Annotated in this window: 41 protein-coding genes and 1 tRNA gene (2 of these 42 cut by a window edge); 19 read left to right on the forward strand and 23 right to left on the reverse strand. The window is 70.9% G+C overall.

Going from position 1 to position 57,671, the window contains the following annotated elements:
- The 4 genes from ACZ5VC_RS20270 to ACZ5VC_RS20285 all read right to left on the reverse strand — a co-directional run.
- Positions 1–8,406: the 5' portion of a LamG-like jellyroll fold domain-containing protein gene (locus ACZ5VC_RS20270; protein ID WP_469121404.1), read on the reverse strand. 2,253 nt of this gene lie to the left of the window's left edge; 8,406 of the gene's 10,659 nt are visible here — the first part of the coding sequence; it begins with the start codon at positions 8,404–8,406; its stop codon lies beyond the left edge, outside the window.
- A gap of 234 nt (positions 8,407–8,640) precedes the next feature.
- The gene (locus tag ACZ5VC_RS20275; protein ID WP_469121405.1) at positions 8,641–9,246 is read right to left on the reverse strand and encodes a type 1 periplasmic-binding domain-containing protein; all 606 of its coding nucleotides are present in this window, start codon (positions 9,244–9,246) and stop codon (positions 8,641–8,643) included.
- Complete coding sequence (locus tag ACZ5VC_RS20280) at positions 9,243–9,587, reverse strand: hypothetical protein (protein WP_469121406.1); 345 nt, start codon at positions 9,585–9,587, stop codon at positions 9,243–9,245. The genes ACZ5VC_RS20275 and ACZ5VC_RS20280 overlap by 4 nt, the downstream gene beginning before the upstream one ends.
- A gap of 88 nt (positions 9,588–9,675) precedes the next feature.
- Positions 9,676–10,416, reverse strand: a complete 741-nt coding sequence (locus tag ACZ5VC_RS20285; protein WP_469121407.1) for an HNH endonuclease family protein — start codon at positions 10,414–10,416, stop codon at positions 9,676–9,678.
- Between the two features lie 282 nt (positions 10,417–10,698).
- Between ACZ5VC_RS20285 and ACZ5VC_RS20290 the strand changes: the two genes are divergently transcribed.
- The gene (locus tag ACZ5VC_RS20290; protein WP_468710316.1) at positions 10,699–10,881 is read left to right on the forward strand and encodes an antitoxin; all 183 of its coding nucleotides are present in this window, start codon (positions 10,699–10,701) and stop codon (positions 10,879–10,881) included.
- Between the two features lie 84 nt (positions 10,882–10,965).
- Here the strand turns inward: ACZ5VC_RS20290 and ACZ5VC_RS20295 are convergent, their stop codons facing one another.
- The gene (locus ACZ5VC_RS20295) at positions 10,966–11,802 is read right to left on the reverse strand and encodes an SCO6745 family protein (protein ID WP_469121725.1); all 837 of its coding nucleotides are present in this window, start codon (positions 11,800–11,802) and stop codon (positions 10,966–10,968) included.
- 195 nt (positions 11,803–11,997) lie between these two features.
- Between ACZ5VC_RS20295 and ACZ5VC_RS20300 the strand changes: the two genes are divergently transcribed.
- The 3 genes from ACZ5VC_RS20300 to ACZ5VC_RS20310 all read left to right on the forward strand — a co-directional run bounded on the left by ACZ5VC_RS20300 (position 11,998) and on the right by ACZ5VC_RS20310 (position 14,432).
- A complete protein-coding gene (locus ACZ5VC_RS20300; protein WP_469121408.1) occupies positions 11,998–12,585 on the forward strand; it encodes a TetR/AcrR family transcriptional regulator in 588 nt (195 codons plus the stop codon).
- Positions 12,585–13,037, forward strand: a complete 453-nt coding sequence (locus ACZ5VC_RS20305) for a phosphatase domain-containing protein (protein ID WP_469121409.1) — start codon at positions 12,585–12,587, stop codon at positions 13,035–13,037. The genes ACZ5VC_RS20300 and ACZ5VC_RS20305 overlap by 1 nt, the downstream gene beginning before the upstream one ends.
- A gap of 102 nt (positions 13,038–13,139) precedes the next feature.
- On the forward strand, positions 13,140–14,432 hold the full coding sequence (locus ACZ5VC_RS20310) for an SGNH/GDSL hydrolase family protein (RefSeq protein WP_469121410.1): 1,293 nt from the start codon (positions 13,140–13,142) through the stop codon (positions 14,430–14,432).
- A 105-nt stretch (positions 14,433–14,537) separates the two neighbouring features.
- Here ACZ5VC_RS20310 and mfd read toward each other — a convergent pair whose 3' ends face one another.
- The 3 genes from mfd to ACZ5VC_RS20325 form a co-directional block, all read right to left on the reverse strand.
- Positions 14,538–18,068: a transcription-repair coupling factor gene (mfd, locus tag ACZ5VC_RS20315; protein ID WP_469121411.1), complete on the reverse strand. Its 3,531-nt coding sequence runs from the start codon at positions 18,066–18,068 to the stop codon at positions 14,538–14,540.
- A gap of 198 nt (positions 18,069–18,266) precedes the next feature.
- A complete protein-coding gene (locus ACZ5VC_RS20320) occupies positions 18,267–20,840 on the reverse strand; it encodes an ABC transporter permease (protein ID WP_469121412.1) in 2,574 nt (857 codons plus the stop codon).
- Positions 20,837–21,625 (reverse strand): ABC transporter ATP-binding protein, encoded by a 789-nt coding sequence (locus ACZ5VC_RS20325; protein ID WP_469121413.1) that lies wholly within the window; start codon positions 21,623–21,625, stop codon positions 20,837–20,839. Before ACZ5VC_RS20325 ends, ACZ5VC_RS20320 begins: the two co-directional genes overlap by 4 nt.
- A 286-nt stretch (positions 21,626–21,911) precedes the next feature.
- Between ACZ5VC_RS20325 and ACZ5VC_RS20330 the strand changes: the two genes are divergently transcribed.
- The gene (locus ACZ5VC_RS20330; RefSeq protein WP_469121414.1) at positions 21,912–23,456 is read left to right on the forward strand and encodes an MFS transporter; all 1,545 of its coding nucleotides are present in this window, start codon (positions 21,912–21,914) and stop codon (positions 23,454–23,456) included.
- A 302-nt stretch (positions 23,457–23,758) separates the two neighbouring features.
- On the opposite strand, the gene ACZ5VC_RS20335 is transcribed toward ACZ5VC_RS20330, so the two are convergent.
- The 3 genes from ACZ5VC_RS20335 to ACZ5VC_RS20345 form a co-directional block, all read right to left on the reverse strand.
- A complete protein-coding gene (locus tag ACZ5VC_RS20335; RefSeq protein WP_469121415.1) occupies positions 23,759–24,652 on the reverse strand; it encodes a DivIVA domain-containing protein in 894 nt (297 codons plus the stop codon).
- 190 nt (positions 24,653–24,842) lie between these two features.
- Positions 24,843–27,491: an SUKH-4 family immunity protein gene (locus ACZ5VC_RS20340; protein WP_469121416.1), complete on the reverse strand. Its 2,649-nt coding sequence runs from the start codon at positions 27,489–27,491 to the stop codon at positions 24,843–24,845.
- Positions 27,492–27,498: 7 nt separating this feature from the next.
- Positions 27,499–28,494 carry an SMI1/KNR4 family protein gene (locus ACZ5VC_RS20345; RefSeq protein WP_469121417.1) on the reverse strand — a complete coding sequence of 332 codons (996 nt, stop codon included), beginning with the start codon at positions 28,492–28,494 and terminating at the stop codon, positions 27,499–27,501.
- A gap of 239 nt (positions 28,495–28,733) precedes the next feature.
- Between ACZ5VC_RS20345 and ACZ5VC_RS20350 the strand changes: the two genes are divergently transcribed.
- Positions 28,734–29,270 (forward strand): YwqJ-related putative deaminase, encoded by a 537-nt coding sequence (locus ACZ5VC_RS20350; protein ID WP_469121418.1) that lies wholly within the window; start codon positions 28,734–28,736, stop codon positions 29,268–29,270.
- A gap of 9 nt (positions 29,271–29,279) precedes the next feature.
- Positions 29,280–29,771, forward strand: a complete 492-nt coding sequence (locus ACZ5VC_RS20355) for an SUKH-3 domain-containing protein (RefSeq protein WP_469121419.1) — start codon at positions 29,280–29,282, stop codon at positions 29,769–29,771.
- 15 nt (positions 29,772–29,786) lie between these two features.
- Here the strand turns inward: ACZ5VC_RS20355 and ACZ5VC_RS20360 are convergent, their stop codons facing one another.
- Complete coding sequence (locus tag ACZ5VC_RS20360; RefSeq protein WP_469121420.1) at positions 29,787–31,097, reverse strand: sensor histidine kinase; 1,311 nt, start codon at positions 31,095–31,097, stop codon at positions 29,787–29,789.
- Between the two features lie 164 nt (positions 31,098–31,261).
- Between ACZ5VC_RS20360 and ACZ5VC_RS20365 the strand changes: the two genes are divergently transcribed.
- The 8 genes from ACZ5VC_RS20365 to ACZ5VC_RS20400 all read left to right on the forward strand — a co-directional run bounded on the left by ACZ5VC_RS20365 (position 31,262) and on the right by ACZ5VC_RS20400 (position 37,857).
- Positions 31,262–32,131 carry a hypothetical protein gene (locus ACZ5VC_RS20365; RefSeq protein ID WP_469121421.1) on the forward strand — a complete coding sequence of 290 codons (870 nt, stop codon included), beginning with the start codon at positions 31,262–31,264 and terminating at the stop codon, positions 32,129–32,131.
- Positions 32,132–32,137: 6 nt separating this feature from the next.
- Positions 32,138–32,208: transfer RNA gene (locus ACZ5VC_RS20370), tRNA-Gln, on the forward strand.
- Between the two features lie 114 nt (positions 32,209–32,322).
- Positions 32,323–33,771 carry a bifunctional UDP-N-acetylglucosamine diphosphorylase/glucosamine-1-phosphate N-acetyltransferase GlmU gene (glmU, locus tag ACZ5VC_RS20375; protein ID WP_469121422.1) on the forward strand — a complete coding sequence of 483 codons (1,449 nt, stop codon included), beginning with the start codon at positions 32,323–32,325 and terminating at the stop codon, positions 33,769–33,771.
- Positions 33,772–33,880: 109 nt separating this feature from the next.
- Positions 33,881–34,858 (forward strand): ribose-phosphate diphosphokinase, encoded by a 978-nt coding sequence (locus ACZ5VC_RS20380; protein WP_469121423.1) that lies wholly within the window; start codon positions 33,881–33,883, stop codon positions 34,856–34,858.
- A gap of 276 nt (positions 34,859–35,134) precedes the next feature.
- Positions 35,135–35,725 carry a 50S ribosomal protein L25/general stress protein Ctc gene (locus tag ACZ5VC_RS20385; RefSeq protein WP_469121424.1) on the forward strand — a complete coding sequence of 197 codons (591 nt, stop codon included), beginning with the start codon at positions 35,135–35,137 and terminating at the stop codon, positions 35,723–35,725.
- Positions 35,726–35,852: 127 nt separating this feature from the next.
- Positions 35,853–36,449 carry an aminoacyl-tRNA hydrolase gene (gene pth / locus ACZ5VC_RS20390; RefSeq protein WP_469121425.1) on the forward strand — a complete coding sequence of 199 codons (597 nt, stop codon included), beginning with the start codon at positions 35,853–35,855 and terminating at the stop codon, positions 36,447–36,449.
- 41 nt (positions 36,450–36,490) lie between these two features.
- On the forward strand, positions 36,491–36,952 hold the full coding sequence (locus ACZ5VC_RS20395; protein WP_469121426.1) for a hypothetical protein: 462 nt from the start codon (positions 36,491–36,493) through the stop codon (positions 36,950–36,952).
- Positions 36,953–37,149: 197 nt separating this feature from the next.
- The gene (locus tag ACZ5VC_RS20400) at positions 37,150–37,857 is read left to right on the forward strand and encodes an LPXTG cell wall anchor domain-containing protein (RefSeq protein ID WP_469121427.1); all 708 of its coding nucleotides are present in this window, start codon (positions 37,150–37,152) and stop codon (positions 37,855–37,857) included.
- Positions 37,858–37,943: 86 nt separating this feature from the next.
- Here the strand turns inward: ACZ5VC_RS20400 and ppc are convergent, their stop codons facing one another.
- Positions 37,944–40,673, reverse strand: coding sequence for a phosphoenolpyruvate carboxylase (gene ppc, locus ACZ5VC_RS20405; RefSeq protein WP_469121428.1), 2,730 nt, complete (start codon positions 40,671–40,673; stop codon positions 37,944–37,946).
- Between the two features lie 212 nt (positions 40,674–40,885).
- Here ppc and ACZ5VC_RS20410 point away from each other — a divergent pair, with 212 nt between their 5' ends.
- Both ACZ5VC_RS20410 and ACZ5VC_RS20415 read left to right on the forward strand, forming a co-directional pair.
- Entirely contained in the window at positions 40,886–41,854 is a 969-nt protein-coding gene (locus ACZ5VC_RS20410; RefSeq protein WP_469121429.1) for an acyl-CoA desaturase, read from the forward strand.
- The gene (locus ACZ5VC_RS20415) at positions 41,851–42,525 is read left to right on the forward strand and encodes a TetR/AcrR family transcriptional regulator (RefSeq protein WP_469121430.1); all 675 of its coding nucleotides are present in this window, start codon (positions 41,851–41,853) and stop codon (positions 42,523–42,525) included. The genes ACZ5VC_RS20410 and ACZ5VC_RS20415 overlap by 4 nt, the downstream gene beginning before the upstream one ends.
- Positions 42,526–42,610: 85 nt before the next feature.
- Here the strand turns inward: ACZ5VC_RS20415 and ACZ5VC_RS20420 are convergent, their stop codons facing one another.
- Positions 42,611–43,432 carry a trans-aconitate 2-methyltransferase gene (locus ACZ5VC_RS20420; protein ID WP_469121431.1) on the reverse strand — a complete coding sequence of 274 codons (822 nt, stop codon included), beginning with the start codon at positions 43,430–43,432 and terminating at the stop codon, positions 42,611–42,613.
- Between the two features lie 131 nt (positions 43,433–43,563).
- Between ACZ5VC_RS20420 and tamR the strand changes: the two genes are divergently transcribed.
- Positions 43,564–44,061: a MarR family transcriptional regulator TamR gene (gene tamR / locus ACZ5VC_RS20425; protein WP_468710357.1), complete on the forward strand. Its 498-nt coding sequence runs from the start codon at positions 43,564–43,566 to the stop codon at positions 44,059–44,061.
- Here tamR and ACZ5VC_RS20430 read toward each other — a convergent pair.
- The 9 genes from ACZ5VC_RS20430 to ACZ5VC_RS20470 all read right to left on the reverse strand — a co-directional run bounded on the left by ACZ5VC_RS20430 (position 44,020) and on the right by ACZ5VC_RS20470 (position 56,769).
- Positions 44,020–44,781 carry a LuxR C-terminal-related transcriptional regulator gene (locus ACZ5VC_RS20430; protein WP_469121726.1) on the reverse strand — a complete coding sequence of 254 codons (762 nt, stop codon included), beginning with the start codon at positions 44,779–44,781 and terminating at the stop codon, positions 44,020–44,022. The genes tamR and ACZ5VC_RS20430 overlap by 42 nt on opposite strands.
- 284 nt (positions 44,782–45,065) lie before the next feature.
- Positions 45,066–46,214 carry a galactokinase gene (galK, locus tag ACZ5VC_RS20435; protein WP_469121432.1) on the reverse strand — a complete coding sequence of 383 codons (1,149 nt, stop codon included), beginning with the start codon at positions 46,212–46,214 and terminating at the stop codon, positions 45,066–45,068.
- Positions 46,214–47,179: a UDP-glucose 4-epimerase GalE gene (galE, locus tag ACZ5VC_RS20440; RefSeq protein ID WP_469121727.1), complete on the reverse strand. Its 966-nt coding sequence runs from the start codon at positions 47,177–47,179 to the stop codon at positions 46,214–46,216. Before galE ends, galK begins: the two co-directional genes overlap by 1 nt.
- An 8-nt stretch (positions 47,180–47,187) precedes the next feature.
- Positions 47,188–48,231 (reverse strand): galactose-1-phosphate uridylyltransferase, encoded by a 1,044-nt coding sequence (gene galT / locus ACZ5VC_RS20445; RefSeq protein ID WP_469121433.1) that lies wholly within the window; start codon positions 48,229–48,231, stop codon positions 47,188–47,190.
- A gap of 109 nt (positions 48,232–48,340) precedes the next feature.
- Complete coding sequence (locus ACZ5VC_RS20450) at positions 48,341–49,009, reverse strand: helix-turn-helix transcriptional regulator (RefSeq protein ID WP_469121434.1); 669 nt, start codon at positions 49,007–49,009, stop codon at positions 48,341–48,343.
- Between the two features lie 211 nt (positions 49,010–49,220).
- A complete protein-coding gene (locus tag ACZ5VC_RS20455) occupies positions 49,221–51,041 on the reverse strand; it encodes an outer membrane protein assembly factor BamB family protein (RefSeq protein WP_469121435.1) in 1,821 nt (606 codons plus the stop codon).
- An 85-nt stretch (positions 51,042–51,126) separates the two neighbouring features.
- Positions 51,127–52,818, reverse strand: coding sequence for an outer membrane protein assembly factor BamB family protein (locus ACZ5VC_RS20460; protein WP_469121436.1), 1,692 nt, complete (start codon positions 52,816–52,818; stop codon positions 51,127–51,129).
- A 16-nt stretch (positions 52,819–52,834) separates the two neighbouring features.
- Positions 52,835–54,706, reverse strand: a complete 1,872-nt coding sequence (locus ACZ5VC_RS20465; RefSeq protein ID WP_469121437.1) for an outer membrane protein assembly factor BamB family protein — start codon at positions 54,704–54,706, stop codon at positions 52,835–52,837.
- 251 nt (positions 54,707–54,957) lie between these two features.
- Entirely contained in the window at positions 54,958–56,769 is a 1,812-nt protein-coding gene (locus ACZ5VC_RS20470; protein ID WP_469121438.1) for an ABC-F family ATP-binding cassette domain-containing protein, read from the reverse strand.
- Positions 56,770–56,865: 96 nt separating this feature from the next.
- Here ACZ5VC_RS20470 and ACZ5VC_RS20475 point away from each other — a divergent pair, with 96 nt between their 5' ends.
- Positions 56,866–57,671: the 5' portion of a hypothetical protein gene (locus ACZ5VC_RS20475; RefSeq protein ID WP_469121439.1), read on the forward strand. It continues 304 nt past the right edge of the window; 806 of the gene's 1,110 nt are visible here — the first part of the coding sequence; it begins with the start codon at positions 56,866–56,868; its stop codon lies off the right edge, out of view.

The following is a 57,671-nucleotide window of genomic DNA, read 5'->3' on the forward strand; positions in this document are numbered from 1 at the left end:
CAGGCGGTCGAGGCCGTCGTACGCGTAGGTGCGCTCGCCCTCGTTGATCACCCGGTTGAAGGCGTCGGCCTTGATCGCGGTGGTCCTGCCACCCTCGTCCGTGACCGAGCTCATCGTGCCGCGCGCGGTGTACGCGTAGCTGCTGTGCCCGTCCGACGTGAGCCGGTTGCGGGCGTCGTAGGTGTACGTGTCGCCGCCCACGCGGGTCCGGTTGCCGGACGCGTCGTAGCCGTAGACCTCGGTCGCCGTCCCGTTGTTCCACGACGACAGACGGTTCGCCCAGTCGTACGTGTACGTGTTCGTGGACGCTCCCGCGACACCGGTCGTCGTCTTCGACGTCTCGTTGCCGTTCTCGTCCCAGCCGTAGGTGGTGGACGAGAGGACCTTGCCGGTCGGCGAGGTCAGCTTGTCGTTGGTGATCTGCTCCAGGGCGTCGTAGGTGAAGGACCGCTTGGACTTGCCGGTCCCGTAGTCGATCGACGTGACGTTGTTGTTGACGTCGTAGCCGTAGGTCATCGCGGTGCCGGTGGCGCCGTCGTTGACCGTCTTGAGCCGGCCGGCCGTGTCGTACCCGTAGGACGAGGTGCCGGACGCGTCCGTCCGCGAGGTCATCGCGCCGTCGCCGTTGTAGGCGAAGGACGAGGCACCCGAGGGGCCGGACGTGGAGAGCAGCTGGCCGCGGTCGTCGTAGGAGAAGGTGTTCTTCTCCTCACCGGCGCCCGCGACGGCCGTGACCCGGTCGTCGGCGTCGTAGTCGTAGGTGTGGTCGACCGTGGCGGCCTCCGCACCCGTACCGGACTGCTTGATCAGCCGGCCCTTGACGTCGTACTCCTGGGTGACGACCACGCCGCCGGGAGAACGCATCTCCTTCGGGCGCCCCGCGCCGTCGTACACCGTGGTGAACGTGCGGTCGGCCGCGTCCGGGTGGGACGGCGTCGACGGTTCGATCACCGACTCCGGCAGGCCCCACGCGTTGTACGTCGTCAGGAACGGGTTGCCGCGCCCGTCGGTGAAACGCGTCCGGTTGCCCGCCGCGTCGTACCCGAAGGTCGACGTGATCGACTCCGTCGCCGAGACCGGCTCCACCGCACGGGTCACGAGACCCGTCGCGTCATACGTGAGGGTGCGGGTGTGACCGCGGTAGTCGGTCACCGACACCGGGTTGCCCGCACGGTCGTAGCCGGCGCTGGTGGTGCGCAGCACCGTGCCCGTCGCGCTCAGGTCGCTCGAGGACGTCAGCTGCCCGAACCCGTCGTACGTGTTCTTCGTGCTGGTGCCGTCCGGGTCCTTCGCGGTGAGGACCTGGCCGTCCATGTCGTAGGTGAACGTGGACTTGTTGCCGGCGCCGTCGGTCGCCTCGGTGACCTCGCCCAGGGCGTTGTACGTGTACGACTGCGTGACCCCGGTCGGGGACACGGTCCGGGACAGCTCGCCGCCCGGGGCGTTGTACTCGTTGATCGCCGTGAACGCCCGCTGCGTGGGCTGGCGCACGATGTCCGTGCTGGTGACCGGTCGTCCCAGGAAGTCCCAGGTGGTCTCCTGCCGGGCGCCGTTCGGCCGGACGGCCGACAGCTGCTCACCGTTGTTGCTGTAGGCGTACGTCGTCGTACCGCCACCGGGTTCCGTGACCGAGGCCAGGGAGCCGAGCTGCGTGTACGTGTAGGTGGTGCGGTTGCCCAGCGGGTCGACCTCGGCGGTGACCTGTCCGAGCCTGTTGTACTCGTTCCAGGACGTGGCCGTGATCGGCGTCGAGGATCCCGGCGCGGTGTAGTTCGGCGCGGTGGTCGAGGACTCCTGGCCCTCCGCGTCGTACGCCGTGATCGAGACGTTGCCGCGCGGGTCGGACGACTCCGTCGGCTCACCGAAGGTGTTGTATCCGGTCATCGACACGGGACGGACGGAGACCGGGGTCCCGCCGTTCTGCTCCGCGTTGACGGTCGGCTCGGTGACGCTGGTCTGCTGACCCGCCTCGTCGTAGCCGTAGTCGGTCGTGTTGCCGTTTGCGTCGGTCACGCTCAGCGGCAGACCGCGCTGGTCCAGCTTCCAGGTGGTGCCGCGGACGGAGCTGCCCGCCGCGGGAAGCGTGCCGCCGTACACGGCGGACACCTGGGAGGCGGTCAGGGCCTCCGAGTAGACCTGGACGTCGTCGAGACCGCCCTTGTGGTTGCCTCCGTTGCCCGTCGCCCCGATCTTGTGGCGGCCGAGCTGCAGTGACCCGGTCGCCTCCCACGGGGTGGTGTACGCCGTCTCCTGGGCGAGCGTGCCGTTGACGTAGAGGCGGATCTTGCCCGCCGTCTTGTCGTAGACGCCCGTGAGGTGGGTCCAGGTGCCGGCGGTCACCGCCGCCGTGCCGGACATCGCCCGGACCAGCGTGTTGGGCTCGACGTCCTTCACGGCACGCGCGAACGTCCAGCCGTTGGCCGTCGAGTAGTAGAGCGCGAAGCCGTACGACGACGTGCCGTCCTGCGACAGCAGGGTGCGGTTCGTGGTCAGATCGGCCAGCTTGGCCCACACCGACACGGTGAAGTCGTCGCTGGTGCTGACCACCGAGCCGGTCGTCTTCGCCCACGAGGCGGAGTCTCCGTCGAAGACGGCGCTGCCACCCCGGTCGGTGTTCCAGTGCATACCGGTGCCGTGGGTACCGGTGTTGTTGGCGCCCGAGGAGTCGGCGACGGAGGAACCCGTCGTCTCGTCGAGCTTGTACCGCGCCACCGGGGCCGTCGTCCCGTCGTGGACCGTGGTCCCCGTCAGGTTGCCCAGGTTGTCGTAGCGACTGTCCTTCGTGGAGGTGTCACCCGTCGCCGGGTCCGTCTCCGTCTCCGACACGACGTTGTCGTCGGGGTCGTAGGAGACCTTCGTCGTCCGGGCGAACCCGGCCGGGTCGAGGACCGACGTCGTGGTGCGGTCGGCCGCGTCCACCGTGAAGGCGGAGGTGGTCCGGCCGTCGTTGGTCACCTGCTGGATGAGGTTGCCGGCCGCGTCGTAGGTGTTGGCCTGCTCCGTGAACGACTTCCCGGACTGCGGGTCCTTGCGGACCACGGTCGCCGAGAGACCGTCGTCGGTGTAGGTGTACGCCGTCACCCAGCCCATCGCGTCGGTGATCGACGCGAGCCGGCCGGCGGGGTCGTACGCCCGCGACTCCTGCACCAGGGTCGTCGGCGCCGAGGGGTTGCTCGGGTCGCCGCCGGTGTAGTTGAGCAGGTTGGTGGTGAGCGGACGGTTCTCGGCGTCGAAGGTGTAGGTGTTGACGTTCCCCGCGGGGTCCGTCTCCTTGACCTTGTTGCCGTAGACGTCGTACTCGAACGAGGTGGTGTCGCCGCCCGGGTCGGTCCTGGTGGCCAGCTGGTTGTACGCGGTGTACGTCATGGTCGTCGTACGGGCCGCGTCTCCGCCGGTCAGGTCGGAGACCGTCTGGGACAGGATGTTGCCGTCGGCGTCGAACCCGGTGGTCGTGCGCGCCTGGTGCACCGCGCCGGTGACCCGGTTGGTGACCGCGGGCGCCGTTTCGGTGACGACCTGGTCGTTCTTGTCGTACGTCTTCGACGTGGTCATGCCGCCGGGGTTGGCGTCCGATGTCTCGGTCTTGCTCACCTCCCGGCCGAGGTTGTCGTAGGTGAACTTCGCCTTGGCGCCGTTGGCGTCGGTGATCTCGGCGAGATCGCCGTTGGCGAAGTAGGTGTACGACGTCTTCTTGCCACCGGCCGTGACGACCTGGGCCACCAGACCGGCCGGCGCCACCGCGGTGCCGCCCTCCGCCGCCGGGGTGGTGGCGGTGGTGTAGGTCGTGGAGGCCGTGCGGCCGTTCGGGTGTCCGGGCACCGGCGGGGTGGTCACCGAGGTGAGGTTGCCGCCCGCGTCATAGGTGTTGGTCGTCAGATACGTGTTGTCGGTGGGGCCCGAGGAACGGCCGTCACGCTCGGTGAGCAACAGGTCGTTGCGCAGGTCCATCGGCGGGAACGCCGTGGTGGCGTCCGGGTAGTACGAGTAGTACTCGGTGGAGCACTTGTTGGCGGCCGTGTCCTGGCAGGTGGTCGTGGAGACCGTGTTGCCGCGGATGTCGTGGCCGGTGACGGCGCGGTTGCCGTTGGCGTCGGTCACGGTGTGCAGGAAGCCCGCCGTGTCGTAGCCGTAGGTGGTGCGCTTGCCCTCGGTGTCGATCGCGGCGAGCAGACGGTTGCCCATCTCCGCGTCGTACACGTAGGTGAGGGTCTTGTTGCTCGGATCGGTGAGCTTGACCGTGCGCACGGGGGCGACACCGGAGGACGCCTTGTACGCGGACCAGTGCTGGCCGATCTCGTCCTCGGTCAGGCCCTTGGAGTGGACGGCGACCTCGGCGATGGAGCCGGTGAAGTAGCTGACGTCACCCGGCGAGCTGTACCACTTGCTGAAGCCGGCGCCGATGAACGTACGCGACGTCGTCTGGTCGTCCGCCGCGCCCGTGCAGGTCCCCTGCTTCACACCGTCCAGGTAGAGCGTCTGGGTGGTGCCGGCCGAGGTGAGCGCCGCATGGTGCCAGGCGTTGTCGGTGACGGACGCCGTGGAGCCCAGCGTGGCGTTGCCGTTGCAGGTGCTGCTCCACCAGTGGCCGCGCAGCTTGTTGTCGGCTCCGACGTACAGCAGGTCGCTCCATGAACCACCGACACCGGCCGGGTCGTTCGGCGCCCGGGTCTGATCACTCATGATCACACCGGGCTTGGCCGTCTTGAACCACAGTTCGACGGAACGGTCCGGCTTGTTGTGCCAGACGCCGTACGGAACCTCCGCGTAGGAGCTGGTGCCGTTGAACTGGGCGGCGGTCGCGTCGCCGGTACCGAACGGTCCCGCCACTCCCTGCGTCACCGTGTTGTACGTGCCGAAGCCGGTGTGCAGTTCGTTCGCGGCCTGCGCCGCGCCCTGAGTGTCGTCCAGGCGCCAGTAGCCGGACGGCGCCGAGCCCATCACGGCCGAGCGGTACACCTGCGAGGAGCCGGTGATCGTGGCCGGGTTGAGCTTCCAGGTACCGCCGTTGCCGTCGGTGGCCTGGAGGACCAGGTCGTCGGTGGTGCCGTAGGTGACGGAGGCCTGGATCTTGCCGACCGGGGTGGTGATCTTGTTGAGCAGCCCGGCGGACCGCTTGGCGGCCTGGTACTGCGCGCCGATCACGTCGGGGGTGAGCGGCTCGGTGTAGATCGCGGCCTCGGCCAGCTGGCCGGAGAAGTGGCCGAGCTGGTCGGCGGTGTTCATCGCCGGCCAGTTGTGGGTGTTCACACCCGCGCCGAGCGAGATGTACGGGGTGTTCCAGTCCTTGATCTGGCCGGACTTGCTGCCCTGAGAGGCACCGTCCAGGTAGAGGGTCTGGGTGTTGCCCGCGCCGGTGATGACCGCCTGGTGCCACTGTCCGTCGTTGACGGAGGCGGTGGAGGTCATGGTCGTGGTGCACACACCGGTGGCGAGGCAGCCGCGCAGCTTGCCGTCGGTGCCGACGTACAGCGCCGGGGTGTTGTACACGGTGGTGCCGACGGGGTCCGCGACGCTCAGCGGCTTGTCGCCGTAGTAGAAGAGGACACCGCCCGCCTGGGTGGTCTTGAACCACAGCGAGATGGTCGTGTACGAGGGCGTGGCGCCGGGGGCGCTCGGCATCTCGACGTACGAGGTGGTGCCGTTGAACGTGGCCGTCTTCTGCGTCGAGCCGGCCAACAGACCGCTGCTGCCCAGGGTCACATTCCGGTACAGACCGTTGTACTTGCCCTGATTGGCGTCGACCGTGTCCTTGGTGACGGTCGCGCCCGCGGCCTCACCGAGGCGCCAGTACGCGTAGGGGTCGGCGTCCAGCACCGTGGTGCGGTGGTGGTTGCCGGTGGCGTAGGTGTAGAGCGTGCACTTGGCCCAGTCGGCGGGCGGGCACACCTTGGTGAGCTGGTCACCGGCGTAGCCGTACTGCCAGGTCTGGGCGGTGTTCGGGTCACCGGCCGTCGACGGGTCGGTGGCCACGGTCTCGACGTGCGGGACGGTGGCTCCGGCCGGGGTGGACCAGGCCAGCGTCAGGGAGCGCTGGGACGTGGTGTTGGTGATCTTCGTCAGCTGGCGCGAGGCGTTGTACGTGAACGTCTCGGCGCGGCCCGCGTAGTCGGTGATGCCGGAGATCGCGTAGACGCCGGTCTTGCCGGTGACCTGGGTGAAGGAGTAGGCCGTGAAGTCCTTGTCGGTCAGCTTGTAGCCGCCGGTGACGGACTCCAGACGGGCGTAGCGGCCCAGCGGGGGCACGAAGGTGCCGTCGCTGTTGCGGCCGAACGCGACCTGCTCGCCGCCCGGGTAGGTGATGGCGACGCTGGTGACCGACCCGGTGCCGTCCTTGGACTCGGCGGCCTTCATGTCGACGACCGTGGACCAGCCGGCACCGAAGGCGCTGTCGATCCGCGGGTCGATGCTGTTGTACGAGCGGTCGATCTCCAGCGACGGGCCGATGACCGGCACGTCGGCGTCGGTGTCCTCGGTGGTGTAGTTGCCGTCCGAGGGGTCGAACTCATGGCCGTCGGTGTTCTGGGCGAGGCCCGAGGTGACCGGCGGCTGGGGCACCGTGGTGGAGAACCGGCTGGCCGAGTACAGCACCGAGTCGTATCCGTCGGTGACGCTGACGTACCAGGTGTAGTTCTTGCTCCAGGTGAGCTTGCCCGCGGGGACCTTCCACGAGCGCTCGGCCGTCAGCCCGGAGGTGGCGACGGGCGTGGTGCTCGTGCTGCCGGCGTCGTACACCTCGAAGGAGTACGTCAGCGCCTCGGGCCAGTTGTCGGCGTCGCTCGCGTAGACGAGCAGCTCCGGCTGGAGGGTCTTGGCCTGGAAGTTCTCCGGCGGGTACTGGGCGTTGACCTGCGGCTTGGTGTTGGCCGTGTAGGTCAGCTCCAGGGCGGGGCGCCAGGCGGCGGTCGCCGAGTTGTCGGAGTGGAACTTCTTCCAGTGCAGGCCGTCGTTGGTCGGGGCGGTCAGGGCGAGGCCGTAGTTGGCGCCGCCCGTGGCGACCTGGTCGAACCAGGAGGTGGACAGCGCCACCGGCATCTTCACGCCGACGTCGGTGCCGCCGTCGGTGTTGGAGCAGGACGCTCCGGGCGACGGGGTGGCCGAACCGATGGCCGAGCCGTAGGTGGGGCCGGGGTAGGCCGTGACGCCCGAGGGGGTCCAGGACTGCGTGATGGGGTGGACCGAGAAGGACTCGGGGGTGCAGGTCGCCGACCAGATCGCGTAGACGTTCAGGGTGGCGGCGGAGACCCGCTGCCCCTTGAGCGTGGTGCCCAGCGAGGAGAACTGCAGGAACGAGTTCGTCTTGTTGGTGCCGGAGTCGTACGAGCCGACCTTGATCAGGTTCTCGGTGGAGTGGTCGCCACCGATCGTGTTCTGGGTGTAGGTCGAGTTGCTCGCGGTGATGGTCGGGTCGACGGTCACCGGGTAGACGCGCTCGGGGTCGTCCAGCCACTTCCGGTCGGCCGTCATCCGCAGCGCGGGCTTGCCGTCCACGGTCGTCAGCGCGTAGCTGACGGCGCTCGACCGGGCGGGGTCACCGGAGCGCGGGTCGACGGTGGAGTCCACCATGAAGGCGTGCGGGATGGTGGCGGTCACCTTGCCGTCGGCGTCGGCGAACTCCACGTCGCCGTCGTCCGCGATGCGCGGCGTGAGGCCCTTGACGTCCAGCGGGAAGATCCAGGAGTTCCCGGCGTCCGCGGAGCGCAGGACGAGGTTCTCCTTGAAGCCCTCGGCGAGCGGGACGAGCTCCAGGTCGGTCTTGGGCAGGACGCCGGCGTAGCTGAGGGTGCCGTTGGCCGCCACGGTGGGCACGGCCTTCGTGGCGCCGCGCAGCGCGTACGCGAGCGAGCGGCCGGAGCCGAAGTCGACGGAGGCGAGCTGCTGATCGGCCGCGGTGGGCGCGAACTCGACGTCGAGGGAGTTGGACCGCTCCTGGAGCCGTCCGTCCTTGTCGGCGACCAGGCGGGTGTCGATCGGCTGCCAGGTGCCGTCGCCGTCCTTGAAGTTGGCGCGGCCGGCGAAGTGGCGGACCGTGGTGGAGCCGTCGGCGTTGAGGTAGAGGTCCGACGTGGCCGTGGACTTCTTGGCGTCGCGCTTGCTGGTCCGGGCGTCGAAGCTCTTGGCCGTGCCCCGGACCTTGCCCGTGGTCGCCGTGCCGGGGGTGTCGACGTACCGCTTGTAGGGGTCGAGCTCGCCCTTGCCCTTGCCGGGCTTGCGGCCGGCGCGGCCCTCGGTGCTGGTGGCGTCGGCCGAGGCGTGGTGACTCTTGCCCCGGGCGGTGCCGCCGCGCTGGTCGGGGGTGTCCAGCGGGGACTTGCTGGCCCAGTCCAGCAAGCCGGATATGGACAGTTCGGGCATGCTCAGCGCGGGCAGGGTGGCGCCGGTGGCCGCCGCTGTCTCGGTCGTGAGCATGAAGGAGAAGAAGAACAGGACGGAAAGAGCCGTAGCCCTCGCTCTGCGTCTGCCGGTGCGACCCGGCGGGAAGAGGCGAGGGCTACGGACCCAACGAACGCGCATGGGCGAGCCTTTACTTACACGATGCTTACAAGAGCTTCGCGAGCCTGCCTGATGCGCGCACACAAGTGCTAGCCGAGATCGGCGGCTTTGCTCGATCTTTACCCGACACGCTGAAGAGACGCTTGAGCGTTACGCTTTTGCTGCCTTGACGGCCTGCCGGATGGCCTCCGCGACGGCCTCCTGGAGCCCGTCACCGGACTTGGCGACCGTGACATTTCCGGCAGTTGACGCCCCGTCGACCACGACGAATCGCGCCTTGGGGTACTGCTTCGCCCCATTTTGCGTCACTTCCACCTGAGGGGCACCGACCGCGAGCACGACCTCGCACTGGCGCTGCATCAGGCCGTTGAAGAACGGGCGGGCGTTGGCCGCCGACCGCTCCCCCATGACCGGCACGAAGGTGACCCGGGCGCGGGTCTCCAGGGACGCCTTCTGCATCCCCTCCCACACCGGAGCGGCGGCGGACCCGGAGACGATGCCCTTCTCGTCCGTCAGCAGGCAGGCGTCGAAGTCCATGTACTGCCGCGCCCGCGGGTCCGGAGGCCCGTCCTGCTTCCCGCCAACGAACAGCCACACGGCCACCAGCCCCAGGACCAGCACCGCGGCACTGGCCGCGGCCCACCCCCTGCGGCCCCGCAGGGCGGCGGCGGTCGCGGCCAGCACCTGCGCGACTCCCGCGCCGGACCCGCTTTCCTCGGTGTTCGCCTGATTTCTCCAGGTACGTCTGGTCTTCATCGCGCGTCGTCCGCCTGCCGCTTGAGGAGCAGGCAGTGCGCCGAGGCTCCGAGCGTGGACACGAACAGCAGCAGGACGTCGGCGGCGAACTGCGCGCCGTGGGTCTCGTCCGGCGTGAGCGCGATCTGGAACGCCCAGGCGACCGACACGGCGGTGAAGACCACGGCGGCCAGCCAGTCGGCGCGACCGCCCCGCCGCCAGGCGAGGACCAGCGACGGCACGGCACCCAGCAGCCCGAGGCTCAGGACCGGCACGGCCGCCAGCAGGACCCGGGGAAGCGGCCCGGGCACGGCGTTCCTCTCGGGGAGGGCCACAGCTTCGGTGGCGACGGCGTCCTTCACGATCGGCTACCTTTCGGAATGTACGACTACGGTTGTGGGGACGCCGTACGGTACATCCCACCGGGCCGTGGGTCAGCCCCGGGCTCCCTCAGCCGCCGCACTGCTGGAGCATCATCCGCTTGTCCGCCGCCGTCACCGGCATCTCGTACTTGCGGGCGACCTGGGCGAAGCGGACCACGTACGCGCACCTGACCTGCTTGTTCGGGGGAAGCCAGGAGGCCGGCCCCGAGTCGCCCTTGGAGGAGTTGGCGCGGCCCTCGACCGGCAGCAGGTTGAGCACGTCGTTCGCCAGCTGCCTGCGCTTGGCGGCCGGCCAGCGGGCCGAGCCCATCTGCCAGCTGTACGACAGCGGGACCACGTGGTCGATCTGCACCTCGGCGGCCTTCTCCTTGCGCCACTCGATGGTCCTGCCGGTGTACGGATCGTGCAGCGTCATGGCGACCACCACACAGTCGGAACCGGCGCGCAGGCGCCGGTCCAGGCCGTCGCGGTTCAGCAAGTCGTTGCGGGTGTCGCAGCCGTTGCGCGCCAGGGGCACCCCGTCGGCGGTGTCCAGCCAGGCGTGGCCGAACTCGTCGCGCGCGTACCCCGTCTTGGGGCTACGGCCCTTCGTCGCCAGGGTGCCGATGAGTTCACGGCCCTTGGCCTCGTCGCCGCCCGGGGCTATGGGCGCGAGGCCGGGCCCGGTCCCGTCCGGGTTCACCAGGGGGCTCACCGAACGCCCGTGGGAGCCGTCCCCGCGAGCGCCGGACGCGGGCCCGTCCGTCCCGAGGGACTCGCATCCCGACGCCAAGGACGCGACGGCCGCGGCGGTCAGCAGCACGAGCACGGGCCGGTGTGTACGGGCTCGTCCCCCGATGTCCGACTTCCTGCCCCAGTCGGTACGCACAGAACCCCACCCCGCCCATGTCGTCGCACACGCCCTCGCACATGCCGTCGCACATGCCGTCAGAACCGCATACCCCGCTGCGAAGGATAGAGACGGCCGGAACCGGCATCGGAACCAGGCCGAGGCCGTGGCCCCGCCGCCCGCCGACGGCTCGCCGAGCGGAATCGGGAGGGGGCGCGTAGCGTCGAATGCGCCGTATGTCCCCTCCCTAAGGAGACACAGATGGGGATTTTCGACCGGTTCAAGGGCCAGGGGCGTCACAAGGCCAAGGACATGTCCGACGCCGCTGAGCAGAAGATCAACGAGAGGACCGGCAACAAGTACTCCGACAAGGTCAACGAGGGCCAGGAGCAGATGGAGCGCAGGCTCGGCATGCCCGACAAGCCTGAGCAGCCTCCGACCTGATCCGGCACCCTCGTCGCCCGTCCGCGAAGGGCCTTTGGGCCTTCGCGGACGGGTCCGCGCCGGGCCGCCCCGGCGCCACGCGCCTCACACCTTGCCGATCCCCAGGGTGTTGACGGCCGGCAGCAGCCCGGAGGAGATCATCGCCAGCCACGGTTCGCCCAGCAGGTCGGCGAGCCGTGCGGTGACGTCCGCGCCGAGCGCGGCCCAGGGTCCGGCGGCCAGTTCGTCCGTCTCGCGCTCGATCCGCTCGCGCAGCGCCCGCCCGGCCTCGGTGGCCGTGCCGTCGTCGTTCAGCAGCCCCCGGCCGGCCAGCCGCTCCCGCGCGGCCGCCCACTCCTTCTCGCTCCAGCCGCGGCTCGCGAAGACCTCCACCGGCGCGGCGCCGATCGCCGCGAAGGAGACCAGCGACTCGACGGGGTCGAGCCCGGCCCGCAGCAGGGCCTCCAGATGGCCGTCGCCACGGTGCTCGCGCAGAATCGTCGCGGCCTGCCACAGCACCAGGTGCGGCGCGTCGGGCCAGGCCAGAGCCGCGTTGGCGGCTGCGAGGCGCCGTCCGGCCACCACCGCCGCCTCGGCGGCGCGACGGGCCGTCGCCGCGGCCTCGGCAACAGCCGGGGAGTCGACGGCGTCACCGAGGATCGCCCGGTAGGCGCGGTCCACGGCCCGCAGCCGGGCGGCGAGTACATCGGCGGGCGCCGCGATCCGCCAGGCCCGCGGCACATAGCGGGCGACCATGTCCTGGCTGAAGCTGTAGAAGGCCGAGGTCACGGCCCCCGCCCCCACCTCGCCCAGCGGGGCGGCGCGCCACGCGAAGTAGCTCGGCCAGCGTTCGTCGGTGCCGTAGCCGAGGGCGGCGGCCTCCTCGAAGGACTCGGGGGCGTAGTACAGGACGGCGTGCAGGGGCTCCAGCAGGTGCCACATCTGCCGTACGCGCCCCAGGTCCACGCCGGTCCCACTCTGCTCGCCCAGCTGACCGATCCCGCCGGTCCCGCCTTCGCCGTTCCCCGTGCCCTCGTTCATGACGCCCTCCTCCGCGCTGCCCCAATCTTGACACTGCCAAGATTGACCCCGGACGGCAAACTTGTCAATGCCTAGATTCGGCGTAGGCTGGAGTCCATGACCAGCCCGCGCTCGTACCACCACGGCGATCTGCGGCGGGCCGTGCTCGCCGCCGCCCTCGACGTCATCGCCACCGAGGGCCCGTCCGCGCTGAGCCTGCGCGACCTGGCCCGGCGCGCCGGTGTCTCCCACGCCGCCCCGGCCCACCACTTCAAGGACCGCGCGGGGCTGCTCACCGCCGTGGCCACCGAGGGCTACGACCTCCTGGCCGAGGCCCTCGGAGAGGCCGCGGACCTGCGGGACGCCGGCGTCCGCTACGTCCGCTTCGCCACCGAGCACCCCGCGCACTTCCAGGTGATGTTCCAGCCGGACCTCCACCACCCCGACGACCCCGGGCTGCTGGCCGCCAAGTCCCGCGCCGCCGAAAGGCTGCGCGCCGGTGTCACCGGCGTCCCCGCCGAGGGCCGGGGCCCCGACGCCCGTACGGCGGGAGTCGCCGCCTGGTCCCTGGCCCACGGATTCGCGACGCTGCTGCTCAGCCACAACCTGGAGGGGCCGCTGGGTGACCGGGACCCGGGGGAAATGTTCCGGTCGCTCACCGCGTTCCTGTTCAAAGCCGACGCCTCTGCCTCCGGAGATCCGTGATGACCACCGAGAACCCGGACACCCAGCGCACCTGGGAGCCGACCGCCGCCGGAGTGATCCGGCTGCCCTCCGGGCGTCTGGTCCGGGGACGCGGCCTCCGCCTGCCGCTGCCGCCCGGCCCCACGCCCGACTTCGGCGTCTATCTGCTCGGCAGGAAGCCACCCGAGATGCCGTGGGAGTCGGTCTGGCTGCACTGGCCCGACTTCTGGCTGCCCAGCAGCCGCACGACGGCCCGCGCCGTCTTCGGAGAGGCCCTGGACCGGGCCGCCACCGAGCGCGTCGAGTTCGTCTGCGGCGGCGGTCGCGGACGTACGGGCACGGCGCTGGCCTGCCTCGCCGTCCTCGACGGCATCCCCGCCGACGAGGCGGTGGCCTATGTACGGGAGAACTACAACTCCCAGGCCGTCGAAACCCCCTGGCAGAAGAGGTACGTCCGGCACTTCTCCTCGTGACGTTCCAAGTCCCCCGGGAATAGCGGGAGTCGGCTCTCGCTTGTAGGTGTCGCCTGCACCTGATCACCGGGATGGGCGCCGGGCGTACAAGGGGGAAGACACATGACACCGACTCGTTCCATACAGCGCGCGGGTGTCGCGCTGCTCGCCGCGACGACTCTGCTCGCCCTGCCCGTCGTCGGCGCGGAGGGCTCGACCGCCGGCTCCGGCGCCGTGGCGGCCGAGTACAAGGGCGGTTCCTGGCAGGGCGCCTGGGCCACCTCGCCGCAGTCGCCGACCGCGCCCTTCGGGCCGAACTGGTCCGAGCAGGGCTTCTCCCACCACACCGTCCGGCAGGTCGTGCGGGTCAGCAAGGGGGGCACCAAGGCCCGTATCGAGCTGTCCAACCGCTACGGCACGACGCCCCTGCGGATCACCGGCGCGACGGTGGCCCGTACCGACAAGGGAGCCTCGGTGCAGGCCGGTTCGGTGCGGCAGCTGACCTTCGGCAAGGGACGGTCCGTCACGGTCCCGGTCGGCGGCAGGATCACCAGCGACGGTGTGCCGTTCGAGGTCGAGGCGCTGGAGTCGGTGACCGTCACCCTGTACCTGGCCGCCCCGACCGGGCCCGCCACCTTCCACACGTTCGCCGGGGCCACCAGCTACCGCGCGCAGGGCGACCACCGCTCCGACCGCGACGGTGCGGCGTTCACGGAGACCAGCGACTCCTGGTACTACCTGACCGGGGTCGAGGTCAGCGGGGACAGGTCCGCGCGCCGGAACGGCGTGGTCGCCTTCGGTGACTCCATCACCGACGGCGTCGGCTCCACGCCGAACGCCAACAACCGCTACCCCGACGAACTGGCCGAGCGCCTCGCCGCCGCCGGAAGGCCGCGCAGCGTCCTCAACCAGGGGATCGGCGGCAACCAGGTCGTCAACGACACGACCTGGGCCGGCGAGAAGGGCATCGCCCGCTTCAAGAAAGACGTGCTGAGCGAGCCGGGCGTCGGCACGGTCATCGTGCTCGAGGGCATCAACGACATCGGCGGCAGCGGTCCCGCCTACCCCGGCGGCCCCACCCCCGAGGTCTCGGTCGAGAAGCTGATCGAGGGCCACCGGGCGCTGATCCGCCAGGCGCACGCCAAGGGCATCAAGGCGATCGGCGCGACCCTCACACCGATCAAGGGCTCGTTCTACGACGACGCCGCGAAGGCCAACGAGGCCAAGCGCGACGCGTTCAACCACTGGATGCGCACCTCGGGCGAGTACGACGCGGTCGTCGACTTCGACCGTGCCGTCGCCGACCCCGCCGACCCGGACCGCATCCTCCCGGCCTACGACTCGGGCGACAAGCTGCACCCGAGCGACGCCGGATACCGCGCGATGGCCGAGGCGCTGGACCTGAACACGCTCTGACCCCGCGGACACCACGGCCGAGGCCGGTCACGCCCCGCTCGGGCGCGACCGGCCTCGGTCCGTTCTCTCCCGGCCCGTTCGGGCGCGAGTGCCGCGCGTGCGGTGCTACGACCCGAGGATCGTCGTCAGGAACTCGCCCGTCCACGCCAGCAGTTCACGCCCGATCACCGGCTTGCCGCCGATCTTCCCCGCCGTCGGGCGCGGAACCAGGATCTGGTGGACGGCCGGCTTGATGACCGTACGCGGATACAGCCGCTTCAGCCGCAGCTCCTGCGACTCGCGCAACTCCACCGGCGCGAAGCGGATGTTCGGCCCCTGCAGAACGATCTCACCGACGCCGCACGCCCGGGCCAGCATCCGCAGGCCCGCCACGAGCAGCAGGTTCTCGACCGGCTCCGGCAGCTTGCCGTAGCGGTCGGTGAGCTCCTCGCGGACGGCCTTGATGTCGTCCTCGGAGTTGGCGGAGGCGATCGCGCGGTACGCCTGCAGACGCAGCCGCTCGCCCGGCGCGTAGTCGTGCGGGACGTGCGCGTCGACCGGCAGCTCGATCTTGACCTCCAGCGGCGGCTCCTCCTCGGCACCGCCCTCCAGCGAAGCCCGGTAGTCCGCCACCGCCTCGCCGACCATGCGGACGTACAGGTCGAAGCCGACGCCCGCGATGTGGCCGGACTGTTCGCCGCCCAGCAGGTTGCCCGCGCCCCGGATCTCCAGGTCCTTCATCGCCACGTACATGCCCGCGCCCATCTCGGTGTGCTGGGCGATCGTGGCGAGCCGCTCGTGCGCGGTCTCGGTCAGCGGCTTCTCCGGCGGATAGAGGAAGTACGCGTAACCGCGGTCCCGCCCCCGGCCCACGCGGCCGCGCAGCTGGTGGAGCTGCGACAGGCCGAAGTTGTCACCGCGTTCGACGATGAGCGTGTTGGCGTTGGAGATGTCGATGCCGGACTCGACGATCGTCGTCGAGACGAGCACGTCGAACTTCTTCTCCCAGAAGTCGACGACGACCTGCTCCAGCGCCGCCTCCCCCATCTGACCGTGGGCGATCTGGATCCGCGCCTCGGGGACGATGTCCCGCAGCCGGGCCGCCGCCCGGTCGATGGACTCGACGCGGTTGTGGATGTAGAAGACCTGGCCCTCGCGCAGCAGTTCACGGCGGACCGCCGCGCCGATCTGCTTCTCCTCGTACGGGCCGACGAAGGTGAGCACCGGGTGGCGCTCCTCCGGCGGGGTGGTGATCGTCGACATCTCGCGGATGCCGGTGACCGCCATCTCCAGGGTGCGGGGAATGGGCGTCGCGGACATCGTCAGGACGTCGACGTTGGCGCGGAGCTTCTTCAGCTGCTCCTTGTGTTCCACACCGAAGCGCTGCTCCTCGTCGACGATGACCAGGCCCAGGTCCTTGAACTTCGTCTCGGAGGAGAAGAGCCGGTGCGTGCCGATGACGATGTCGACGGAGCCCTCGCGCAGCCCCTCCAGCGTCGCCTTCGACTCGGTCTCCGACTGGAAGCGGCTGAGTGCCCGGACGTTCACCGGGAACTGCGCGTACCGCTCCGAGAACGTGCCGAAGTGCTGCTGCACGAGCAGGGTCGTCGGCACCAGGACGGCGACCTGCTTGCCGTCCTGGACCGCCTTGAAGGCGGCGCGGACCGCGATCTCCGTCTTGCCGTAACCCACGTCGCCGCAGATCAGCCGGTCCATGGGGACCGTCTTCTCCATGTCCTCCTTCACCTCGGCGATGGTGGACAGCTGGTCGGGGGTCTCCACGTACGGGAAGGCGTCCTCCAGCTCGCGCTGCCAGGGGGTGTCGGGACCGAAGGCGTGGCCGGGCGCCGCCATACGGGCCGAGTACAGCTTGATCAGGTCCGCGGCGATCTCCTTGACCGCCTTCTTCGCGCGCGCCTTCGTCTTCGTCCAGTCGGCGCCGCCGAGCCGGTGCAGGGTCGGCGCCTCTCCGCCCACGTACTTGGTGACCTGCTCCAACTGGTCGGTGGGGATGTACAGCCGGTCGCCGGGCTGGCCGCGCTTGGCGGGGGCGTACTCCACCAGCAGATACTCGCGGGTCGCGCCCTGGACCGTGCGCTGCACCATCTCGATGTACCGGCCGACGCCGTGCTGCTCGTGGACGATGTAGTCGCCGACCTCCAGGGTCAGCGGGTCGATGGTCTTGCGGCGCCGGGTCGGCATCCGCTGGCCGTCCTTGCCTGCGGCCTTCTGTCCGGACAGGTCCGTCTCGGTCAGCACGGCCAGCTTCAGGCCCGCGTCGATGAAGCCGTAATCGATCGAGCCGCAGGCGACATGGACGACCGACGGGACGATCTCCCTGAGGTCTGCCTCGAGGCGGGCGGCGATGCCCTCACCGCCGAGGACCTCGACGGTGCGGGCCGCCGGGCCGTGCGCCTCGGTCACATAGACCGTGCGCCAGCCGTCGGCGAGCCAGCCCTTGGTGTCGGCGAGGGCCCGCGCGGTGTCACCCCGGTACGCCTCCGGGGCGTGCATGCCGAGCTTCACGGTGGCGTCGTCGAGGCTCTCGTCGGCCGCGAAGGGCGAGATCGACCACCACATCATGCCCAGCTCGCGCGCCCGGTCACGGACGTCCGCGATGCCCCACAGGGACGCAGCGCCGACGTCGATGGGGGCCTCGCCGCCCCCGGCGGTCGCCGCCCACGAGGCCTGGAGGAACTCCTGCGACGTCGCCACCAGGTCGGCCGCCCGGGTCCGCACCCGCTCCGGGTCGCAGACCACGGCCATGGACCCGGCCGGCATCACATCGAGCAACAGCTCCATGTCGTCGACGAGCACCGGCGCGAGCGATTCCATGCCCTCGACGGCGATACCCTCGGCGATCTTGCCGAGCAGTTCGCCGAGCTCGGGGTGGAGCTGGGCGAGAGCGGCCGCCCGCTCCCGTACCTGGTCGGTCAGCAGCAGCTCACGGCAGGGAGGCGCCCACAGTCCGTGCTCGGCGATCTCCAGGGACCGCTGGTCGGCGACCTTGAAGTACCGGATCTCCTCGATGTCGTCGCCCCAGAACTCGATCCGGAGCGGGTGTTCCTCGGTCGCCGGGAAGACATCGAGGATGCCGCCGCGCACGGCGAACTCGCCGCGCTTCTCGACCAGCTCGACCCGGGAGTACGCGGCCGCCGCGAGCCCCTCCACGATCGTGTTCAGATCGGCGCTCTCGCCGCTGCGCAGGGCGACGGGTTCCAGGTCACCGAGGCCCTTGACCTGCGGCTGGAGCACGGAGCGTACGGGCGCCACGACCACCGACACCGGGCCGGTGGCCGGGTCGTCCTTCGAGGGGTGCGCGAGCCGGCGCAGCACCGCGAGGCGGCGGCCGACGGTGTCGGAGCGCGGCGAGAGCCGCTCGTGCGGCAGGGTCTCCCAGGAGGGGTAGTCGACGACGGTGTCCGGGTCGAGGAGGCTGCGCAGGGCCGCCGCCAGGTCCTCGGCCTCCCGGCCGGTGGCCGTCACGGCGAGCACCGGCCGGCCGGAGTCGCGGGCCAGCGCGGCGATGGCGAAGGGACGGGCGGCCGGGGGGCCGACCAGGTCGACATGGTGCTGATGACCGTCGGCCGCGGCCTTCACCGCCCCGGTGAGCGCCGGATCACGTACTACGGCGTCGAGCAGACCGTACAGACTCATGAAGGACATCCATCCGGGATTCCGAGGGGCGGGCAACGCGAACCGCCCGACACGTCGAACGGGCCGGGGGTTCCCAGACTACGCCCAGACCTCGTGCGTCACCCTGTCAACCCGGTCGCCCCGTCCGGCACCGGAAACGGCCCCGGTGAGCATGGAGGACGCTCACCGGGGCCGTGTTCCTACGGTACCCGTACGGCTCTACTCGGCCGCGATGGCGTTCAGTACGTTCATCCGGCCCGCCCGGAACGCCGGGACCAGCGCCGCGATCAGTCCGACGAACGCCGAGCCCACGAAGACCGTGAGGATCGTCGGCCACGGGATCTCCAGGACGCCCAGCCCCTCAAGGGCGAGGAGCTTCTGGGCGGAGGTGCCCCAGCCCATGCCGAGGGCCAGGCCGAGCAGGGCTCCGAAGAGGGCGATGACCACCGACTCCAGGCGGATCATGCGGCGCAGCTGGCGGCGCGAGAGGCCGATCGCCCGCATCAGGCCGATCTCGCGGGTCCGCTCGACCACCGACAGGGCGAGGGTGTTCACCACACCGAGCACGGCGACGATGATCGCGAGCGCGAGCAGGCCGTAGACGATGTTCAGGAGCTGGCCGACCTGGTCCTTCAGGTCCTGCTTGAAGTCGGCCTGGTTCTGCACCTTGTACTGGGGGTAGGCGGCGAGCGACTTCTTGAGGGCCGCGTACGCCTCCTTCTCCTTGCCGTCCTCCGCCGACGCGAACATGATCATGTTCTTCGGCATCCGGTCGGCGGGGAGGTACCGCTCGGCGGTCGTGATGTTGGTGTACATCGCGCCCTTGTCGACATTGCCCTCGTCCGAGGTGATCGCCGTGACCTTCAGCTTCGCCGTCCGGCCGCCCTTGAAGGCCACGGTGAGCTCGTCGCCGAGCTTCACGCCGTGCTTCTCGGCGTAGTCGTCGCCGACGGACATGGCGTTCTCGCCGTACGCGGCCGGCAGCTCACCGGCGACCATCTCGCGGCGCAGATCCTGCGCGTAGGTCGGGTCGGCGGCGACGAGGCCGTCCTTCTGCGGGGTGCCGCCGGGAGCGGTGACCGTGACGTCGAGCCACTTGTACTCGGTGACATGGGCGATGCCCGGCACCTTCTCCAGCGCCGCCTGCGCCTGCGGCATGATCGGCTGCCCGTTGCCGGACTGGATGATGTAGTCCGCGCCGACCGACTTGTCGAGCTCCTCGGTGGCCGAGGCGACCATCGACGAGCCCACCACCGACAGGCACGCCACCAGCGCGAGGCCGATCATCAGGGCCGCGCCGGTCGCTCCCGTGCGGCGCGGGTTGCGCAGCGCGTTGCGCTCGGCCATCCGTCCGACCGGGCCGAACATCCTCAGCACCAGGGCGCTGATGACCCGCACGACCCCGCCCGCCAGGAGCGGTCCGACGACGATGAAGCCGATGAGGGAGAGGACCACGCCCAGGCCCAGCCAGAGCGAACCGGTGCTCGCCTTGTCGGCCTGGGTGGCGGTCCACAGGGCAGCGGCGCCGGCGCCGGTGAGAACCAGGCCGATCCCGCCCCGTACCAGTCCCGCCCGGGCGTCCGCCGGGGTCCCGGCGTCGCGCAGCGCGGCCATCGGGGAGACCTTGCCGGCCCGGCGGGCCGGGATGTACGCGGCGAGGACTGTGACCACGATGCCGAGGGTCAGCCCGACGGCCGGGGTGGTCCACCGCACGGTCAGGTCCTGCGTGGACAGCTCCATGCCCATGGTGGACATGAGCTCCATCAGCCCGACGGCGAGACCGACACCGGCGCCGACACCGGCGACCGAGCCGACGACGCCGAGCAGCAGCGCCTCGACCAGCACCGAGCGGTTGACCTGCTTGCGGCTCGATCCGATGGCACGCATCAGACCGATCTCGCGGGTGCGCTGGGCCACCAGCATCGAGAAGGTGTTGACGATGAGGAAGATGCCGACGAGGAAGGCGATCCCGGCGAAGCCGAGCATCGCGTACTTCATCACGTCGAGGAACGAGCCGACGTCCTCACGGCCCGCGTCGGCGGCCTCCTGCTGGGTCTGGAGCTTGTACGGGCCGCCGAGGGCGGAGGCCACGTTCCTCTTCAGCTGCTCGTCGCTGACGCCGTCGGCCGCGTCGACCGAGATGTGCGTGAACACGCCCTCCTTGCCGAGAAGTCCACGCTGGGCGGTCGCGGTGTCGAAGTAGACGACCGCCGCGCCCGGGTTGGTGACCTTGAACGTGGCGATGCCGGAGATCTTCGCGGTGAGATCGCCGGTGACGGCGATGGTGCGCAGCTCGTCGCCCAGCCGCAGTCCGTGCTTCTCCGCGGTGTCGGCGTCGACCATCACCTCGGTGGGACCGCGCGGGGCGTGACCCGAGGTGATCTCCATGGAACGCAGGTCGTTGCGGGTCCAGTTGCCGGCGATCGTGGGCGCGCCATTGCTGGAGCCCATGTTCTCGTTGGCGCTGTTGACGACGGTCACGCTCAGCGAGACGACCGCGCCCTCGGCGGCCTTGACGCCCTCCGCCTTCTCCACCGTCCGCACCAGCGACGCGGGCAGCGTCTCCGGGCGGCCGGTCTGCGGGGTCTCCTCGCCCGCCTCGGCGGACGCGGGGCTGACGGTGACATCGGACGCCGTCGCCGCGAAGAGCTTGTCGAACGTGGTGTTCATCGTGTCGGTGAAGACGAGCGTGCCGCTGACGAACGCCACCGACAGCACCACCGCCACCGCCGAGAGCGCCATTCTGCCCTTGTGGGCCAGGAAGTTGCGCGCGGAGGCCTTGAATACGGTCACGACGTCCGCCCCCGGGCGTCGAAGTCCTTCATCCGGTCCAGTACGGCGTCGGCGGTCGGCCGGAACATCTCGTCGACGATCCGGCCGTCCGCGAGATACAGCACCCGGTCCGCGTACGAGGCGGCCACCGGGTCATGGGTGACCATGACGATGGTCTGACCCAGCTCGTCCACCGACTGCCGCAGGAACCCCAGGACTTCGGCGCCGGCCCGCGAGTCCAGGTTTCCGGTCGGCTCGTCACCGAAGATGATCTCGGGGCGGGCGGCGAGGGCCCGGGCCACCGCGACCCGCTGCTGCTGACCGCCCGACAGCTGCGTCGGCCGGTGCTTCAGCCGGTCGGCGAGACCGACGGTCTCCACCACACGGTTGAGCCAGGCCGCGTCCGGCTTGCGGCCCGCGATGTCCATCGGGAGCGTGATGTTCTCCAGGGCGTTCAGCGTGGGCAGCAGATTGAACGCCTGGAAGATGAAGCCGACGCGGTCGCGCCGCAGCTGCGTCAGCTTCTTGTCCTTGAGACCGGTGATCTCGGTGTCGGCGAGGTGGATCCGGCCGCTGGTGACGGTGTCCAGACCGGCGAGGCAGTGCATCAGGGTCGACTTGCCGGACCCGGAGGGCCCCATGATCGCGGTGAACTGCCCGCGGTCGATGTCCACATCGACATGGTCCAGGGCGACGACACGGGTCTCGCCGGATCCGTAGGCCTTGACGACCTGCCGCGCCCGCGCGGCGACGGCCGTACTCCCTCCAGTGCCCCCGTGCCTGGGAATGGTTACAGCCGAAGTCACGGTATGTCTCCTCCATCGGTGAATGAGCGATGCCGTCCAGCGGTCGGGAAGCGGCATCCACGGGGCCCAGCCCCCCGCTCGGGCCCGTACGTCCACGGTAGGGACCGGGCGCGTCCAACTCCTCCTCCAGCGGGAGGACCGCTCCCTGGGCCGAAGTAGGGACGACCCCCTAGGGGTCTCCGCCTCCGGGGTGACCCGCACAACGGTGAGCCTGCCCCCTCCCGCCGCGTGAGGTTCAAGTGAGAAGGTGTCCGGACGAGATACATGCATAGGGAAAGGAATCCTGGTGGCCGAAGTCGGAGCGACAACCGGCGCCGCGGCGCCGGCCACCACCCGGCGGGGACGCGGACCGGTCGTCGCGGCGCTGATGCTCGGCATGGCACTCGCCGCGCTCGACGGCACCATCGTCTCCACCGCCGTACCCCAGATCGTCGGGGACCTCGGCGGGCTCGCCGTCTTCTCCTGGCTGTTCTCCGGCTATCTGCTCGCGGTCACCGTCACCCTGCCCGTGTACGGGAAGCTGTCCGACACCTTCGGCCGCAAGCCGGTCCTGATCGCGGGGATCATCCTCTTCCTGGTCGGCTCACTCCTGTGCGCCGCCGCGTGGAACATGGCGTCCCTCATCGCCTTCCGCATCGTCCAGGGCCTCGGCGGCGGCGCGCTCCAGGGCACGGTGCAGACGATCGCCGCCGACCTCTACCCGCTCAAGGAGCGCCCGAAGATCCAGGCGAAGCTGTCCTCGGTCTGGGCCACCGCCTCGGTCGCGGGCCCGGCGGCCGGCGGACTCCTCGCGGGCTACGCGGACTGGCGCTGGATCTTCCTCATCAACCTCCCGGTGGGGCTGGTCGCCCTGTGGCTGATCGCCCGCCACCTGAAGGAGCCCTCACGGGCCCGGGAGGAGAAGAGCGACGGCCGCGCGGAGGCGGGACGGCCCGCCGTGGACTGGCTCGGCGCGCTCGCCATCTTCGCCACCGGCGCCCTGCTGCTGACCGCCCTCGTCCAGGGCGGGGTCGCCTGGCCCTGGCTGTCGGCGCCCTCACTGGGCCTGTTCGGAGGCAGCGCCCTCCTCGCCGGGGCCACCTACCTCATCGAACGCAGGGCCGCCGAACCGATCATCCCCGGCTGGATCTGGCGCCGCCGGACCATCGCGGCCGTCAACCTCGCGCTCGGCGCGCTCGGTCTCCTCATGGTCGCGCCGACCGTCTTCCTCCCCACCTACGCCCAGGCGGTCCTCGGCCTCGGCCCGATCGCCGCCGGCTTCGTCCTCTCCGCGATGACCCTCAGCTGGCCGGTCAGCGCGGCCTTCTCCAACCGTGTCTACAGCCGCATCGGCTTCCGGCTCACCGCGGTCATCGGCATCACCCTCGCCCTGCTGATCCTGCTCGCCTTCCCCCTGCTGCCCTTCCCCGGCGAACCGTGGCAGCCCGCCCTGCTCATGCTGCTCCTCGGCGCGGCCCTCGGACTCTTCCAGCTCCCCCTGATCGTCGGCGTCCAGTCGACCGTCCCCTGGGCCGAGCGCGGCACCACCACCGCGTCCGTCCTCTTCTGCCGCCAGGTCGGCCAGAGCGTCGGAGCCGCCCTCTTCGGCGCCATCGCCAACGGCGTACTGGCCGCCCGCCTCGGCGGCAGCGGCGACCTCGACTCCCTGGCCCATGCCCTGGACGACCCCGACTCCCTCACGGTCTCGGCCGCCGACCACCTCCGCCGCGCGGTCGACGCGGCCGTCGACTACGTCTACGTGGGCGCGGCCACAGCGGCGGCCCTCGCCCTGCTCGCCCTCCTGACCTTGGCACCGCGACGCTTTCCGGTCCTCAAGGACGAGAGGGAGTAGCGCGGGCGGCGGTAAGAGAGCCGGCACCGGGCCCTGCGCCCCTGGCCTCGGTCGCCCCGGCGGCGCCGGCGGCGGGGGCCGGCTGACGTCGGGCGGCTCCGTCCGGCCGCACCCGGCCGTAGCGCGCGGCGCGCACAGGCCGAGCAGGCACCGCACCGGACTCCTCCGCGAACGCCCTGAGGCCCCGCACGCCAGGCGAAAGCAGACCCGGGCCCGCACCAGGCCCGCCCACCGGCGGCGACAGGCTCGCGCGCCGACTCCGGCCGGCAGCCGGGCCCGCGGGTGTGAAGGACCGCCGGGGCTCAGGAGGAACCGTCCGCCGGGGCACGGCCCGTCAGGGCCGCGAGGCTGCCTCGGACGTGGTCCATGTGCGCCCGGACCTCCTCGCGCAGTCCGTCGTGCTCACGCAGCAGACGCTCCGTCTCCCGCTCGGTCCGTTCCTCCCGCGCCCGCGCCGCCGCCAGCAGTTCCTCCGCCCGCGCCTCCGCGTCCTCCTGGCCGTGCCGGGCGCTCTCCTCCTGCTCGGCGAAGTCCCGCTGCGCCTCCGCCAGCGCGGACTCCGCGCGGGCGATGAGCTCCGCGTGCCGGGCATCCATCGCCGCCCCGCGCTCGGCGAGTTCGTGCTCCACGTCCTCCACCCGCTCCCCGTGCTCCTTGCGCTGCGCGGCGAGCAGCGCCTCGGTGCGGCGCCGGGTGTCCTCCAGTACGGCCAGCGCCTCCCCGCGGATCTCCTCCGCCTCCGCCCGCGCCGCCGCCCGCGCCGCGTCCGCCTCCCCCCGAGCCTCCAGCAGGATCCGGCGCGCCTCCTCCTCGGCCCGCGCGCCGACCGTCTCCGCGTGGTCCCGCGCGTCCTCCCGGCTCCGGCGCGCCGCCGCCTCGGCCGCGTCCCGCAGCGCGTGCGCCTCCTCCGTCGCGGTGACCCGCAGCGCATCCGCCTCGGTCTCGCCGAGCAGCAGGATCTGCTGGGCGCGGCTGCCGAGGCTCTCGTACCGCTGCGGGACCAGCGCCCCGACCACCTCCCGCAGCCGCTCCGCCTCCCCCGCCATCTGCTTCGCCAGGACGGTCAGGCGCGCCGCGCGCTCCCAGGCGCCGTCGCGCTCGGCGGAGACACGGGCGAGGAAGCGGTCGACCTCTTCGGCGCGGTAGCCGCGGCCCCGCACGACGTCGAACCCGTGCGGTGGTGCTCCTGAACTCATTCCGGACGCTCCTCTCCTGACGGATCGAGCGCAAGCGCCCCATACGCGGCACTCCGCCCGCATTCTCCGGTCAAGGATGCGTCACCCACCCACCGAAACGGCGGCGCCCGGCCTGAGATCCAGGCCGGGCGCCGCCGTTCGGGCGTTCGGGCTCCCGCCCCTCACGCGAAGGGGCCGGTGAAGGGGCCGGTCAGAGCAGTCCGTCCCACATCTGCTCGAGGAGTACGGACCACCAGCTCTCCGGCGACGACAGCGCCGCCGGATCGAGCATCGCCAGCTGCGCCTGGAAGTCGACCGTCCAGCGCCCCGCCTGCTCCGGGTTGAGCCCGAAGCGCAGCCGCCACATCCGGCCGAGCAGCGCGAGGCTGCGGGTGAACTCCGGCAGTCCGCTGTTCACGAACTGCGGCGCGACCGGCCGGCCGCCGGGCCCCGCCTCCACCGGCACGGCGACGATGTGCGCGGTGCCGTACTGGACGCAGATAGCCCGTCCGAAGTCCGAACCGACGACAAGGTACGAGCCCGCGTCGCTCGCGGGCTGCACCTGGCGCTGCGCCGCCAGCTCGGCGAGCGTCGGCACGACCGGCTGCGCGGGCTGCGCCCAGAAGAACGGACCGAAGTCGGCCGGCAGTCCCGCCCAGACGAGCGTGAGCGCCACCAGCTCCGGCACCCCCTGACGGGACACCGCCCGCTGGTCGAACCGGCAGATCCCCGGCCCGAACGCGCCCGCCAGCTCCTGCGCGATCCCCTCCGGGGGAATCGGCGGCAGCGGCTGCACGTGCGGCAGCGGCGCCCGCATCGGCGCCGGCCGCGCGGGACCGTCCGCGACCTGGTGCAACTCGCCCTGATGGGTGAGGAGTTGGGCCATGCCCTGCTGACGGCCCGCGTGGTCCCTGCCGTACGGGGCGATATTCGTGATCCGCGCCTGCGGCCATGTCTCGCGGATCATCCGCGCACAGTACCCACCGGGCAGCTCGCACGACTCCAGCTCGGTGTGCAGCTCGAGCACCTGCTGCGGCGGCACGTTCATGGCGCGCAGCTCATGCAGGATCTGCCACTCCGGATGCGGAGTGCCGGGCGCCGAGCGACGGATGATCTGGGCCTCGGAACCGTCGGGCGCGCGGTAGCGCAGCACGGCCTGGTAGCCGGGGCCGACGGTCGGCTGACCGGTCGGCTGCTGCGGATAGCCGTACGCGGGCGGCGGACCCGGCATGGGGCCCGGCGCACCGGGCGGCGGCTGCGGCGGGCCGACCTGGCCGGGCTGGGCCAGCATCGTCGCCGCGTGGTGCACACCGCCACCGGGCACACCCGGCGCGGCGGGCGGAGCCGGCGGCGGGGTGGCGGGACCGGCGCCCATCGCGCTCGGGCTCGCGAGCATCGTCGCGGCATGGTGGGCGCCCCCACCAGGAACACCAGGAGCACCGGGGGCACCGGGCGCACCAGGGGGCGCGGGTGGCGGCGGGGTGGCGGGACCGGCACCCATCGCGCTCGGGCTCGCGAGCATCGTCGCCGCGTGGTGAACGCCCCCACCGGGCGGCGGAGTCGGCGTTCCCGGCGGCTGCGGGCCGTCCGGGCCCAGCTGCGCCACCATCTGCGTCGGCACGTACCCGCCGGCCGGCGCGCCGGGCGCCGCGGGTCCGGCACCGGGCGTTCCCGGCGCCCCGGGAGGAGGCGGAGTGGCCCCGACCCCGCTGCCCCGCGAAGCACGGGGCGGAAGGGCGGCCTTACTGGTGGCGGCATCGGCGATGTCACCGGCGCCGCCGGGAGCCCCGGGGGCCGCAGGGGCGCCAGGTACATGGGGCACACCAGGGCTGCCGGGAGCCGCAGGAGCCCCCGGGCCGTGAGGCGCACCAGGAGCGCCGGAGCCCACAGGGGCGCCGGGCACCGCCGCACCCTGGCCCGCGGGCGCGCCCTGCGGGAACGGCGGGCTTCCCGCCACGGCCGCCGCGACGTCCATCGCCGGGGCCACCGTCGTACGGGGAAGCTGACTGCCGCCCGACATCAGCGCCGTCGGCGCGTCCGCGCCCACCACCGGCGGGGGCGTGTCGTCGTCGTCCGCCCCGGCGAGCGGCGGCGCGAACACCGTCGCCGGCAGAGGAACGGAACCACTGTCGTCACCGGCGTTCACATCGGCCCACGGCGCGCCGGAGGCGACACCCTCCGACGCCGTCGGCTCGTAGTCGTCCTGGCCTCCGGCGCTCGGCCACGACGTCCCCGCCGAGGAACCGGCCTCCCAGGGCGCGGCCCCGGCGGACGAACTGCCGCCCGCCTGCGACGCGTTCGCGCCGGCCACGTCCACACCCGAGCCGGAAGACGAACCCGGGGGCATACCCGTGGAGGGCCCCGCGGACCCCGAGAACCCCGCGGACCCGGCCACAGGCACGCCCGCGGACGAACCCGAAGACGAACCGGCCGGCGACTCCGACCCCCGCCCGTCCGGAATCCCCAGCCTGTCCGCCGCGTCCTGCAACCACTCCGGCGGACTCAGCAAGAACGACGTCTGGTTCAGATCCACCCGCGCGGGCGCCGCCGCCGGCTCCGGCACCTCCTGCGGCACCCCGTACTCCTCCTCGTACCGGCGGATCACCTCACCCACCGGCAACCCCGGCCACAGCGTCGCCTCACCACTGTCCCGGGCGATCACCAGCCGTTGCCGGCCCCCGTCCGACGTCGGCCCTCCCCCCAGGCCTTCGGCCTGGGAGGTGCCCCCATCACGGTCCTCCGCCCACACCACGAACCCCAGGTCGAACTCCCGCACCCGCACCTCACGATGCTGATACGCGGGAACGTCGCCGTTGACCCACTCTTCCGCGCGCTCCTGCGCCTGCGCGAAGGTCACCATTCGACCGTCACCCCTCGTCCGATTCGTCCGACACCGGGACCGCACGCGCGAAGCCGCCGTCCACCATCAGATTCGCCACCGTCTCCAGCTCCGGCGGATTACCCGCCAGCCGCTCCAAGAACGCGTCGAAATCCTCACCACACGGCAACAGCAGCCGCTCCACCCGCTCCTGCACCGACCAGCCGTCCCGGTCCCGCGCGTCGTCGTACGGGCAGAACCACACCGACCCCACGTCCGAACCGCCCCGCACCTTCACCGCGACGATCCCACCCTGGACGAAGCCCACGCCCAGATAGTCCTTCGTCAGATGGTCCCGCAGACACTTGTTGACGTACACCAGGTCATTGACGGCCGCCTCCTCACGCACCGTGAAGAACGGCTGATCCACCAACAGCCCCAGCTCCGCGTCCAGCGCCGCGCCCACCGGAGCGCACCCGCCCGCCGCCTTCAGGAAGGAGCGGTACGCACCCGGCAGGCGATACCCCAGATCCTCCTCCACCCCCAGCAGCTGCTGCTCCGTCACCGACACCGACCCCTTCGGCAGCCCGAAGTGCGCCGGCCGCGTCTCCTGCAACGGCCGCGTCCCCCGCTTGTTCTGGTCCACGGCGGACGTCGCCACTCCCGCGTGATGCCGAAGCAGCGCCTTCACCTCGACCGGCACCAACTCCATACGGCGCGAACCGGCCACGTGATGCCAGGTCCAGCCGTGCGGCGTCGCCACCGGCGGAATCGTGTCCCACAGCTCATGCCCGGCAGCGGCCAGCGCCGCGTTCGCCGACACATAATCCGTCAACCGCAGCTCGTCCACGCCGAAGCCCTCCGGAGGCTCGGCGATCTCCGCCGCCGCACGCGCGTACGGCGAGAAGTCCGGAAAGCCGTCCTCGTCCACCCGCACCCCTCGGGGATGCCGGGAGGCCCTGACCGGGTCCGGGAAGTTGACGACCTGCCCGGCGTAGGCCGCGTTCGGTGGCGCGGCCTCGTGCCCGAGCCGACCTGTTGTCATGGCGGATGCCCCCTGCTGCGTCCTGCTGCGTCTGGCTGGTTCCGCACAGCCTATGCGCTGCCGCAACAGGGCCACCCGGACCATCTCCACCGTGACCAACCGTCACAATCGTGTGACCGTCAGCCGCCCCCATGACACACCCTCGACACGTTTCAGCGCCCCCGCTTCCCCACCGGGCACCCCGTTTGGCAGGCTGGTCCCGCAACTCGGGGGATTGCGCAAGAGGGGACGACAGCACCATGTACGCAGCACAGACCGGTGGTACGACCACCGGCGGCACCGCGGGAGCCAACGCCGCAGGCGACCCACGCCTCAACTGGAGCAGCGCCGAACCCACCCGCGCCCCCTTACTGCGTCAACGCCGCGACGGCATCCTGCCCACCGTCGGAGCAGCACTCTCCGTACGCGGCGAAACCCTCACCTGCACCGCCGGCCGCGGCGACCAGCCCCCCGCCCTGCACCCCCTCGTACAGGACTTCCTCGACACCCTCACCAGCGGCCAGCGCGAACGCTTCACCGGACGCTGCCCCGAAGCGATCCTGCTCTCCCGGCACCTCGCCGCCACCGAGACCGGCCGCAGCAAACGCGCCCAGCGCAAACCCCTCACCCCCGGCGAAGCCCGCCGCTCCCTCAAACACGCCAAACTCACCGCCCGCCGCATCCGCGAGGACGGCGACCCCCTCCACGGCAGCTACGCCGCCCCCTGCCGCTCCTGCACGGCGATGCTCGCCCACTTCGGCGTGCGCCCCGTCGACCCGACCGCCCAGAACGGCTGACCGCGCCCCATGCCCGACCACCTCAGCACCACCCGCTTCCCCGTCGCCGTCGACGCCGCCCTGCGCGAAGCGGGCTGGCACCCCGGCCGCTGGGACATCAAACAGGCCGAACACTGGGCCGACACCCTCCGCGCCCACCTCACACCCGCCGGCCACCGCCACAGCGTCTTCCCCGCCGCCGTCGAAGCCTGGGCCGAATTCGGCAGCCTCCGCATCACCGCCCCCGGTCCCGGCCGGCAGATAGCCCCCGCCACCGTCCACTTCGACCCGCTCGCCGGACTCCACCTCGCCCGTACCCTCGCCGACCTCGGCCGCGCCCTGGACACCGACATCGCCCCCCTCGGAGAAGAAGGCGACCACCAGGCCGTCCTCGCGATCGACCAACAAGGCCGCGTCTACAGCCTCGACCACACCGGCGACTGGTACGTCGGCAACGACATCGACGCCGCCCTGTCCACCCTGATCACCGGAGCCCAGCCCACCCGGCTGACCTCACCCTGACACCACAGGACCCGCTCACACCCCCCGGGCCGGCAACACCGCCGACACCCGGAAACCGCCCACGTCCGTCGGCCCCGACACGAACACACCACCCAAGGCCGTCACCCGCTCCCGCATCCCCACCAGACCGTTACCGCCACTGGGCAGACCCGCGTCCGCCACCCCCGCGTCCGACGGACCGTTCTCCACCTGCATGGCCACCTCCGCCTCCCGGTGCGCCAGCCGGACAACCACCTTCGCCCCCGCCGCATGCTTGTGGACGTTCGTCAACGCCTCCTGCACAACCCGGTACGCCGTCTGCTCCACCTCCGGCGCATACACCCGTGCCACACCGACCACCACCAGCTCCACCACCGTCCCCGCCTGCCGCGACTGCTCCACCAGCTCCTCGACCTCGGCCAGACACGGACCGTCCTCCGCCGCTGCCAGCGCCCCCTGCGCCGCCGCGGCCGCCGCCAGACCCACCGCCGCCAGCGGAACCGGAGCCGGCACCGGAGCCGGCGCGTCCTCCCGCAACACGCCCAGCATCTCCCGCAACTCCGTCAACGCCTGCCGGCCCATGTCACCGACCAGCGCCGCGTTCCTCACCGCCTTCTGCGGATCCTTCAACGCCACCGCCTGCAACGCCGCCGCATGCACCACCATCAGACTCACCCGGTGCGCGACCACGTCATGCATCTCCCGCGCGATCCGCGTCCGCTCCTCCTGCCGCGCCCACTGCGCCCGCTGCTCCGCCCGGTCCGCCAGCAGCGACAGCTCCTGCTCAAGACTGTCCGCACGCTCCCGCAGACTCTCCATCAGCCGCCGCCGCGCCCCTATATACAGCCCGAAAAGCACCGGCGGAGCGTTCAGGCCCAGAGACATGAAGACCGACACCAGCGGGACGTACCAGCTGCCCGGCTCGAAATCCGCCGCCGCGACATCCTGCCGCAACCGCACGAACGTCACGATCAGCACCGCGACCAGCGACATCCCCGCCAACGCCGCGATGATCCGCCGCGGCACCTCCGAGGCGGCGAGCGTATAGAGCCCGACGACGCCCATCAGGTAGCCCATCTCGGCCGGCGTGATGGCGATCGACACCAGCACGACGACAATCGGCCACCGCCGCCGCAGCACCAGTACGGCCCCGGCGAGAAACCCGAAGAACACCCCCACGGGCACCGGCAACCCCGAGTGCCCCGCGAAGCCGACCCCCTGCAACGCGCACTCCACCGCGGACAGCAGCCCGAGCCCCACGTCCAACACGGCGCTCCGCCGCCGCTCCCACCACCAGCCACGGGGGGCCGTGCCCGCCGCGTCCTGGTTAGCCCCCGTTGTGGTCATGCCTCCCAGCCTACGGGCGGCCGCGAGCGATTTTCCGGCGTCTCCGAGGAGTCCGGCAGCACGGATCGGGGGGCTTCGCAGCCGGAACGGGCGCTGATCCCCCGAACTACGGAATCGCCTGGGCTTTCGAGCCAGACATACGCATTCCGGACGAGCCTGTGCGTATGACATCTGCCACGGGCAAGTACGCGGACTTCGAGGGCTTACGCGAGCAGGCGGTGGCCCTCCGCCGGGAGGGCCTCAGCCTTCGCCAGATCCGCGATCGCCTCCACATCGACAACAACGACATCCTGGGCCGCCTGGTGAAGGGCGAGCCCGCCCCGGAGTGGACCAAGCGCCCGAACGCGAGGGACGACCTCCGGGAGAAGGCGCGGGAGCTCCGGCGCCAGGGAATGACGTACGACCAGATCCAGATCGAGCTGGGCTGCTCGAAGAGCTCGATCTCACTGTGGGTGAGGGACCTGCCGAAGCCGCCGCCGAGGACCCGCGAGGAGGCATCGGCGATCGCCAGGCGCGGCTGGGAGGAGACGCTGCGGCGCCGGGACGGGGAACGCCAACAGACCAAGCTCGACGCGGCGGCCAAGATCGGCGAAATGACCGAACGCGAACTCTTCCTGCTGGGGGTCGGGCTCTACTGGGCGGAGGGAACGAAAGACAAGCCCCATGCACGCCGCGAACGGGTGACCTTCGTGAACAGCGATCCGGGGATGATCCAGACGTTCCTCGCCTGGCTCGACCTCGTAGGGGTCCGCCGGGAACGGCTCAAGTATCACGTGATGATCCATGAGAACGCCGACGTGTCAGGCGCCGAACGCTTCTGGACCGAGCTCGTTCAGGCGGACGCCTCGCAGTTCGGTAAGACAACGCTCAAGCGACACAATCCGACAACCGTCCGCAAGAACGTCGGCGACGGCTACCGCGGCTGCCTCGTGATCCAAGTGCGACAAAGCGCGGACCTCTACCGTCGCATCGAAGGTTGGTGGTGCGGCATAGTAGGGGCTGCCCGCGTGACCGATCGAGAGAATCGGACATAGCGGCAATCCCGGGTCGTCTAAGGGCAAGACGTCAGATTTTGGTTCTGATCATGGGGGTTCGAGTCCTCCCCCGGGAGCGCACGTGCTCAGCTCGGGTCCTGACCTCCACGGTCAGGACCCGCGCTCGTTTCCCCCCGGAAACGCCCCGGTATCCTGCGGGTGTCCACCACCCGAAGCCGAAGGGCATTCCCGTGAGCGCCAATCGCCCGGCAGCCGTCGTCGTCCTCGCAGCGGGTGAGGGCACCCGCATGAAGTCGAAGACCCCCAAGGTCCTGCACGAGATCTGCGGGCGCTCGCTCGTGGGGCACGTCGTCTCCGCCGCTCGTGAGCTGGATCCCGAGCATCTCGTCGTGGTCGTCGGGCACGCCCGTGAGCAGGTGAAGGGGCACCTCGACTCCTTCTACTCCGGCACCCGCACCGCCGTCCAGCACGAGCAGAACGGCACCGGTCACGCCGTGCGCATGGCCCTCGAAGAGCTGGGGCAGGCCCCCGAGGGGACCGTCGTCGTCGTGTGTGGCGACACTCCCCTCCTCTCCGGCGACACGCTGAAGGCTCTCGCCGCGACGCACGCCGCCGACGGGAACGCCGTCACCGTCCTGACCGCCGAGGTCCCGGACTCGACCGGGTACGGGCGGATCGTCCGTGACAGCGACTCCGGCGCGGTCACCGCGATCGTGGAGCACAAGGACGCCACCGAGGCGCAGCGGGCGATCAGTGAGATCAACTCGGGTGTGTTCGCGTTCGACGGGTTGCTGCTCGCGGACGCGCTGGGCAAGGTGCGCACGGACAACAGTCAGGGTGAGGAGTACCTGACGGACGTTCTCGGCATCCTGCGTGAGGCGGGGCACCGGGTGGGTGCGTCGGTCGCCGCCGATCACCGGGAGATCCTGGGGATCAACAACCGTGTTCAGCTGGCGGAGGCGCGCGGGCTGTTGAACGCGCGGCTGCTGGAGCGGGCGATGACGGCCGGTGTGACGATCGTGGACCCGGCGTCGGTGCTGGTGGATGTGACGGTGACGTTCGAGGCGGACGCGGTGGTTCATCCGGGTACGCAGTTGCTTGGGTCGACGCACATCGCGGAGGACGCCGAGGTGGGCCCGAATTCGCGGCTGCGGGACACGGCCGTGGGCCGGGGTGCGCGGGTGGACAACACGGTGGCGGACTCGGTGGAGATCGGTCCGGACGCGCAGGTGGGCCCGTTCGCCTATCTGCGTCCCGGTACGAAGCTGGGTGTGAAGTCAAAGGCCGGCGCGTATGTGGAGATGAAGAACGCGACGATCGGTGAGGGCACGAAGGTGCCGCATCTGTCGTACGTCGGTGACGCGACGATCGGCGAGTACACGAACATCGGCGCTGCGAGCGTGTTCGTGAACTACGACGGTGAGGCGAAGCACCACACGACCATCGGGTCTCACTGCCGCACCGGTTCGGACAACATGTTTGTGGCGCCTGTCACGATCGGGGACGGGGCGTACACCGCGGCGGGCTCGGTGATCACGAAGGATGTGCCGCCCGGCTCGCTCGCTGTGGCCCGGGGCCAGCAGCGGAATATCGAGGGCTGGGTGGCCAGGAAGCGGCCGGGGAGCGCAGCTGCGCAGGCCGCTCAGACGGCTGCTGAAGTGGCCGACGGCGAAAGCTGACCGGAAACCGGTGCGTCGAACTCGGCGTACCGTGATACGTGCACATAAATTCGGCTGGCTCGCGCTCGACGGACTCGCGGCCAGGGAACACGTCTGAGGAGACAGTGCTGTGACCGGGATCAAGACGACCGGCGAGAAGAAGCTGATGCTCTTCTCCGGCCGCGCCCACCCCGAGCTGGCCGAGGAGGTCGCACATCAGCTGGGTGTCGGCATCGTGCCGACCAAGGCTTTCGACTTCGCGAATGGTGAGATCTACGTCCGCTTCCAGGAGTCGGCTCGTGGTGCGGACTGCTTCTTGATCCAGAGCCACACGGCTCCGATCAACAAGTGGATCATGGAACAGCTGATCATGCTGGATGCGCTGAAGCGGGCCTCGGCCCGGAGCATCACGGTGATCATTCCGTCCTACGGCTATGCCCGTCAGGACAAGAAGCACCGTGGGCGCGAGCCGATTTCGGCCCGTCTGATCGCGGACCTGCTGAAGACCGCGGGTGCGGACCGCATTCTCACGGTCGATCTGCACACGGACCAGATCCAGGGCTTCTTCGACGGCCCGGTGGACCACCTGTCGGCGCTGCCGGTCCTCGCGGACTACGTGGGTGCGAAGGTGGACCGTTCGAAGCTGACGATCGTGTCTCCGGACGCGGGTCGGGTGCGGGTGGCGGACCGTTGGTGCGACCGTCTGGACGCGCCGCTGGCGATCGTGCACAAGCGTCGTGACAAGGACGTGGCGAACCAGGTGACGGTCCACGAGGTCGTGGGCGAGGTCGAGGGCCGGGTGTGTGTCCTGGTCGACGACATGATCGACACCGGTGGCACGATCTGCGCCGCCGCGGACGCGCTGTTCGCGCACGGCGCCGAGGACGTCATCGTGACGGCGACGCACGGTGTGCTGTCGGGCCCGGCGGCCGATCGTCTGAAGAACTCGAAGGTGAGCGAGTTCGTGTTCACGGACACGCTGCCGGACCCGGGCTCGCTGGAGCTGGACAAGATCACGGTGCTGTCGATCGCGCCGACGATCGCGCGTGCGGTCCGTGAGGTCTTCGAGGACGGTTCGGTGACGAGCCTCTTCGAGGAGCAGGGCTGATCAGGGCGTAGTACGTGAGGAAGGGCCGTTCCCCGTGGCGGGGAGCGGCCCTTTCTCGTGCCCTCCGGCAGGTCCGTGACCGGCGGGGACAGGCGGGCGCCGACGGGTTCGGGTGATCGATTGGGTCGCTGGGGGCGTGCCGAGTAGACTGCCGAAGTTGCTCGGCGAGGGAGGCCGTACCGGTAGGTGCGGCGGTCCGTTATCGACGCGCTCTTCGTAGCAGGCCAGTCGTGGCCGGGTGACCGCCACATCAGTTTCTGCATACGAGGAGTGCACATGTCCGAGGTGAAGATCTCCGCCGAGACTCGTTCCGAGTTCGGCAAGGGCGCTGCCCGCCGCATCCGCCGCGAGAACAAGGTTCCCGGCGTTGTCTACGGTCACGGCACCGAGCCCGTCCACGTCACGCTGCCGGGCCACCAGCTGCTGCTGGCGCTGCGTACCCCGAACGTCCTGCTGTCCCTGGACATCGAGGGCAAGACCGAGCTCGCGATCCCGAAGGCCGTCCAGCGCGACGCGATCAAGGGCTTCCTCGAGCACGTCGACCTGCTTCTCGTGCGTCGTGGCGAGAAGGTCACCGTCGAGGTCGTCGTCGAGACCGAGGGTGAGCTTGCCCCGGGCAGCTTCCTGGTCGAGAACGTGCTGAACACGCTCTCCGTCGAGACCGAGGCCACGCACATCCCGACGTCCGTCACCGTGTCCATCGAGGGCCTGGAGGCCGGTGCCTCCATCCACGCGAAGGACGTCGCGCTGCCGGCCGGCACCACCCTGGTGACCGACGAGGACGCCGTCGTCATCCAGATCCTGGCCGCGCAGGCCGAGGAGCCGGCCGCCGAGGCCCAGGGTGAGACCGAGGGCGCGGAGGCCTGAGCCGTAGGCTCTGCTTGACGCGGACGGGGTGGTGGGCTGCGGCCCGCCACCCCGTTTCCCTGTCCCGCACTCATCCCGCCCGATTCCCCCAGACGTTCCCTGGACCCGTACGAGGAGACGCCCCACGATGACGACCGACGCGAGCGCCCCCTGGCTGATCGTCGGCCTCGGCAACCCCGGACCGGAGTACGCGGCGAACCGGCACAATGTCGGGTTCATGGTCGCGGACCTCCTCGCGGGGAGGATCGGCGGAAAGTTCAAGCGGGCGCAGAAGGCGCAGGCGCAGGTCGTCGAGGGCCGGATGGGGCCGCCGGGGCCGTCGAGCCGCCGTGTGGTGCTGGCGAAGCCGATGTCGTACATGAACCTGTCCGGCGGTCCGGTGACGTCGCTGCGGGACTTCTACAAGGTGCCGACGGCGAACATCGTGGCGATCCATGACGAGCTGGACATCGATTACGGCGTGCTGCGCCTGAAGCTGGGTGGCGGGGACAACGGCCACAACGGTCTGAAGTCGATGACGAAGGCGATGGGGGCGGAGTATCACAGGCTGCGGTTCGGTATCGGCCGGCCTCCGGGGCGGATGCAGGTGGCGGACTTCGTTCTGAAGGATTTCTCGTCCTCGGAGCGCAAGGAGCTGGACTACTTCGTGGACCGGGCGGCGGATGCGGTGGAGTGTCTGGTGACCGAGGGGCTCGAGCGGGCGCAGTCCGCGTACAACTCCTGACGGTTGACCAGGCGTGGTCCCATGGCCAAGGATCGCGCCCCATGAAGCGGACCGTCCTGTTCTCCCATGCCCGCAACGCCGCCATGGCGCTGGTCGCCCTGCTGCTGCTCCTCGCGGGTGTCCGGGCCTCGTGGAGCTCCGCGCAGCACGTGCTGCTGCCGAAGGGGCGCGAGCACGGCACGTTGACGGTCGCCGTCTGCGGTGAGGACACCTGCACGGGCCGCTACGTCCCCGAGGGCGGCGCCCCGGCGCGTACGGGTGTGGTCATCGAGCGGTCGGTCGCCGTGCGCAAGGGCGAGGCGGTCGCGGTCGTGGTGAAGCCGGGCACGAGCGAGGCGGTGCGGACCGGCTGGGCGGGCGGGTTGCACGCGTGGCTGCCGCTGGGCGGTGCGCTGTTGCTGGCGTCGCTGGTCATCGGCGGTGGGCTGCGGCTGACGCGGGTCGCGTGGGGTGCGGCGGGGGTCGGCGGGGCGCTGTTGCTGGGGTTGTTCCTCGCGCTCTGACTACCGCTGCGACTACCGCTGCGACTACCGCTCCGACGATGCGGAATGGCTCGTTCATCTGATCGTTATCCAGGAGCATTCGGACACGCCTTCGTAAAAGTAACCGATGCGCATTGATCGACGTTGACGGTCTGCTGTTACCGCAAGAAGCTGAGCCGCCCCCCACGGCATCCCTCATCTCTCACGTTGGACTGCCCATGCGCATTCTGATTCCCGCCGGCACTCTGGTCACCGCCGTGACCGCCTCGCTGCTGCTGGCTCCGTCCGCCTATGCCACGCCCAAGGGCGACAACGGCACTGTGAAGATCCATGACGCCACGACCGGCGCGGAGCTTCGCAGGAACGAACCGAAGGTCTGCTCCTTCTACCTCGACAGCTTCGGCTTCGACTCGGCCCAGAAGGTGGCCTGGCACATCGAGGCCTGGGCCAACAACGACCTGGACAAGGGCGAGACCGTCAAGTCCGGCTCGCTCGTGCTCGACGCCGAGGGCCACGGCCGCACGGCGGACATGACCCTGCCCGACGGGCAGTACAAGCTCTTCTGGAACTTCGAGGGCGAGAACGGCCGGGCCAAGCACAAGGTCTTCAAGACCGACTGCGGGGACGAGGCGAAGCCGGGCAAGCCCGGTGAGGAGCCCGGCAAGCCCGGCAAGCCCGGCGAGAAGCCGGAGGAGAAGCCCGTCGAGAAGCCCTCCGTCGCGCCTTCGGCTCCCTCGGAGGAGAAGCCGGCCGACAACGCGTCCGCTCCCGCGGCCGCTCCCTCGGAGCAGGGCGGCAAGGGCGAGGGTGACCTGGCCGAGACCGGCAGCAGCGCGCCCGTCGGCGCGATGGCGGCGGTGGCGGTGGCCCTGGCCGCGGCCGGTGGCTTCCTGGTGATGCGCCGCCGCAAGGCCCAGCAGCACTGAGGCTCGACGGACCGAGCCCCCGGGAATGAATGACCGTGCCCCCGCCGGAAGTCCGGCGGGGGCACGGTCATGTCAGCCTTCGGGCGTCAGCCGGTGTTGCGCAGACCCGCCGCGACACCGTTCACCGTCAGCAGCAGCGCCCGCGCCAGCAGCGGGTCGGGCTGCTCGCCGGCCTCGGCGGCCTTGCGCTGACGGGCCAGGAGCGCCACCTGGAGGTAGGAGATCGGGTCCAGGTAGGCGTCACGGATGGCGAAGGTCTGCTGGAGCGCCGGGTTGGAGTCCAGGAGCTGCTTTCCGCCGGTGATCTTCAGGACTTCGGAGACGGTCAGCTCGTGCTCGGCCTCGATGGTGGCGAAGACGTGCTTGAGGTTCTCCGGGACGAGGGTGTCGACGTAGTGGCGGGCGATCCGCAGGTCCGTCTTGGCCAGCGTCATCTCGACGTTGGAGAGGAAGTTGCGGAAGAAGTGCCACTGCCGGCTCATCTCGTCCAGCACCGGGTCGAGGCCGGCCTCGCGCAGCGCCTTGAGGCCGGAGCCGACGCCGTACCAGCCCGGGACGATCTGCCGCGACTGCGTCCAGCCGAAGACCCACGGGATGGCCCGCAGGCCGTCCAGGCCCGCGCCCGAGTCGGGCCGGCGGGAGGGCCGGGAGCCCAGGTGGAGGTCGGCGAGCTGGTCGACGGGGGTGGAGGCGAAGAAGTACGCGGGAAGGTCGGGGTCCTCGACGAGCCTGCGGTACGCGGAGTGCGCGGCGTCGGAGACGGTGTCCATGGCCGCGTCCCAGCGGGCCAGCGCGTCGCTGGACTGCCTCGGGGAGGTGTGCAGGGCGGAGGCCTGGAGGGTCGCCGCGACGGTGAGTTCCAGGTTCTCGCGGGCGAGCGAGGGGATCAGGTACTTGTCGGAGATGACCTCGCCCTGCTCGGTCACCTTGATCTCGCCCTCCAGGGTGCCCCAGGGCTGGGCGAGGATCGCGTTGTGCGAGGGGCCGCCGCCGCGGCCGACGGTGCCGCCGCGGCCGTGGAAGAGCCGCAGCCGTACGCCGTAGCGGTGGGCGACGTCGCGGAGCCTGCGCTGGGCGCGGTGGATCTCCCACTGGGAGGTGGTGATGCCGCCGAACTTGGAGGAGTCGGAGTAGCCGAGCATGACCTCCTGGACGTCACCGCGCAGGGAGACGAGGCGCCGGTAGGAGGGGTCGGCGAGCATGCCGTCGAGGATGACGTCGGCGGCCTTGAGCTCGTCGGTGGTCTCCAGGAGCGGGACGATGCCGATCTTGGCCCAGCCGCCGTGCAGGTCGATCAGGCCGGCCTCGCGGGCCAGGACCGCCGCCGCGAAGACGTCGTCGGCGCCCTGGCACATCGAGATGATGTACGACTCGATGACCTCGGGGCCGAACCGCTCGAAGGCTTCCTTGATCGTGTGGAAGACGCCGAGGGTCTTCTGCCCGGCCGCGTCGAGGGGCGCGGGCGTCGGGGCGAGCGGCCGGCGTGAGCGCAGCTCCTTGGCGAGGAGCTTCTGCCGGTAGTCGCGGGGCATGTCGGTGTACCGCCACGACTCCTCGCCGAGCCGGTCGAACAGCTGGCCGAGGGCGTGGTGGTGGGCGTCGGCGTGTTCGCGTACGTCCATGGTGGCGAGCTGGAGGCCGAAGGCGGACAGGGTGCGGATGACCCGGTCCATGCGGCCGTCGGCGAAGAGCCCGCCGCGGTGCTCGCGCAGCGAGGTCTGCATCAGGGTGAGGTCGTGGACGAGCTCGGCGGTGCCGAGGTAGTCGCGGCCGGCCTCGTGGGGGGTGCCCTTGGCGAGGCGCTCGCGGGTGTTGACGAGCTTCTGCCGCACGCACGTGGCCTTGAGGCGGTAGGGCTCCTCGGCGTTGAGGCGCTTGTAGCGGGGGCTGATCTCCGGGAGCCGCTCCAGGTCGGCCTGGAGGGAGGTCAGGAGCTCGTCGGTGGCGCCCGCGTAGCGGATGGAGTTGGAGAGCAGTCCGCGCAGGTAGTCGATGACCTCGATGGCGTCGGTGATGCCGTGCTCGTGCTGGAGGATCAGGACGTCCCAGGTCACCTGGGGGGTGACGTTGGGGTTGCCGTCGCGGTCGCCGCCGATCCAGGTGCCGAACGTGAGCGGGCGGGTGCCGGCGGGCAGCTCGATGCCGACGCGCTCCAGCTCGGCGGCGAGGTCCTCCAGGACGTCGCCGACGGCGCCGGCGTGCAGCTCGTCCAGGTAGTAGATGGCGTTGCGGGCCTCGTCGGAGGGCTCGGGCCGGACGACGCGCAGTTCGTCGGTCTGCCAGATGAGGTCGATGTTCTCCGCGAGCCGCAGGTCGTGGCGGCGCCGGTCGGCGGCGATGACCGGGGTTTCGAGGAGCTCGGCGATGCGGCGGAGCTTGTTCAGCACGGAGCGCCGGGCAGCCTCGGTGGGGTGCGCGGTGAAGACGGGCCGGACGTTGAGGTTCCTGACCGTCTCGCGTACGTGCTCGGGGTCGCCGTCCTTGAGCATGTCGGCGGTCCTGGCCAGCAGCCCGCCCTCGGCGGCGCGCTTCTCGCGCATCTCGCGGCCCCGGTGGACCTGCTCGGTGACGTTCGCCAGGTGGAAGTAGGTGGAGAAGGCGCGCACCAGGCGGGCGGCGGTCTCCAGGTCGGTGTCGCCGAGCAGCTCGGCGGCGGCCTCGCCGTCCTCACGGGTGAGCCTGCGGACCTTCTCGACGAGGTCGAGAAGCTCGGGGCCCTCCTGCCGGACGAGGGTCTCGCCCAGCAGATCGCCCAGTCGGCGGATATCGGATCGCAGCTCGGCGCTGGCTGAAGGGGTCTGGTCGGCACTGCTCACAGGTGCGGCTCCTTGCAGTGTTTGAGCACGTCTGGAGGGGTACTGGAGGCTTGCGGACCGCGCTGTCCGACGCACCCAGGATAGGTGTCCATTTTCGTGACGCCGTCCATGGCCCTCTTGCCGCGGGCCCCGGCGCTGCCATACTTACGTCGCCGTAGGTTACGGGAGCGTAGCCACGCCTTCCTTTTCTCCCTTCACCCTCAGGGGACACCATGACCACAGGCCCCGACGTGCTGGAACCCGCCCCGGATCTGCCCCCCGCCACGCTCGGCGGGGACAAGAAGCGTTCGATCGAACAGATCACGCTGCTGCTGTTCATCACGGTGCCCTTTCTCGCTCTGGTCGCGGCGGTGCCGCTGGCCTGGAGCTGGGGCGGCGTGAGCTGGCTGGATCTGGGCCTGCTGGTGGCGATGTACTACATCGGCTGCCACGGCATCACGATCGGTTTCCACCGGTACTTCACCCATGGCTCCTTCAAGGCGAAGCGCCCGCTGCGGATCGCGCTGGCGATCATGGGCTCGCTGGCGGTGGAGGGGCCGCTGGTGCGCTGGGTGGCCGACCACCGCAAGCACCACAAGTTCTCCGACGCGGAGGGCGACCCGCACTCGCCGTGGCGGTTCGGCGAGACCGTACCGGCGCTGATCAAGGGCCTGTGGTGGGCCCACATCGCGTGGATGTTCGACGAGGAGCGCACCCCGCAGGCCAAGTACGCACCGGATCTGATCAAGGACCCGGCGATCCGTCGCATCTCCCGTGACTTCATCTTCTGGACGATCCTGTCGCTCGCGATCCCGCCGCTGGTGGGCGGGCTGGTCACGATGTCCTGGTGGGGGGCGTTCACGGCCTTCTTCTGGGGCTCGCTGGTACGGGTCGCGCTGCTGCACCACGTCACCTGGTCGATCAACTCGATCTGCCACGCGGTCGGCAAGCGCCCCTTCAAGTCCCGGGACCGCTCGGGCAACGTGTGGTGGCTGGCCGTGCTGTCCTGCGGGGAGTCGTGGCACAACCTGCACCACGCCGACCCGACGTCGGCGCGGCACGGGGTGATGCGCGGCCAGCTGGACTCCAGCGCCCGGCTGATCCGCTGGTTCGAGAAGCTGGGCTGGGCCTATGACGTGCGCTGGCCGAACGCGTCCAGGATCGAAGCCCGACGCCAGGACGAGCCCGCGAACGCGGCATGATTGACGACGTGGCGATCGACGGCAGCACGAACAGCACCGACAAGCCCCGGCGTGGCCGCCGGGTGCGGATGACGGGCGCCGAGCGCCGTGAGCAACTGCTGGACATCGGCCGCACGCTCTTCGCCGCGAAGGGCTTCGAGGGCACGTCGGTGGAGGAGATCGCGGCGAAGGCCGGGGTGTCGAAACCGGTGGTGTACGAGCACTTCGGCGGTAAGGAGGGCCTGTACGCGGTCGTGGTCGACCGGGAGATGCGCCAGCTCCTCGACATGGTGACGGGCGCGCTGACGGCGGGCCATCCCCGGGAGCTTCTGGAGCAGGCCGCCTTCGCACTCCTCGACTACATCGAGCGCTACACGGACGGGTTCCGGATCCTGGTCCGCGACTCGCCGGTGGCGCAGTCGACGGGCACCTTCGCGTCGCTGATCAGCGACATCGCGACCCAGGTCGAGGACATTCTGGGCCTGGAGTTCAAGGCCCGGGGTTTCGACCCGAAGCTGGCGCCGCTGTACGCGCAGGCGCTGGTGGGCAGCGTGGCCCTGACGGGCCAGTGGTGGCTGGACGTCCGCAAGCCGAAGAAGGCGGAGGTCGCGGCGCATCTGGTGAACCTGGCGTGGCACGGCCTGGACGGACTGGAGCAGAAGCCGCGGCTGATAGGGCACCGCAAGAGCTGAGCCGGGTCTCCCGGGACGGGCCGCGGCCCGGGGCGCCACGTCGGCGTGGGCGTCCCGGGCCGCGGTTTCGCAATGCGCTCGCCGGTCAGACGGGTTTCCGTGCGATGGCGAAGACCCGCCGGAACGGGAAGATCGTGCCGTGGGGGCCGGGCGGGTAGGCCTCGCGGAGCAGCCGGCGGTATTGGGTGAGGAACGCCTCGATGGCCTCGTCATCGCCCTCCAGGGCCGTGAGGACCGGCCGCAGGGCCGTGCCCTTCACCCAGTCGAGGACCGGGTCCTCGCCGGTCAGCAGTTGGGAATAGGTGGTCTCCCAGACGTCGGTCGCGCAGCCGAGGTCGGTGAGCCGGATCAGGTAGTCGGCCGGGTCCAGGACATGGACGAACCGTCTGCCGTGGTCGCCGACGCGGGGGCGCCAGTACGGGGTGTCGCAGAGTTCGCCGAGCAGGGCGTGGCTGGGCGAGGTGAAGTTGCCGGGGACCTGGAAGGCGAGCGTGCCGCCGGGTGTGAGGCCGTCGAGCCAGGCGGGGAAGGACTCCGGATGGTTGGGCACCCATTGGAGGGCGGCGTTGGAGACGATCAGGTCGTAGGGCTCGTCGGGGGTCCAGTGCGCCGCGTCGGCGGGGCGGAAATCCAGCCATCCGCCGCCCGCGGTGGTTCCCGCGTAGTGCTTCTCGGCCTGTTCGAGCATCTCGGGTGACAAGTCGAAACCGGTGATCCGCGCGTCCGGCCAGCGTTCGGCCAGCAGCGCCGTCACATTGCCGGGTCCGCAGCCGAGGTCGGCGATCCGTGCGGGCCGGCCGCCCGTGGGCAGGTCGGGTATCCGGGTGAGGAGATCGAGAAAGGGCCGGGTGCGATGGCCGGAGTGCCGAAGGTACTGCTGTGGATCCCAGGTTGGTGCGGAATGCATGTTCGAGCCCCCTTGCTGGAACGGAACAACGAAGCGGAACGGGGTTCCGGCCCGGTCATGCCCAATAGTCCAGCGGAATATATCTTGACGTCAAGAGACTTCATGTCGAGGGACCCTCTACACTGATCGACATGGAGGACGAGGTCGACCGTCTGGTCGCTGCATGGCGCCGCGAGCGCCCCGACCTCGACGTGGAACCACTCGAGGTACTCAGCCGTGTCTCACGGCTGGCCCGACATCTCGACCGGGCCCGTCGGCTCGCCTTCTCCGAGCACAATCTGGAGCCCTGGGAGTTCGACGTCCTCACGTCGCTGCGCCGCGCCGGCGCCCCCTACCAGCTCTCCCCCGGCCAGTTGCTCACCCAGACACTGGTCACCTCCGGCACGATGACCAACCGCATCGACCGGCTCGCCAAGAAGGGCCTCGTCGAGCGGCTGCCCGACCCCAGCGACCGCCGCGGCGTGCTGGTCCGCCTCACCCCCGAGGGCCGCGACCGGGCCGATCAGGCGCTCGCCGGGCTGCTCGCCCAGGAGCGGGCGATCCTGGGCGAGCTGTCCCGCGCGCAGCGCGGCGAACTGGCCGGATTGCTACGCCAGTTGACCGCCCCGTTCGACAACATTCCCGGCTAGTTCGGCGGGGCCGACCCCGGCCCGCCGGGCCAGCGCGACCGCCGCCAGGGTCGAGTGCACCCCGAGCTTCCCGAGCACGTTCTGCATATGCGTACGGACGGTATGCGGGGAGAGGAACAGCCGCTCAGCGACCGCCTTGCGGCCCAAACCCGCGACCATGCACCTCAGCACCTCGCGCTCGCGCGGGGTCAGCGACTCGACGAGCCGCTCACTGTCGGTGCGGTGCTTGCGGGCCGCCGTCAGCTCCCGCAGCACGCCGGTGAGCAGGGCGGGCGGCAGATGCGTCTCGTCGCGCAGGACGCCCCGGATCACCGCGAGCAGCCGCTGCAGCGAGCAGTCCTTGGCGACCCAGCCCGACGCCCCGGCCTGGAGAGCGAGGGCGGCCCGGCGAGGATCGTCCTTCTCCGCCAGGACGACCGTACGAACCTGGGGCTGGCCCGAACGGACCCCGGCCACCAGCGAAATGCCGTCGACGGCGGCCTCCGCGCCGTCGGGGACCGCACGGGCCACGGCGGGAGCGGCCACCGCCCCCAGGTCGGCGTCGACCAGCATCACATCGAATCGGCGGCCGTCGGCGGCCGCCCGCTCCAGACAGCGCAGCGCGGCCGGGCCGCTGCCGGCCGCCGCGACGTCCACGTCGGGCTCGGCCGCGAGAGCCGCGGCGAGAGACTCGGCGAAGATGCGGTGATCGTCCACCACCAGAACCCGGATACGGACCACTGACACCCCCAAGTGTCGAGGAACTGACCGGCACGGGTACGGCGCCCGGAGAATGTGGGACCCATCGGTCGCACGGCCGCCGCCGTGCAGTGACAGTTACCCCGCCCCAGGCGTCGTACCCGGCTGTCTCGCCCCCTGATCAGCACCGGCCCCCACCGGCGCTGAGCATCAGAGTACGGGCGGGGGGCTGCGACGGAAGCCGAATCGCAGAACTGACCGCCCGCGGTGTGGGTTGTGTGCCCTCTGGGCCGGAGGTCGGCAAAAGCCCACAGGAGCCACCGTTTTCAAAGGCGGCGCGCGCCCGCCGACGGGGTCGCCGGGAAGATCCGCGGGGCGGTGTGCCCGGCGGCGGCGAAGGCCTTCTCGACGGCCTCGGTGACCGCCGGTGCCCCGTCCGCCTCGGTGAGGACGACCGCGGAGCCGCCGAAACCGCCGCCGGTCATCCGGGCGCCCAGCGCCCCGGCGCCGTTGGCGGCGGCGACCGCCAGGTCCAGCTCGGGGCAGGAGACCCGCAGATCGTCGCGGAGGGAGGCGTGGCCCTCGGTGAGCACGGGACCCACCGCGCGGACCTCGCCGGCCTCCAGCAACGCGATCGTCCGCTCGACCCGCTGGTTGTCCCCGACCACATGCCTGACGTACCGCGCGACCTCCTCCCCCGCCACGACGGACAAGCGGTCGAGGGCCCCCGGCAGTTGCACGGGATCCACGTCGCGCAGCGTGCGCACGCCGAGCGCCCGCGCACCCGCTTCGCATCCGGCGCGCCGCTCGGCGTACGCGCCGTCGCCGAGCGCGTGCTTCACCCGGGTGTCGACGACCAGCAGGGCGAGCCCCTGGGCCTCAAGGTCGAACGGCACCTGTCGCCAGGACAGGTCACGGGTGTCGAGATGGAGGGCGTGGCCCTCGACGCAACAGGCCGAGGCCATCTGGTCCATCACCCCGCAGGGCACCCCCACGAAGGCGTTCTCGGCGCGCTGCGCGAGGACCGCGAGCTCCGGGCGGGAGAGCCCCAGCCCGTACAGCTCGTCCAGGGCGAGGGCGGTGACGACCTCGAGCGCCGCCGACGAGGACAGACCCGCGCCGGTGGGAACGGTCGAGGAGAGGTGGATGTCCGCGCCGGTGACCGGGTGCCCGGCCTCCCGCAGCGCCCAGAGGACGCCCGCCGGGTACGCCGCCCAGCCGGTGTCGCCGCCCGGGGTGAGGGCGCCGGCGGCCAGCTGGACCACGCCCTGGTCCACGTCGGCCGAGTGGACCCGCAGCACGCCGTCCGTGCGCCGTGAGACCGCGGCGACGGCGGTGTGCGGCAGCGCGAGCGGCAGCACGAACCCATCGTTGAAGTCGGTGTACTCGCCGATCAGGTTGACCCGGCCGGGGGCCGCCCAGACGCCCTCGGGCGCGGCCCCGTACAGCGCGGTGAAGTCCTCCGCCACCCCCATCAGCCGCGCTCCCGCTCTCTCGCGAAGGCCCAGGCGTCGGCCACGATGGCGGCGAGGTCCGGGCGGGAGGGGGTCCAGCCGAGCCGTTCGCGCGCGGTGTCGGCGGAGGCGACCAGGACCGCCGGGTCGCCGGCCCGCCGCCCGGCGAGGACCTCCGGGACGGGGTGGCCGGTCACCCGGCGGACGGTCTCGATCACCTCACGGACAGAGAAGCCGTTGCCGTTGCCGAGGTTGCAGATCAGGTGCTCGCCGGGCGCGACCGCGTCCAGGGCGAGCAGATGCGCCTCGGCGAGGTCGGCGACATGGATGTAGTCGCGTACGCAGGTGCCGTCGGGGGTCGGGTAGTCGTCGCCGTACACGGAGATCGCCGCGCGCCGGCCGAGGGCGACTTGGAGGACGAGCGGGATGAGGTGCGACTCGGGGTCGTGACGTTCGCCCTGGCCGCCGTAGGCCCCCGCCACGTTGAAGTACCGCAGGGACGCGGCGGCGAGACCGTGTGCGGCCGCCTCGCCGGAGATCATGTGGTCGACGGCGAGTTTGGTGGCGCCGTACGGGTTGGTGGGCGCCGTGGGGTCGCTCTCGGTGATGGGGACGGAGACCGGCTCCCCGTAGGTCGCGGCGGTGGAGGAGAACACGAGTCGGCGCACGCCGGCGCCCCGCATCGCGGCGAGCAGGGCGGTGGTACCGCCGACGTTGTTCACCCAATACTTCTCCGGGTCCACGACGGACTCGCCGACCTGCGAGAAGGCCGCGAAGTGGAGCACCGCGTCGTACGAGGCGTCCAGCCACTTCGCCGCGTCCTGGACGCGGCCCTCGATGAACTCGGCGCCCGCCGGGACCCCTTCGCGGAAACCGGTGGAGAGGTCGTCGAGGACGGTCACCTCGTGGCCCGCCTCCAGCAGGTGCGCGGCCACCACACTGCCCACGTACCCCGCCCCGCCCGTCACCAGGTACCGGGAAGACACAGCCTTGCTCACTTGGTCGCCACCTCTCGCAGTCTCCGGGCCGCGGCCTCCGGCGGCACGTCGTTGATGAACACGCTCATGCCGGACTCGGAACCCGCGAGGTACTTCAGCTTGCCGGACGTGCGTCGGATGGTGAAAAGCTCCAGGTGGAGCCCGAACTCGTCGCGCTGCCCGTGGTGGAACGGCGCCTGGTGCCAGGCGGCGATGTACGGGGTCGGCGGCTCGTCCGTGCCGAAGATCCGGTCGAAGCGTCTCAAGAGTTCCAGATAGATCTGTGGGAACTCTGTGCGGGCTCCCTCGCCCAGGGCGCGCAGGTCGGGTACCCGGTGCCTGGGGTGCAGGTGGACCTCGTACGGCCAGCGGGCCGCGTACGGCACGAACGCGATCCAGTGCTCGCCCTCCAGCACCACCCGGACGGAGTCGGCGCGTTCGCGCGCGACCACGTCGTCGAAGAGGTTGCGGCCGGTGGCGGCGCGGTGCTCGGCGGCCGAGCGCAGCATCCGGGCGGTGCGGGGCGTGGTGAAGGGATAGCCGTAGATCTGGCCGTGCGGATGGCCGAGGGTGACACCGATCTCGGCGCCGCGGTTCTCGAAGCAGAAGACCTGCTCGACCGGCGGGAGACCGGCGAGTTCGGCGGTGCGGTCGGTCCAGGCCGCGAGGACCAGCGCGGCCCGCTCCTCCCCGAGGTCGGCGAACGAGGCGTCGTGGTCGGAGGTGAAGCAGACGACCTCGCACCGGCCGGAGTCACCGGCGAGGGAGGGGAAGCGGTTCTCGAAGACGACGACGTCGTAGTCGCTGTCCGGGATCTCGCTGTGGCGGCCGCCCCGGGAGGGGCACAGGGGGCACTCGTCGGCCGGCGGGTGGTAGGTGCGGCCCTGGCGGTGCGAGGCGATGGCGACGTGATCACCGAGGAGGTCGTCGAGGCGGATCTCCGAGGTGGTGGCGACGGGTCCGAGGGGCCGCTGGTCGGCGCAGTCGCGGGCGGAGCCGTCGCCGGAGTCGTAGTAGATGAGCTCGCGACCGTCGGCGAGCTTGGTCACGGTCTTCTTCATGGGGCACCTCCGCGCGGCACTCAACAGAACCACACACAAAGAACCACAATCAAACATCGACAGTCAACAGAGCACACCGGGGAACGCCACGGGGAGACCGGAAGGAGGGTCAGGACCTCTGCGCGCGGTCCAGCAGGCCGGTCCGTGCGGCCAGCGCGGCCGCCTCCAGCCGCGACCCCACACCCAGCTTCATGAGCACGCGCTGCACATGCGTACGGGCCGTACTCGGCGCGATGCCCATGCCCGCCGCGATCAGCCGGGTGTCCTCGCCCTCGGCGACCCGGACCAGGACCTCCACCTCGCGCGGAGTGAGCATGGCCAGCAGTCGCTGCCCCTCGTCGTCCGGCTGCGCCGCCGGGTTGAGCAGCTCGGTGAAAGCGCCCTGGAGCAGCTGCGGCGCGACCGCCGTCTCCCCCGCCCGCGCCTTGATCATGGCGCGCTCGACGCCCTCGATCCGCTCGTCATGGCGTACGTAACCGGACGCGCCGGCCGCGAAGGCCGCCGCGATCCCGCGCGGGCTCGGCACCGGACCGAGCACCACCACGGCCACCTGCGGCCGCTCGCGCTTGATCCGGACGATGGGGTCGAACACACCGGACTGGGCGGGGGTCGCCGTGCCGAGCAGGCACACCTCGGGCGCCCTGCTCACCACCAGGTCGGCCACGCCCGCCGTGGGAGCCGCCGCCGCGAGCACCCGGTGCCCGCGCAACTTCAGTGCCGAGGCGAGCGCCTCGGCGAGCAGTCGGTGGTCGTCGACCACCATGAGCCGCACGCCCATCGAGCAACCCCCCAATCCCCCTGGAGTCGGCCCCCCGGCCCCCCAGCCCTGTTGACCCGGCAAGCTACACGCTTGTTCGACGCCGCGCGCCCCTTACGTGCCACAAGCCCCCCAGAATGCCGAATTCTTCGCCAATCAGGGCCAGTTGCAAACACGTGCGGCCCGGCGCATCGATTCATCCCGATGCACCGGGCCGGGTACGTCACCGCTGTCAGCTGGTGCTGTAGGAGAGCACCAGGTATTCCTTGTCGCCCAGGGTCGACTCGCGGGGCTTGCTGATCATCGTCTCCGACATGAACAGCCGGCCGTTGCCGTAGAGGATCTCGGCGTAGTCCACCGAGAAGCTGGTCTCCGCCTTGCGCACGGACGCCTCGGAGGGGTTCTCCAGCAGGGTCGTCTGCTTGAAGGTGCCGCCGTCGATGGAGACGATCTGGCCGCCCTTGTCGTAGGGCGGGGTCTTGTACGCGATGATGTTGCCGCCGTCCATGCGCAGCGGGAACATCGAGTAGCGGTCGCCCGCGTCGGCCTTGTCGGTGGTCGGCTTGCCGGTGGCGAGGTCGAACGACACGATCTCGTTGGTGTCGCCGTATTCGCCGGAGCCCTCGTGGTCCTCGGTGGGCAGGTAGATCCGCCCGTTGCCGACGACGACCTTGGAGCACGTCTCGACCTCGGTCGAACGGCAGCGCGCCGCGTAGCGGTCGCCGGGGGCCGAGATCTTCGCCTTCAGCTTGCCGGTCTTCTCGTCGATGGAGAAGAAGTCCGAGATGCCGCTGCCGTCGCCGGCGGTGTCACCGACGTCGGCGGCCACCACCAGGGGCTTGGTGGAGACGATGGCCGCGTACTTCACGCCCGTGGGCATCTTGTACTGGGACACCGGTGCGCCGGTCATCGGGTTGAGGCTCTGGATGGTGACGTACTGGCTGTCGTACGGACCGCACTTGCGCGCCGCGACGAGAGCCTCGCCGCCGCCATAGCCCATGTCGTAGCAGTTCTCGGCGTTCGCCTGGGGCTTCCAGCGCGGGGCGCCGGTGGCCAGGTCGAACGCGGCGCCGCCGTCCGTGCCGCCGGCCGCGACCGTGGTGCCGCTCAGCGTGACCTCGCTGAAGCGCACCTTGTCGTCGCCGGACTGCGGGCTGGTCAGGGACTTGCTCCAGAGCAGCTTGCCGGTGAGCAGGTCGATGACGCCGACCTCGGTGCACGGCTGGTAGTTCTTCGGCGGGACCCGCTTGGTGGCCTCGAAGACGATCGCGGTCTTGTTGTCCTTGGAGACGTGCCGCGAGGTGGCGCACACCTGGCCGGGCAGCGCGAGCGTCCACAGGGGCGTGCCCTTGGCCAGGTCGTGGCCGACGATCGAGTTGACGTTCGTCTTCACGTACGCCTTCTCGGTGATCCAGGAGCCCCCGACATCGGTGATGTCGGTGACCTTCGGCTGGGGCAGCTGGAAGGCGACCTTGGCCTGGGTGTCGGAGGGCACCTTCTCCTTGCCGTTGCCGCCGAGGCCGTTACCGCCCTTGGCGCCGCCGTCGGTGGAGCCGGAGGTGCCGTTGGCGTCGTTCTTCTTGCCCTCGTCACCGCCGGAGGCCGCGTACCAGATGCCGCCGCCGGCGATCAGGACGACGGCGACGACCGCCGCGATGATGATCTGCATCTGCGTGGACAGCTTCTTGCCGCCGGCGGGAGCGCCCGGGTAGGGGTACTGCGTCGTTGCCGGCTGCTGGTACTGGCCCTGCTGCGGCGGATAGCCGTACTGCGGCTGCTGGGGCGGGTAGCCGTACTGGGGCGGCTGGCCCGGGGCCTGGCCGGAAGGCTGGCCGGGCGGCGGGGTCTGCGGATAGCCGTAGGGCTGCTGGCCGGGCGGCGGCGTCTGGGGGTAGCCGTACGGCGCCTGGTCCGCGGGCGGCGGGGTGGGGGCGCCGAAACCGCCGGGCGGCGGGTCCTGGGGCGTGCCGAAGCCGCCCTGCGGGGGCGGACCCGGAGGCTGGTTCGGCGGCGGACCGGGCGGCTGGTTCGGCGGTGGGGGCGGCTGCGTCATGGCGTGCGTACCTCTGAAGTCTCTGAAGTCTCGGATGAGGAAGGAAGAAGAGAGGAGGGCGGGTGGGAGAGAGCCCGGGACGCGGTCACTTGCCGAAGGCCATCATCGTCTCCCTCTTCAACTCCGCGGCGTCGTCGTCGGCGACGAGCCTGCCGTTCACGATGATGTAGCGCCCCTTGGCGTACACCGCCCTCGGCGCGTCAAGGGCGCTCTCGGTCTTGGCGGTGGTGGCCGGGAGCTGGAGCAGCGGCTTCGGCGGCCCGCTGTTGACGACCATCAGCGCCCCGCCCTTGTCCTTCGTCGGCTCCAGCCGTACCAGCAGGCCGTCTTCGGACATCCGCAGCGGGACCATGATCCGCCCGGCCGGCGCGGCGATGTGCCGCCTTATCTTGCCGCTGTCGAGGTTGAAGGCGACGATCTCGTTGCCGGCGCCCGCCTTGGCGGGCACCGAGGCGAGGTAGAGGCTGGTGCTCCGTGCCACGACCTGGCAGGTCTGGAGGTTGGTCGCATCGCCGACCAGGGTCGAACAGCCGGGCTCGTAGGTGCCCTTGAGGCTGAGCGTGGAGCGCTTGGCACCCTTCTCGTCGAGGACGAGGACGCTGACCTTGTCGGCCGAACGGTCGCGGAGCGCGACGGCCAGGGGTGCCACCGAGAAGACCGCCTTGACCTGATGGAAGGCGGGCAGCCGGTAGGTCCAGCGCGGTTTGCCGGTGACCGGGTCCAGCTCCTGGAGCTGTTCCTGGTACCTGTTGGCCGCACCGCTGGGGCAGTTCAGCACGGCGATCAGCTTGGCCCCGCCCGCGTACCGGTACGGCGAGCAGTTGCCCGGGGGCAGGCCGAAGAGCTTCTTGCCGTCGCTGAGCCGGTAGGCGGCGGCGAACTCCGCGCGGCCGGCGACGACCGTGTCGCCGGTGATCGCCATGGACAGGCCGCTGTCGACGCCGTCCAACCCGTCCGGGCCCGCCTTCTGCTGCCAGCCCGCCTTGCCGCTCTTCAGGTCGATCATCCGCAGCAGGAGGCAGTCGCCGGTGGCGCCGCCGCCCTCCCGCATCGCGACGAGGATCTGGCTCTTGTCCGACTTCTGCTGTGTGGCCTGGCAGATGTCGGCGTCGAGCGGAAGGGTCCACTTGACCCGGCCGTCCGCGGCGGAGACCGCCGTGATCGTCCGGTACGTCGCCGTGACGACCGTGTTGCCCACGACCCACGGGCCGAACACGTCCACGCCGGTGCGCGGCACGTCCACACCGCCCCGCTGCAGCCACAGCATCTTCGCGTCACCGGTCACCCGGCCGGCGTTGACCCTGTCGGCCTCCGCCGTGTCCAGCGTCGGGGCACCCCCGGCCTTGGGCCTGGACGCCGTGTTCCCGCTCGACGCCCCCTTGTCGTCCTTGCCGTCGGTGTCCCCCAGGACGTACCAGGAGCCCCCTCCGGCGACGAGGACCGCCGCGACGACGGCGGCGATCAGGATCAGCGGCCGGCGACGGCGACGAGGAGCGGTCTGTGGCGCCAGGACCTGGGCGGCTGCCGGTGCGGGTGCCGCCTCGGGTACGAGTGACGGCCCGGGTACGGGCGCCTGACCCTGCAGCGGCATCGGCACCGGCGTCGGGACGGGAGTGGCGTCGTCGGCCCGCTCCGCGTTCGCCGGGGCCGCCAGGGAGTACTCCGGCGGTGGCGGAGGCAGCGCGGAGTTCCCGCCCCCGTACGGATTGAAGCTGCCGTACGGCCCGTAAGCGGGGGGCGGGGAATCCTGCGGTGACGGCTGTGGTGGCTGATTCATCGGAGTCGAAGGACCGTCACTTACCGAAGGCCATCATTGTCTTGGTCTCCTTCTCCTCGGCGTCATTGCGCCCGCTGACCCGAGTGGCGAGGAGGAAGAGGCGGCCGCCGGCGTACTCGGCCCTGGCTCCGCCGGGGAAACCGTTCTCGATCTCCACGGTCGACTCCGGGTGCTTCAGCACGACCTTCGGCGCACCGCCGGTCGGCGCGATCGTGCCGACCGCGCCCGCCTTGTCCCACGAGGGCGCCATGTAGACGACGACATTGCCGTTCTCCATGCCCAGCGGCGACATGGTGCGCTCGGTGCCGGCGGGGGAACGCCACTTCGGCTTGCCGGTGTTCAGGTCGAAGGCGACGACGGCGTTCGTGCCCCGGGTGAGCTGGGTCGGCTCGGTGGACATGTAGAACGTGTTCGCGTCGGCGGCGACACCGGAGCAGCCCTGGATGTCCTGGCCCAGGATGATGAAGTCGTGGCGGCAGTCGGCGCGGAACTTGTCGTTGCCGCCCTGCATCTGCGAGCGCAGCTTGCCGCTGTCCGTGAGCGCGATGATGCCCCACTTGGTGCGCTTGTTGGAGTCGTCGAGCTGCTGGATGGAGACCACCAGCGGGCTGGAGGAGTAGACCTTGTCGACCTCCCACTGGGGCTTCAGCGTGAACTTCCACTTCGGCTTGCCGGTGACCGGGTCGACCCCGTGGATCTCCTGCTGGACCTTGTTCACGTCGGAGGTACGGCACTTCGCGGCGGCGATCAGCTGCGCGCCGCCCGCGTAGGCGTAGGGCTCACAGCCGGAGGTGGGCAGACCCCAGCGCTGCTTGCCGGTGTTCAGGTCGAAGCCGTAGGAGTTGTTCATGCCCGCGGCGCCGACGGTGGTCCCGCTCAGGGCGAGGGTGTAGTCGGTGAGGCCGACGAATCCGCCGCGCTTGGGGATGGGCGTCTTCCAGCCCGCCTTCCCGGCCTTGGCGTCGATCATCTGGATGTCGCGGCAGTTCGCCTTCTCACCCGGGCCGTCGTTGACCCCGATGATGATCTTTCCGTCGGCCGAGGCGTTCGGGGCGGCCAGGCAGATCTCGGTGGTGAGCGGCACGCTCCACTTCTTCTTGCCGTCGGTCACCGAGTATCCGGCGACCTCCTTGTACATGCCCTTGACGATCGTGTCGCCGACGACCCAGGGCCCGTACACCTCGGCGCCGTTGCGGGGCAGGTCGACGTCGTTCTTCGTCAGGAAGAGCACCTTCGCCTCGCCGGGCTTGCGCCCGCCGTTGAGGTCGTCGCCGGCGTCGCGGCCGCCTCCGGTGCCGTCGCCCGTGTCGACGGAGTCCGAACCGGTCGGCTGGGGCGCGGCCGTGCTCTCCTTGGCGACTGGCTTGTTGCCCTCGTCGTCACCGCTCAGCGCGAACCACGTACCGCCGCCGATGACCAGGAGTCCGGCCACGGCCGCGCCGATGATGACACCGGGCTTGCCCTTGAAGGGGTTTCCACCATCGCCACCGCCGGGAGGCGTGGGGGCGCCGGGGTACTGCGGCTGGGTCGGGTAACCGCCATAGGGGCCGGGCTGCTGGCCGTACGGACCGGGCTGGGCCGGCTGGCCGGGCTGCTGCGGGTAGCCGTAACCGGGCTGCGGCTGCTGGGGATAGCCGTAGCCGGGCTGCGGCTGCTGCGGCTGACCGTACGGGCCGGGCGGCGGAGTCTGAGGCGCCTGAGGGGCCTGCGGTGCCTGAGGCGGCACCGGTGGCATCTGCGGCGCCTGAGGCGGGGCCGGCGGCATCTGCGGCGGTTGGGCGGGCGGCTGAGGAACACCCTGCGCCTTGTCTCCCCAGGCCGGGGAGCCCGCGGGCGGATCCTGCGGAGCTCCGAAACCGGGCGGCTGGTTGCTGGGTGGCTGAGTCATCAGCGCTTCCCCCTTCGTGCGGTCCGTTGACCGACCGGCCTCCCCCGCGATTCCGGCGCGCACGTACCGCCGGAAAGGAGCGAATCGGACATGGATTCCGCAGTGTTACGTGAGTCGAGCGGGCCTTCTTTCTATCACTCGGGCCATGGCGCAAAAGTGGCCGGTCCACCCCTGTTCCCAAGGGAGGACCGGCCCGTGATGCCTTTGTTATTGCCTCTGCACGCCTTCCCCACGGCAATGCGGGACGGCCGTCAGGCGTCCTCGGCCAGCTCCAGCCAGCGCATCTCCAACTCGTCCCGCTCGCCCGCGAGTTCCCGCAGCTCCGCGTCGAGCTTCGCGACCTTCTCGAAGTCGGTGGCGTTTTCGGCGATTTGGGCGTGCAGCTTGGCCTCCTTCTGGGAGACCTTGTCGAGCTGCCGCTCGATCTTCTGCAATTCCTTCTTCGCGGCGCGGGCGTCCGCAGCGGACACCGACCTGCCGGAGTCGGACGCGGCGGGCGCGGGCGCGGAGGCCGGGACGGCGGACTCGATCATCCGCCGACGGCGCTCCAGGTACTCGTCGATGCCGCGCGGCAGCATCCGCAGCGTCGCGTCGCCGAGCAGAGCGAACGTCTTGTCCGTGGTCCGCTCGATGAAGAACCGGTCGTGGGAGATCACCACCATCGAGCCCGGCCAGCCGTCGAGGAGGTCCTCCAGCTGGGTCAGGGTCTCGATGTCGAGGTCGTTGGTGGGCTCGTCGAGGAAGAGGACGTTCGGCTCGTCCATCAGCAGCCGCAGCAGCTGGAGCCGTCGCCGCTCGCCACCGGAGAGGTCACCGACGGGCGTCCACTGCTTCTCCTTGGCGAAGCCGAACTGCTCGCACAGCTGACCCGCGGTCATCTCGCGGCCCTTGCCGAGGTCGACCCGGTCGCGGATCTGCTGCACGGCCTCGAGGACTCGCAGCTGCGGGGGCAGCTCGGTGACGTCCTGGGACAGGTAGGCGAGCCGGACGGTCTTGCCGACGACGACCTTCCCGGCCGTCGGCTGCGCCTCGCCCCGGGTGGTGGCGGCGTCGGCGAGGGCGCGCAGCAGGGAGGTCTTGCCGGCGCCGTTGACGCCGACGAGGCCGATGCGGTCGCCCGGGCCGAGCTGCCAGGTCAGGTGCTTGAGCAGCACCTTGGGCCCGGCCTGGATCGTCACGTCCTCCATGTCGAAGACGGTCTTGCCGAGCCGGGCGTTGGCGAACTTCATCAGCTCGCTGGTGTCGCGCGGCGGCGGCACATCGGCGATCAGTTCGTTGGCCGCCTCGATGCGGTAGCGGGGCTTGGAGGTACGGGCGGGGGCGCCGCGCCGCAGCCAGGCCAGCTCCTTGCGCATCAGGTTCTGCCGCTTGGTCTCCTCGGTGGCGGCGATGCGCTCACGCTCGGCGCGGGCGAAGACGTAGTCGCTGTAGCCGCCCTCGTACTCGTGCACGGCGCCGCGCTGCACGTCCCACATGCGGGTGCAGACCTGGTCGAGGAACCACCGGTCGTGGGTGACGCAGACCAGCGCCGAGCGCCGCTCCTGGAGGTGCTTGGCCAGCCAGGCGATGCCCTCCACGTCGAGGTGGTTGGTGGGCTCGTCGAGGACGATCAGGTCGGGGTCGTCGATGAGCAGCTTCGCCAGCGCGATCCGCCGCCGCTCGCCACCGGACAGCGGGCCGATGACGGTGTCGAGGCCCTGTGGGAAGCCGGGCAGGTCGAGGCCGCCGAAGAGCCCGGTGAGCACGTCCCGGATCTTGGCGCTGCCCGCCCACTCGTGGTCGGCCATGACGCCGATGACCTCGTGGCGGATGGTGGCGGTGGGATCGAGCGAGTCGTGCTGGGTGAGGACCCCGAGCCGCAGGCCGCCGCTGTGGGTGACCCGGCCGGTATCGGCCTCCTCCAGTTTGGCGAGCATCCGGATGAGGGTGGTCTTGCCGTCCCCGTTGCGGCCGACGACGCCGATCCGGTCCCCTTCGGAGACGCCGAGGGAAACACCGTCGAGCAGGGCACGGGTGCCGTACACCTTGCTGACTGCCTCGACATTGACCAGGTTGACGGCCATTTCACTCCTGTACCGGGGGATGGATCGACATCCAAGGGTAGACGCCGAACGCCGTGCGATAGCGTGCGGTGATCGTTCGAGGGCGGGGAGCACGGGGTGGCCGAGTCGGTGTGGGCGCGGTTCCGGCGGCATCGGTGGTTGCCTCAGGCCACCGGAGTGCTGGTCCTGGCGGCGCTGGTGGCGGGGCTCGTCGTCGTGCGCCTCGAGCTGCGTGACGACCACAACGACGAGGTGCTGGCGAGAGCGTGCGGCGGGGTGCTGCCGCCCGACGCGGTGCGTTCCGTGCTGGCGGAGGACTCGTGGTGGAAGCTGCGCACCGGCCCCGGCCCGCGGGGCCTGGTGGCCTGCACCGTCACCGGCGACGACGAGCGGGACCCGTCGCTGGAGGTGACGGCGGTGCCGGTGCTCGACGCACCGCTGACCGGCGTGGACGTGGGCGAGATCACGGGCAGCTCGCCGTACGAGAACCCGCCCGAGTGGGCCCTCGGGCATGAGCGGGCCACCACCCAGGTGACCGTCCCCTGCCCGAAGGGACTGCCCGGGTACGCCCGGCCGGTGACGAGCTTCCGTGTCCACGCGTCGCTGCACGTCTCCATGGACGACACCGTGGACGAGGCACCACTGCGGGAAGCCGTCGCGGCCCTCGCCGACGACGTCCGGGAACGGAACGGCTGCGGTGGAGCGGCGGTGAGGTGGGCCGACGTGCGGCAGCTGCCACCCGCCGGTGACAAGGACCGGGACGAGGACGAGGACGGGATGCCGGCCACCTGCCGCTGGTTCAAGGCCGCGTATCTGGGCTCCGGCGACTGGAAGCCGCAGGAGAAGGGCGCCAGGGGCGGCACACCGCCGTGGGCCCGCGGCTGCTCGCTGAGCCTGGAGGGGGCCCAGGCGCCGGCGGGCGG

This window comes from Streptomyces sp. NPDC033174, assembly GCF_055577795.1.

Coding starts and splice junctions, on each gene's coding strand:
- ACZ5VC_RS20275 (WP_469121405.1), bottom strand. CDS start 9,246: ATGAAGACCAGACGTACCTGGAGAAATCAGGCGAACACCGAGGAAAGC.
- ACZ5VC_RS20290 (WP_468710316.1), top strand. CDS start 10,699: ATGGGGATTTTCGACCGGTTCAAGGGCCAGGGGCGTCACAAGGCCAAG.
- ACZ5VC_RS20295 (WP_469121725.1), bottom strand. CDS start 11,802: ATGTGGCACCTGCTGGAGCCCCTGCACGCCGTCCTGTACTACGCCCCC.
- ACZ5VC_RS20300 (WP_469121408.1), top strand. CDS start 11,998: ATGACCAGCCCGCGCTCGTACCACCACGGCGATCTGCGGCGGGCCGTG.
- ACZ5VC_RS20305 (WP_469121409.1), top strand. CDS start 12,585: ATGACCACCGAGAACCCGGACACCCAGCGCACCTGGGAGCCGACCGCC.
- ACZ5VC_RS20310 (WP_469121410.1), top strand. CDS start 13,140: ATGACACCGACTCGTTCCATACAGCGCGCGGGTGTCGCGCTGCTCGCC.
- mfd (WP_469121411.1), bottom strand. CDS start 18,068: ATGAGTCTGTACGGTCTGCTCGACGCCGTAGTACGTGATCCGGCGCTC.
- ACZ5VC_RS20335 (WP_469121415.1), bottom strand. CDS start 24,652: ATGAGTTCAGGAGCACCACCGCACGGGTTCGACGTCGTGCGGGGCCGC.
- ACZ5VC_RS20340 (WP_469121416.1), bottom strand. CDS start 27,491: ATGGTGACCTTCGCGCAGGCGCAGGAGCGCGCGGAAGAGTGGGTCAAC.
- ACZ5VC_RS20345 (WP_469121417.1), bottom strand. CDS start 28,494: ATGACAACAGGTCGGCTCGGGCACGAGGCCGCGCCACCGAACGCGGCC.
- ACZ5VC_RS20350 (WP_469121418.1), top strand. CDS start 28,734: ATGTACGCAGCACAGACCGGTGGTACGACCACCGGCGGCACCGCGGGA.
- ACZ5VC_RS20355 (WP_469121419.1), top strand. CDS start 29,280: ATGCCCGACCACCTCAGCACCACCCGCTTCCCCGTCGCCGTCGACGCC.
- ACZ5VC_RS20360 (WP_469121420.1), bottom strand. CDS start 31,097: ATGACCACAACGGGGGCTAACCAGGACGCGGCGGGCACGGCCCCCCGT.
- ACZ5VC_RS20365 (WP_469121421.1), top strand. CDS start 31,262: ATGACATCTGCCACGGGCAAGTACGCGGACTTCGAGGGCTTACGCGAG.
- ACZ5VC_RS20385 (WP_469121424.1), top strand. CDS start 35,135: ATGTCCGAGGTGAAGATCTCCGCCGAGACTCGTTCCGAGTTCGGCAAG.
- pth (WP_469121425.1), top strand. CDS start 35,853: ATGACGACCGACGCGAGCGCCCCCTGGCTGATCGTCGGCCTCGGCAAC.
- ACZ5VC_RS20395 (WP_469121426.1), top strand. CDS start 36,491: ATGAAGCGGACCGTCCTGTTCTCCCATGCCCGCAACGCCGCCATGGCG.
- ACZ5VC_RS20400 (WP_469121427.1), top strand. CDS start 37,150: ATGCGCATTCTGATTCCCGCCGGCACTCTGGTCACCGCCGTGACCGCC.
- ACZ5VC_RS20410 (WP_469121429.1), top strand. CDS start 40,886: ATGACCACAGGCCCCGACGTGCTGGAACCCGCCCCGGATCTGCCCCCC.
- ACZ5VC_RS20415 (WP_469121430.1), top strand. CDS start 41,851: ATGATTGACGACGTGGCGATCGACGGCAGCACGAACAGCACCGACAAG.
- ACZ5VC_RS20420 (WP_469121431.1), bottom strand. CDS start 43,432: ATGCATTCCGCACCAACCTGGGATCCACAGCAGTACCTTCGGCACTCC.
- tamR (WP_468710357.1), top strand. CDS start 43,564: ATGGAGGACGAGGTCGACCGTCTGGTCGCTGCATGGCGCCGCGAGCGC.
- galK (WP_469121432.1), bottom strand. CDS start 46,214: ATGGGGGTGGCGGAGGACTTCACCGCGCTGTACGGGGCCGCGCCCGAG.
- galT (WP_469121433.1), bottom strand. CDS start 48,231: ATGAAGAAGACCGTGACCAAGCTCGCCGACGGTCGCGAGCTCATCTAC.
- ACZ5VC_RS20450 (WP_469121434.1), bottom strand. CDS start 49,009: ATGGGCGTGCGGCTCATGGTGGTCGACGACCACCGACTGCTCGCCGAG.
- ACZ5VC_RS20455 (WP_469121435.1), bottom strand. CDS start 51,041: ATGACGCAGCCGCCCCCACCGCCGAACCAGCCGCCCGGTCCGCCGCCG.
- ACZ5VC_RS20460 (WP_469121436.1), bottom strand. CDS start 52,818: ATGAATCAGCCACCACAGCCGTCACCGCAGGATTCCCCGCCCCCCGCT.
- ACZ5VC_RS20465 (WP_469121437.1), bottom strand. CDS start 54,706: ATGACTCAGCCACCCAGCAACCAGCCGCCCGGTTTCGGAGCTCCGCAG.
- ACZ5VC_RS20470 (WP_469121438.1), bottom strand. CDS start 56,769: ATGGCCGTCAACCTGGTCAATGTCGAGGCAGTCAGCAAGGTGTACGGC.